The 56762-nt window shown below is 62.6% G+C and carries 51 protein-coding genes and 3 pseudogenes (2 of these 54 running past the window's edge); 26 read left to right on the forward strand and 28 right to left on the reverse strand.

Annotated features, from left to right (window positions below; translation table 11 throughout):
• From hrpB to P3R82_RS25605, 3 genes and pseudogenes are all read left to right on the forward strand, one after another.
• Positions 1-1070 carry the end of an ATP-dependent helicase HrpB gene (hrpB, locus tag P3R82_RS25595; protein ID WP_283195817.1) on the forward strand. 1396 nt of this gene lie to the left of the window's left edge, so only the last 1070 of its 2466 coding nucleotides appear in the window; the start codon falls outside the window, past its left edge; it ends in the stop codon at positions 1068-1070.
• Between the two features lie 27 nt (positions 1071-1097).
• A pseudogene (locus tag P3R82_RS25600) lies at positions 1098-2407 on the forward strand (ActS/PrrB/RegB family redox-sensitive histidine kinase).
• Between the two features lie 68 nt (positions 2408-2475).
• Positions 2476-3051, forward strand: a complete 576-nt coding sequence (locus P3R82_RS25605) for an ActR/PrrA/RegA family redox response regulator transcription factor (protein ID WP_283195818.1) — start codon at positions 2476-2478, stop codon at positions 3049-3051.
• A gap of 21 nt (positions 3052-3072) precedes the next feature.
• Here the strand turns inward: P3R82_RS25605 and P3R82_RS25610 are convergent, their stop codons facing one another.
• Positions 3073-3567 (reverse strand): MmcB family DNA repair protein, encoded by a 495-nt coding sequence (locus tag P3R82_RS25610; protein WP_183900135.1) that lies wholly within the window; start codon positions 3565-3567, stop codon positions 3073-3075.
• 182 nt (positions 3568-3749) lie between these two features.
• Between P3R82_RS25610 and P3R82_RS25615 the strand changes: the two genes are divergently transcribed.
• Positions 3750-4439, forward strand: a complete 690-nt coding sequence (locus P3R82_RS25615; RefSeq protein ID WP_283195819.1) for a L,D-transpeptidase — start codon at positions 3750-3752, stop codon at positions 4437-4439.
• Positions 4440-4516: 77 nt separating this feature from the next.
• On the opposite strand, the gene P3R82_RS25620 is transcribed toward P3R82_RS25615, so the two are convergent.
• From P3R82_RS25620 to hslV, 5 genes are all read right to left on the reverse strand, one after another.
• Positions 4517-6688, reverse strand: a complete 2172-nt coding sequence (locus P3R82_RS25620; protein WP_283195820.1) for a malate synthase G — start codon at positions 6686-6688, stop codon at positions 4517-4519.
• 98 nt (positions 6689-6786) lie between these two features.
• On the reverse strand, positions 6787-8190 hold the full coding sequence (locus P3R82_RS25625; protein WP_283195821.1) for a cytochrome P450: 1404 nt from the start codon (positions 8188-8190) through the stop codon (positions 6787-6789).
• A gap of 41 nt (positions 8191-8231) precedes the next feature.
• Positions 8232-9179, reverse strand: a complete 948-nt coding sequence (locus P3R82_RS25630; protein WP_283195822.1) for a DUF1402 family protein — start codon at positions 9177-9179, stop codon at positions 8232-8234.
• 229 nt (positions 9180-9408) lie between these two features.
• Positions 9409-10716 carry an ATP-dependent protease ATPase subunit HslU gene (hslU, locus tag P3R82_RS25635; protein ID WP_283195823.1) on the reverse strand — a complete coding sequence of 436 codons (1308 nt, stop codon included), beginning with the start codon at positions 10714-10716 and terminating at the stop codon, positions 9409-9411.
• Between the two features lie 75 nt (positions 10717-10791).
• Positions 10792-11316, reverse strand: a complete 525-nt coding sequence (gene hslV, locus P3R82_RS25640) for an ATP-dependent protease subunit HslV (protein ID WP_018901162.1) — start codon at positions 11314-11316, stop codon at positions 10792-10794.
• A gap of 176 nt (positions 11317-11492) precedes the next feature.
• Here hslV and hisB point away from each other — a divergent pair, with 176 nt between their 5' ends.
• Genes hisB through coaA form a run of 7 tightly spaced genes read left to right on the forward strand, consistent with a single transcriptional unit; the run spans position 11493 to position 16144 of the window.
• Positions 11493-12101, forward strand: coding sequence for an imidazoleglycerol-phosphate dehydratase HisB (gene hisB / locus P3R82_RS25645; protein ID WP_183900120.1), 609 nt, complete (start codon positions 11493-11495; stop codon positions 12099-12101).
• A gap of 23 nt (positions 12102-12124) precedes the next feature.
• On the forward strand, positions 12125-12607 hold the full coding sequence (locus P3R82_RS25650; protein ID WP_283195824.1) for a DUF2628 domain-containing protein: 483 nt from the start codon (positions 12125-12127) through the stop codon (positions 12605-12607).
• Positions 12607-13257 (forward strand): imidazole glycerol phosphate synthase subunit HisH, encoded by a 651-nt coding sequence (hisH, locus tag P3R82_RS25655; protein ID WP_283195825.1) that lies wholly within the window; start codon positions 12607-12609, stop codon positions 13255-13257. Before P3R82_RS25650 ends, hisH begins: the two co-directional genes overlap by 1 nt.
• Before the next feature lie 26 nt (positions 13258-13283).
• Complete coding sequence (hisA, locus tag P3R82_RS25660) at positions 13284-14033, forward strand: 1-(5-phosphoribosyl)-5-[(5-phosphoribosylamino)methylideneamino]imidazole-4-carboxamide isomerase (RefSeq protein ID WP_283195826.1); 750 nt, start codon at positions 13284-13286, stop codon at positions 14031-14033.
• Positions 14030-14812 carry an imidazole glycerol phosphate synthase subunit HisF gene (gene hisF / locus P3R82_RS25665; protein WP_183900116.1) on the forward strand — a complete coding sequence of 261 codons (783 nt, stop codon included), beginning with the start codon at positions 14030-14032 and terminating at the stop codon, positions 14810-14812. The genes hisA and hisF overlap by 4 nt, the downstream gene beginning before the upstream one ends.
• A 16-nt stretch (positions 14813-14828) precedes the next feature.
• Entirely contained in the window at positions 14829-15149 is a 321-nt protein-coding gene (locus P3R82_RS25670) for a phosphoribosyl-ATP diphosphatase (RefSeq protein WP_183900115.1), read from the forward strand.
• Positions 15149-16144, forward strand: coding sequence for a type I pantothenate kinase (gene coaA, locus P3R82_RS25675; protein WP_183900114.1), 996 nt, complete (start codon positions 15149-15151; stop codon positions 16142-16144). Before P3R82_RS25670 ends, coaA begins: the two co-directional genes overlap by 1 nt.
• Here coaA and P3R82_RS25680 read toward each other — a convergent pair.
• From P3R82_RS25680 to P3R82_RS25690, 3 genes are all read right to left on the reverse strand, one after another.
• Complete coding sequence (locus P3R82_RS25680) at positions 16141-16752, reverse strand: alpha-ketoglutarate-dependent dioxygenase AlkB (protein ID WP_283195827.1); 612 nt, start codon at positions 16750-16752, stop codon at positions 16141-16143. The two genes, coaA and P3R82_RS25680, sit on opposite strands and share 4 nt — an antisense overlap.
• 16 nt (positions 16753-16768) lie before the next feature.
• Positions 16769-17203, reverse strand: a complete 435-nt coding sequence (gene arfB, locus P3R82_RS25685; protein ID WP_283195828.1) for an alternative ribosome rescue aminoacyl-tRNA hydrolase ArfB — start codon at positions 17201-17203, stop codon at positions 16769-16771.
• Between the two features lie 109 nt (positions 17204-17312).
• Complete coding sequence (locus P3R82_RS25690; protein ID WP_283195829.1) at positions 17313-18923, reverse strand: phosphoenolpyruvate carboxykinase; 1611 nt, start codon at positions 18921-18923, stop codon at positions 17313-17315.
• A 342-nt stretch (positions 18924-19265) separates the two neighbouring features.
• On the opposite strand from P3R82_RS25690, the gene P3R82_RS25695 reads away from it, so the two are divergent.
• The 12 genes and pseudogenes from P3R82_RS25695 (at position 19266) to trxA (ending at position 36878) form a co-directional block, all read left to right on the forward strand.
• Entirely contained in the window at positions 19266-19997 is a 732-nt protein-coding gene (locus P3R82_RS25695; RefSeq protein ID WP_196809369.1) for a response regulator transcription factor, read from the forward strand.
• 77 nt (positions 19998-20074) lie between these two features.
• The gene (locus P3R82_RS25700; protein ID WP_183900110.1) at positions 20075-21862 is read left to right on the forward strand and encodes a sensor histidine kinase; all 1788 of its coding nucleotides are present in this window, start codon (positions 20075-20077) and stop codon (positions 21860-21862) included.
• Complete coding sequence (locus P3R82_RS25705; protein WP_283195830.1) at positions 21859-22311, forward strand: serine/threonine protein kinase; 453 nt, start codon at positions 21859-21861, stop codon at positions 22309-22311. Before P3R82_RS25700 ends, P3R82_RS25705 begins: the two co-directional genes overlap by 4 nt.
• 153 nt (positions 22312-22464) lie before the next feature.
• Positions 22465-22866 (forward strand): PTS sugar transporter subunit IIA, encoded by a 402-nt coding sequence (locus P3R82_RS25710; protein WP_018901148.1) that lies wholly within the window; start codon positions 22465-22467, stop codon positions 22864-22866.
• 9 nt (positions 22867-22875) lie between these two features.
• On the forward strand, positions 22876-23154 hold the full coding sequence (locus tag P3R82_RS25715; protein WP_283195831.1) for an HPr family phosphocarrier protein: 279 nt from the start codon (positions 22876-22878) through the stop codon (positions 23152-23154).
• Between the two features lie 165 nt (positions 23155-23319).
• Positions 23320-24719: pseudogene (gene ahcY / locus P3R82_RS25720) on the forward strand (adenosylhomocysteinase).
• Between the two features lie 201 nt (positions 24720-24920).
• Positions 24921-27533, forward strand: coding sequence for a PAS domain-containing sensor histidine kinase (locus P3R82_RS25725; protein WP_283195832.1), 2613 nt, complete (start codon positions 24921-24923; stop codon positions 27531-27533).
• Complete coding sequence (gene tsaE / locus P3R82_RS25730) at positions 27496-29013, forward strand: tRNA (adenosine(37)-N6)-threonylcarbamoyltransferase complex ATPase subunit type 1 TsaE (RefSeq protein ID WP_283195833.1); 1518 nt, start codon at positions 27496-27498, stop codon at positions 29011-29013. Before P3R82_RS25725 ends, tsaE begins: the two co-directional genes overlap by 38 nt.
• Positions 29014-29025: 12 nt before the next feature.
• Entirely contained in the window at positions 29026-29757 is a 732-nt protein-coding gene (locus tag P3R82_RS25735) for a nucleotidyltransferase family protein (protein WP_283195834.1), read from the forward strand.
• A gap of 3 nt (positions 29758-29760) precedes the next feature.
• Positions 29761-32939, forward strand: a pseudogene (gene addB, locus P3R82_RS25740) (double-strand break repair protein AddB).
• The gene (addA, locus tag P3R82_RS25745; protein ID WP_283195835.1) at positions 32932-36483 is read left to right on the forward strand and encodes a double-strand break repair helicase AddA; all 3552 of its coding nucleotides are present in this window, start codon (positions 32932-32934) and stop codon (positions 36481-36483) included. The pseudogene addB and the gene addA overlap by 8 nt, the downstream one beginning before the upstream one ends.
• A 74-nt stretch (positions 36484-36557) precedes the next feature.
• A complete protein-coding gene (trxA, locus tag P3R82_RS25750; protein WP_018901140.1) occupies positions 36558-36878 on the forward strand; it encodes a thioredoxin in 321 nt (106 codons plus the stop codon).
• Positions 36879-36927: 49 nt separating this feature from the next.
• Here trxA and P3R82_RS25755 read toward each other — a convergent pair whose 3' ends face one another.
• The 9 genes from P3R82_RS25755 to P3R82_RS25795 form a co-directional block, all read right to left on the reverse strand.
• Positions 36928-38280, reverse strand: coding sequence for a folylpolyglutamate synthase/dihydrofolate synthase family protein (locus tag P3R82_RS25755; protein WP_283195836.1), 1353 nt, complete (start codon positions 38278-38280; stop codon positions 36928-36930).
• 27 nt (positions 38281-38307) lie between these two features.
• The gene (gene accD / locus P3R82_RS25760) at positions 38308-39210 is read right to left on the reverse strand and encodes an acetyl-CoA carboxylase, carboxyltransferase subunit beta (RefSeq protein ID WP_047509149.1); all 903 of its coding nucleotides are present in this window, start codon (positions 39208-39210) and stop codon (positions 38308-38310) included.
• Between the two features lie 39 nt (positions 39211-39249).
• Positions 39250-40089, reverse strand: a complete 840-nt coding sequence (gene trpA, locus P3R82_RS25765; RefSeq protein WP_283195837.1) for a tryptophan synthase subunit alpha — start codon at positions 40087-40089, stop codon at positions 39250-39252.
• Positions 40090-40092: 3 nt separating this feature from the next.
• A complete protein-coding gene (gene trpB, locus P3R82_RS25770) occupies positions 40093-41313 on the reverse strand; it encodes a tryptophan synthase subunit beta (RefSeq protein ID WP_283195838.1) in 1221 nt (406 codons plus the stop codon).
• Between the two features lie 2 nt (positions 41314-41315).
• On the reverse strand, positions 41316-41984 hold the full coding sequence (locus P3R82_RS25775; RefSeq protein WP_283195839.1) for a phosphoribosylanthranilate isomerase: 669 nt from the start codon (positions 41982-41984) through the stop codon (positions 41316-41318).
• A gap of 74 nt (positions 41985-42058) precedes the next feature.
• Positions 42059-42820 (reverse strand): M48 family metallopeptidase, encoded by a 762-nt coding sequence (locus tag P3R82_RS25780; RefSeq protein WP_283195840.1) that lies wholly within the window; start codon positions 42818-42820, stop codon positions 42059-42061.
• 88 nt (positions 42821-42908) lie between these two features.
• Entirely contained in the window at positions 42909-43343 is a 435-nt protein-coding gene (locus P3R82_RS25785; protein WP_183900090.1) for a DUF2852 domain-containing protein, read from the reverse strand.
• A gap of 145 nt (positions 43344-43488) precedes the next feature.
• Complete coding sequence (locus P3R82_RS25790; protein ID WP_283195841.1) at positions 43489-44766, reverse strand: polyhydroxyalkanoate depolymerase; 1278 nt, start codon at positions 44764-44766, stop codon at positions 43489-43491.
• A 204-nt stretch (positions 44767-44970) separates the two neighbouring features.
• The gene (locus tag P3R82_RS25795; RefSeq protein WP_283195842.1) at positions 44971-45813 is read right to left on the reverse strand and encodes a fumarylacetoacetate hydrolase family protein; all 843 of its coding nucleotides are present in this window, start codon (positions 45811-45813) and stop codon (positions 44971-44973) included.
• Between the two features lie 243 nt (positions 45814-46056).
• Here P3R82_RS25795 and P3R82_RS25800 point away from each other — a divergent pair, with 243 nt between their 5' ends.
• Positions 46057-46650 (forward strand): nitroreductase family protein, encoded by a 594-nt coding sequence (locus P3R82_RS25800; protein ID WP_283195843.1) that lies wholly within the window; start codon positions 46057-46059, stop codon positions 46648-46650.
• Between the two features lie 66 nt (positions 46651-46716).
• Here the strand turns inward: P3R82_RS25800 and gyrB are convergent, their stop codons facing one another.
• The 5 genes from gyrB to P3R82_RS25825 all read right to left on the reverse strand — a co-directional run bounded on the left by gyrB (position 46717) and on the right by P3R82_RS25825 (position 52050).
• Positions 46717-49152, reverse strand: a complete 2436-nt coding sequence (gyrB, locus tag P3R82_RS25805) for a DNA topoisomerase (ATP-hydrolyzing) subunit B (protein WP_183900082.1) — start codon at positions 49150-49152, stop codon at positions 46717-46719.
• Between the two features lie 133 nt (positions 49153-49285).
• Positions 49286-49663 carry a helix-turn-helix transcriptional regulator gene (locus P3R82_RS25810; RefSeq protein WP_018901128.1) on the reverse strand — a complete coding sequence of 126 codons (378 nt, stop codon included), beginning with the start codon at positions 49661-49663 and terminating at the stop codon, positions 49286-49288.
• Complete coding sequence (locus tag P3R82_RS25815; protein ID WP_283195844.1) at positions 49660-50235, reverse strand: Smr/MutS family protein; 576 nt, start codon at positions 50233-50235, stop codon at positions 49660-49662. Before P3R82_RS25815 ends, P3R82_RS25810 begins: the two co-directional genes overlap by 4 nt.
• The gene (locus tag P3R82_RS25820) at positions 50235-51353 is read right to left on the reverse strand and encodes a murein transglycosylase A (protein ID WP_283195845.1); all 1119 of its coding nucleotides are present in this window, start codon (positions 51351-51353) and stop codon (positions 50235-50237) included. The genes P3R82_RS25815 and P3R82_RS25820 overlap by 1 nt, the downstream gene beginning before the upstream one ends.
• Positions 51346-52050 carry a Tim44/TimA family putative adaptor protein gene (locus P3R82_RS25825; RefSeq protein WP_183900079.1) on the reverse strand — a complete coding sequence of 235 codons (705 nt, stop codon included), beginning with the start codon at positions 52048-52050 and terminating at the stop codon, positions 51346-51348. Before P3R82_RS25825 ends, P3R82_RS25820 begins: the two co-directional genes overlap by 8 nt.
• 125 nt (positions 52051-52175) lie before the next feature.
• Here P3R82_RS25825 and P3R82_RS25830 point away from each other — a divergent pair, with 125 nt between their 5' ends.
• A complete protein-coding gene (locus tag P3R82_RS25830) occupies positions 52176-52679 on the forward strand; it encodes an FxsA family protein (RefSeq protein ID WP_283195846.1) in 504 nt (167 codons plus the stop codon).
• 106 nt (positions 52680-52785) lie between these two features.
• Positions 52786-53262: a protein-export chaperone SecB gene (secB, locus tag P3R82_RS25835; RefSeq protein WP_018901123.1), complete on the forward strand. Its 477-nt coding sequence runs from the start codon at positions 52786-52788 to the stop codon at positions 53260-53262.
• 48 nt (positions 53263-53310) lie between these two features.
• Here secB and dnaQ read toward each other — a convergent pair whose 3' ends face one another.
• The 5 genes in view from dnaQ to P3R82_RS25860 are tightly spaced (at most 32 nt apart) and all read right to left on the reverse strand, a layout consistent with a single transcriptional unit that may run on beyond the window.
• Entirely contained in the window at positions 53311-54024 is a 714-nt protein-coding gene (gene dnaQ, locus P3R82_RS25840; protein WP_283195847.1) for a DNA polymerase III subunit epsilon, read from the reverse strand.
• Positions 54017-54628, reverse strand: coding sequence for a dephospho-CoA kinase (gene coaE, locus P3R82_RS25845; RefSeq protein WP_283195848.1), 612 nt, complete (start codon positions 54626-54628; stop codon positions 54017-54019). The genes dnaQ and coaE overlap by 8 nt, the downstream gene beginning before the upstream one ends.
• On the reverse strand, positions 54628-55485 hold the full coding sequence (locus tag P3R82_RS25850) for a shikimate dehydrogenase (RefSeq protein WP_283195849.1): 858 nt from the start codon (positions 55483-55485) through the stop codon (positions 54628-54630). The genes coaE and P3R82_RS25850 overlap by 1 nt, the downstream gene beginning before the upstream one ends.
• Positions 55478-56077, reverse strand: a complete 600-nt coding sequence (locus P3R82_RS25855; RefSeq protein ID WP_283195850.1) for a Maf-like protein — start codon at positions 56075-56077, stop codon at positions 55478-55480. Before P3R82_RS25855 ends, P3R82_RS25850 begins: the two co-directional genes overlap by 8 nt.
• Before the next feature lie 32 nt (positions 56078-56109).
• Positions 56110-56762 carry the 3' portion of a pyruvate, water dikinase regulatory protein gene (locus tag P3R82_RS25860; protein ID WP_183900070.1) on the reverse strand. 169 nt of this gene lie beyond the right edge of the window, so 653 of the gene's 822 nt are visible here — the last part of the coding sequence; its start codon lies beyond the right edge, outside the window; it ends in the stop codon at positions 56110-56112.

The following is a 56762-nucleotide window of genomic DNA, read 5'->3' on the forward strand; positions in this document are numbered from 1 at the left end:
GGCTGCGCCGCTTCAAATCCGAGCGTGGCGAACGCGCCGAGGCGGCGCGACAGCTCGCTCTCCGGCTGGCAAAAGGGCGCGACCAGATCGTGGCCGACGAGCCGGGCCTCGCCGGCCGGCTCCTTATCCATGCCTTTCCAGATCGCATCGCGCTGCAGCGCGGCGGGCGCGGGCGCTTCGTGATGGCCAATGGGCGCGGCGCGGAGATTGCCGAGACCGAGCGGCTGGCGAGCAGCCCGATGCTTGTGATCGCCGACCTCACGGGCCGGGCGGCGCAGGCGCGGATTCTCGCGGCGGCCGAAGTGACGCGCGGGGATGTCGAGGCGGAGCTGCCCGGCGCGATCCGCACCGACGACCAGACCTTCTTCGACCGGCAGAGCAGACAGGTGCGCGCAAGACGGGCGACGCGGCTCGGCGCCATCGTTTTTGACGAGACGCCGCTGCCTCGCCCCTCCGGCGAGGCCGTCACGCGGGCGCTTGCCGAGGGGATCAGGGAGATCGGGCTGGAACAGCTGCCGTTTTCGAAGGAAGCGACGCAGCTGCGCGAGCGAATCGGCTTTCTTCATAGAAGTATCGGCGCGCCATGGCCCGACATGAGCGACGCGGCGCTCATGTCTCGCATGGAGGACTGGTTCATTCCCTACCAGACGGATGCGCGGGGGCTTTCCGACATTTCGGCGGGCGGGCTTTCGAACGGATTGCTGGCGCTGGTGCCGCACGAGCTGCAACGCGACCTCGCACGGCTGGCGCCGACGCATTTCGAAGCGCCGACGGGACAAAGGCATCCGATACAATATGACGGCGAAGAGCCGACGCTGACGATCCGGGTTCAGGAGCTGTTCGGGCTGAAGACACATCCCGCGATCGCCGGCGGCCGGCTTTCGCTGCTGCTCGAGCTGACGTCGCCGGCGCATCGGCCGATCCAGACGACGCGGGATCTTCCGGGGTTCTGGGCCGGGAGCTGGAGGGACGTGCGCGCCGACATGCGCGGGCGCTATCCCCGGCATCCCTGGCCGGAAAAGCCGGAAGAAGCACCGCCGACCACCCGGGCGAAACCGCGAGGAACATGAGGCGACATGCCGTTCAAGGATAAAGAGATGGCCAGCAAAGTCGAAAGCGTGCCCGAGGAAGACAGACAAAGCAGCCGGCGGCTGAGGCTGGAAACGCTGGTTCGGTTGCGGTGGCTTGCCGTTTGCGGGCAGACCGCGACCGTGTTGATCGTCGCAGTCTGGCTCAAATTCCCGTTGCCGCTGGCCGAGAGCATGGCGCTGATCGCGGCGCTGGCGCTGGTGAACTTCTATCTGATGATCCGCTATCCGGCGACGCACCGCATCGACCCGGTGGCGGCGCTGGCGCTGCTCGGCTTCGATCTATTGCAGCTCTGCGCGCTGCTCTTCATCACCGGCGGGCTCGTCAATCCCTTCGCGGTTCTGGTGTGCGTTCCCGTCATCATCGCCTTCGCGTCGCAGCCGATCCGCTACAGCATGTCGCTGATCGTGGTGGCGATGATCTGCATCACGATCCTGTCCTTCTCGCCCTTCCCGCTTCCCTGGTTCGAGGGAGCCGAGATCAATGTGCCAAGCGTGATGCAATTCGGGGTGTGGTGCGCGATCGCTTCGACCATGACGTTTGCCGCCTTCTATGCCTATCGCGTGTCGATGGAAGCGCGCCAGCTCGCCGAGGCGCTGGCGGCGACGGAGCTGGTGCTGCAGCGCGAGAAACATCTGTCGCAGCTCGATGGCCTGGCGGCGGCGGCGGCGCACGAGCTGGGCACGCCGCTCGCGACGATCAGCGTCGTCGCCAAGGAGATGGAGCGGGAGCTGAAGGACGACGATCGTTTTCGCGAGGACGTGCAGCTGCTGCGCAGCCAGAGCGAGCGCTGCCGCGACATCCTGCGCCGGCTGACGACACTCTCGGCCGAGGGCGACGCGCATCTCAGACGCCTGCCGCTCTCCTCGATGATGGAGGAGATCGTCGCGCCGCATCGCGAATTCGGCATCAAGCTCAACCTGGTGGAAAAGGCGCCGCGCAAGGGCGAGCCGGTGACCGAGCGCAACGCCGGCATGATGTACGGGCTCGGCAACCTGATCGAGAACGCCGTCGACTATGCCCGCCGGGAGGTCACGGTGACGGTGGAGCACGACCAGGAGCGCGTGCGCATCACCGTGGAGGACGACGGCGAAGGTTACTCGCCCGACATCCTGCTCAGGATCGGCGAGCCTTACGTGACCAAGCGGCAGAGGGAAGATCGTGCCGGAGGACTGGGGCTCGGGCTGTTCATCGCCAAGACGCTGCTGGAGCGCTCGGGGGCAGTCCTGACCTTCGAGAATCGCGGGCCTGATTATGTCGGCGCGCGCGTTCGCGTCGAATGGCGCGGGTGCTGATGGATACGCATTCGACAAAATGAGCCGAGGGGGCTAAAGAAAATGCAATGCAATCGGCCTATATCAGGCTGACAGCGCCAGGATTGAGTCAATGAGTGAGCAGATTACCGACCCCTCCCCCGCCAGCGCCGACGACATCGGCCCGGACGCCAGCCTGCTGATCGTCGATGACGACGGACCGTTCCTGCGACGGCTGGCGCGCGCCATGGAGACGCGCGGCTTTGAGGTGGAAACGGCCGAATCGGTAGCGGAAGGCGTCGCCAAGTCGAACAGCAGCCCGCCGAAATACGCGGTGGTCGATCTCAGGCTCGGCGACGGCAACGGGCTTGATGTGATCGAGGCGATCCGCCAGAAGCGCGACGATACCCGCATCGTCGTCCTGACCGGCTACGGCAATATCGCAACGGCGGTGACCGCGGTGAAGCTCGGCGCCGTCGACTATCTGGCCAAGCCCGCCGACGCCGACGATGTCTATGCGGCGCTGACGCAGCGCAGCGGCGAGAAAGCCGAACTGCCGGAGAACCCGATGTCGGCCGACCGGGTTCGCTGGGAACATATTCAGCGCGTCTACGAAATCTGCGAACGCAACGTGTCGGAGACGGCGCGCCGGCTCAACATGCACCGCCGTACGTTGCAGCGCATCCTCGCCAAGCGGGCGCCAAAGTAAGAGACCACGAAAAAGCCTGGGTCAGACGTCGTCGACGCCAAGCGGCTTGCCGGTGGCCCACTCGGCCAGCAGCAGGCGCTGTGCGGCCGCACGGGAGAAATTCAGCGTGACGGATTTGCGCGTGGCGGGCGCCAGCCGATGCTCGGGCGCCTCGCGGATCATGTGGGCGCCGTAACCATCCGACAGAAACAGTCCGCAGTCCTCGGGGAAGATATCGAGCGGCACATCCTTGTGTGTCGCGAAGAACAGCCGGTCGCAATGCAGGCGGTATTCCGGCCACTTGCGGTCCACCCTGAAATCCTCGATCGAGGTCTTGATCTCGATGATCCAGATCTCGCCCTTTTCCGAGATGGTGATGAGATCGGCGCGCCGGCCGCTGGCGAGCGGAAGTTCCGGCAGGACGGCATGGCGCATCTCGTGAAGTAGAATTTGAGTTCCGCGACGCACGAGCATGGCTCTGTCCGACTGTCGGCCATCGATTAACGGATTGTTATTGTAAACACTCAAAATCGTCATGGATAAGCTCGGGGCCGGCGCCGGCGTTGTTGCAAAAAAACCATGCGGTTCTAGTTTGCCGTTGCGTAATTGCTCCGCCGCACTGCAACAGCTTGCCAAGGCGAAGTTAATCGAAAATAAACCATAATCTAAGATGGTTCGAAAGAACGATCCCCCCTTTGCCCCATTCTTAAGAGACATCCATGCGCATCCGCAATGCACTTCCTGTATTCGGCCTGATGGCGACGCTCGCTCTGGCCGGTTGCTCCACGACTTCCGACAGCGCCTCCGTCGAAAACAAGGCAGCCGCGTCGGGTCCGACCGTCCAGACCGCGCAGATCTTCGACGACGTCTACGGCGTCACCACGGATGCCGGATACTCGCTGCCCGCGATCCCGATCCAGCAGGTCAAGCCGCAGTTCCGCCGCCAGATCGTCTCCTACGAAAGCACGGAACGTCCGGGCACCATCATCGTCAACACCCGCGAACGCTTCCTTTACTACATCCTGCCGGGCGGCAAGGCGATGCGCTACGGCATCGGCGTCGGCAAGGAAGGCTTCGCATGGGCCGGCACCGCATACGTCGCCTGGAAGCAGGAATGGCCGAACTGGCATCCCCCGAAGGAAATGGCCGTTCGCCGCCCCGAGATCGCCAAATATGTCGAGGGCGGCATGGGCCCCGGCCTGACCAATCCGCTGGGCGCGCGCGCCATGTACCTCTTCAATAACGAGGGCAAGGATACGCTTTTCCGCCTGCACGGCACGCCGGAATGGCAATCGATCGGCACCGCCGCTTCGTCGGGCTGCATCCGCCTCATCAACCAGGACGTCATCGACCTCTACAGTCGCGTCCGTCCGGGCAAGACGACCTCGAAGGTCATCGTTATCCAGTAAGCTGGACCTGAAATTCGGTATAAAGAAGGCCGCCGGAGCGAATGTTCCGGCGGCCTTTTCGTATCTTCAAGCTGGGATCAAGCCGCTTGCGCGGCCTTCAATTCCAGTCGGCGGCGGTGCAGGACCGGCTCGGTATAGCCGTTCGGCTGCGCCCTGCCCTTCAGCACCAGTTCGAGGGCGGCGTGGAAGGCGATCGAGCGATCGAAATCGGCAGCCATCGGATGATAGGCCGGATCGCCGGCGTTCTGGCCATCGACCACGGCGGCCATGCGTTTCATCGTCTCGACGATCTGCGCTTCCGTAACCACCTTGTGCAACAGCCAGTTGGCCATGTGCTGCGCAGAGATGCGCAGCGTCGCGCGATCCTCCATCAGGCCGATGTTGTTGATGTCGGGGACCTTGGAGCAGCCGACGCCCTGATCGACCCAGCGCACGACGTAACCCAGGATCCCTTGAGCGTTGTTGTCGAGTTCGCGCTGGATTTCCTCCGGCGTCCAGTTCGGACGGACGGCAACGGGCACGGAGAGGATATCGCCGAGCTTGGCGCGCGGGCGATCCTTCAGGCCGCGCTGGACGTTGGCGACGTTGACGCGGTGATAATGCGTGGCGTGCAGCGTGGCGGCCGTGGGCGACGGCACCCAGGCGGTGTTGGCGCCGGCTTTCGGATGCGCGATCTTCTGCTCCAGCATGGCCGCCATCAGATCCGGCATGGCCCACATGCCCTTGCCGATCTGCGCATGACCGGAAAGGCCGCATTCGAGACCGACATCGACGTTCCAGTTCTCGTAGGCCGAGATCCATGCGGCCTGCTTCATGTCGCCCTTACGGATCATCGGGCCGGCTTCCATCGAGGTGTGCATCTCGTCGCCGGTGCGATCGAGGAAGCCGGTGTTGATGAAGACGACGCGCTCGCGGGCGGCGCGAATGCATTCCTTGAGGTTGACGGTGGTGCGGCGCTCCTCGTCCATGATGCCCATTTTCATGGTGTTTTTCGCCATGCCGAGCGCATCCTCGACGCGGCCGAAGATCTCGACGGCGAAGGCGACTTCCTCGGGGCCGTGCATCTTCGGCTTGACGACATACATCGAGCCGGTGCGCGAATTCTTGCGGCGGCCGTTCGGGCCGATGTCGTAGAGCGCGATGGCGGCGGTGATCATGGCGTCCATGATGCCCTCCGGCACCTCGTTGCCATCGCGATCAAGGATAGCCGGATTCGTCATGAGGTGGCCGACATTGCGGATCAGCATCAGCGAGCGGCGATGGACCTCGAAGCTGGCACCGTCAGGACCTGTGTAGTCGAGATCGGGATTGAGCTTGCGGATGAAGCTCTTGCCACCCTTCACGACTTCCTCCCGGAGATCGCCTTTCATCAGGCCGAGCCAGTTGCGATAGACCTCGGTCTTGTCCTCGGCGTCGACGGCGGCGATGGAATCCTCGCAGTCCATGATCGTGGTAATGGCGGATTCGAGCCAGACATCGGAGATATGGGCAGCGTCTCCCTTGCCGATATCGGTGGAGGCATCGATGACGATATCGATATGGATGCCGTTGTTCTTCAGGAGGATGTTGGTGGGTGCCGCGGGATCGCCCCGGTAGCCGGCGAAATGTGAAGGGTCTTTCGGAGCGACATGTTCGCCATCGGTCGATGTGATGGCGAGCGCGCCGTCCTTGATCGTCAGACCGGCGACGTCCTTCCAGCTCCAATCGACGAGCGGGACGGCATTGTCGAGGAAGGTGCGAACCCAGGCGATGACCTTTTCGCCGCGCTTGGGATTGTAGCCCTTGCCCTTCTCCGCGCCATCGGCCTCGGAAATCGCGTCGGTGCCGTAGAGCGCGTCGTAGAGCGAGCCCCAGCGGGCGTTGGCGGCATTCAGCGCGTAGCGGGCGTTCATGACCGGAACGACCAGCTGCGGGCCGGCGATGGAGGCGATCTCCGGATCGACATTCGTCGTGCCGACCTGAAAATCCGACCCCTCGGGCAGGAGATAGCCGATCTCGCGCAGGAATGCCTGATAGGCGTCCATATCGGTGGGGGCGCCGTGCTGGCGATACCAATCGTCGAGGCGCTGCTGCAGCGCGTCGCGCCTGGCGAGCAGTTCGCGGTTTTTCGGCGCCAGATCGTGGACGATGGCCGAGAAGTCGGCAAAGAACCTGTCCGCATCGAGCCCGAGACCGGGCAGCGCCTCCTTGACCAGGAAATCATGAAGGACGGCTTCGATCGCAAGACCGTGTTTTTCGATGCGGCTCATAGACTATCTCCTCGGGCGGCGCTTTTTTCGCATGCTGCCACTTTCACCGGCTTTCATTCATAGTCAATCAGGCAATAGTTTGAAAGATTTATGCCTTTTCAGGCGTGGACTCTCGGCGTGATGCGCATGGGAAGGCCGTTCTGCGGCTGGGTGGTCAGTTTCTGAACCGGCCACGGATTGGTTTCATCCGTCATGTCGAAGCGGAAGCGATGCATCATGACAGCGAGCGCGATGACCGCCTCCTGCAGCGCGAAGGTGGCGCCGATGCAGACGCGCGGGCCGGCGCCGAACGGAAGAAACTGGAAGCGGCTGATCTTGGCGCGGTTCTCGGGCAGGAAGCGCTCGGGCATGTAGGCGCGGGGCTTGTCCCAATAGAGTTCGTGGCGATGCAGCGTCCAGGGCATGATCAGCACGGTGACGCCGGCCTCGATCTCGACGGTCTCGCCCTTTTCATTCGTCCAGCGGTCGTCCGATATCGCGGCGCGGTTGATCGAGGGCGCCGGCGGATAGAGGCGCAGGGCTTCCTCGAAGGCGGCGCGGGTATAGGGCATGAGATCGAGCCACTTCACCGGTTCGGCGCCGTCGGCAAGCACGCGGTCGATCTCCTCTTCCATCGCATCGCGGATATGCGGCGTGTTGGCGACGCAATAGAGCGTCCAGGCGAGCGCGCGGGCCGTGGTTTCATGGCCGGCGCCGATGAACGTCAGGATATTGTCCTCGATCTCGGCATTGGTGAGCCCGCCCGATTTCGCCTGGTCGAGCAAGAGCGTCAGGAAATCCTCGGGCGTCGCGCCGCGATCCTCTTCCATGCGCAGGAGACGGGCATCCATGGTTTCGCGAACGATGGTGCGGAATTTCTCGAGCACCTTCTGGCCGCCGATACGCGTGACGCGCGGCACCCAGGAGGGCGCGCGCAGCAGATCCATCGGATCGACGCGGCCCATGCGATGCAGGAGCGCGTTGACATCGTCGGCGAAACTATCGGACGAGGTGACGATCTCGCCCGAAAACAGCGTGTCGGCAAGGATGGCGAAAGTGAGTTCGGCCATGTCGCTGGCGATCTCGAAGGTCTTTCCCGTGCTGCCCGCCATCTCATACTTGCGGATATAGTCTTCCGACTGCCGCAGCATCTGGCCGGCGAAGCCATTGGCGTGGCGCGGCGTGAAGACCGGCGCTACGGCCTTGCGCGAACGCTTCCAGACCTCGCCCTCGGCCGTCAGCAAGCCGTCGCGCAGGATGGGGCGCAGGATCAGCTGGCGGATATCCGACATGCGGTAATTGGCGGCGTTGTCGACCAGCACATGCTTGATCAGGCCAGGATCGTTGACGATGATCGTGCGTTCGCGGAAGAACTTCGTCTTGATGAAGGGGAGCGTGTAGGAGGGCTCGCCCCAAAGCTCCAGCGGATTGCGCAGGATGGTGCGGATGATCTCAAGCCGGCTCGGCGGCACGGTGCGCGGAACGGGCGCTGGCGGAACGAACGGATCTGGACGCATGTCCATGGGAAAGCCTTTCGGGGAAGATTGTCACCCTCCCCTAAAGGCTAGAGCAGGGGCTCCAGCTCGTCCAGCTTGTCGTTGATCAACCATCCGTAATAGTTCTCTTCCGGCCAGGCCGTTTCGCCGGAGGCGCGGTTCTTGGCGGCCAGCGCCGCGGCACGCTGGCGGGAATTGCCGAGATTGTAGAGCGTTGCCGTCAGGCCCGGGTTCTTCGAGATATCCATGCCGGCGATCTGCTTGTAATCGTCGATCGAGCGGCGCACGGCGGCGGCCACGAAGGCCAGCGAGATATCGGGCTGCATGATCGCCTTGTAGACGCTGCCTGCATCCTTCTCGTTGAGCTTGTCATAGCCGGAAACACGGTTGACGAGATCGGAGAGCATCAGCGCGGTGAGCGGATTGATCTGGCCGAGGCCGAAGGTCTGGCCGGCATAGAAGGGCTGGAAGAAGACGGCGCTGAAGCGATTGTTCGGGAAGCTCTTGCCGCCGACGGTCTTGCCGCGGAAATCGCTTTCCCAGACATCCTCGCGGCAGCTCCAGAGCGTGTAGGAATCGGTCTTGCCATCGCATGCGGAAAATTGCGGACGCTTGACGAAATCATCCACGTTCTCGCCGTCATAGGCGAAACGGAAGCTTTCGCCGGCATAGGACGCGGCCTTGACGTAGTAGGACTGAAGGCGGTCGTAGGCGTCGACATTATAGGTGTGCTCGCCGACGATGGCGCCGACCACGTGGATCGGGTCGATGCCATAGGCGGCCGACACCTTCTTGATCTTCGCCATCAGTTCGCGATCGGTGGCGAGAAGCTCGCGGACCTTCTCGTACTTGCGGTCGAAGGTGGTCTTGGTGCCCTTGGTGCGGCGGACAGATGCGCCGGGGACGTCCGGCTGCTCGACATTGCGATTGCCCGGTGGCACGACCTGCATGGAGAATGCGGGCGCGGCGGCAAAGACGGTGGCGGCAATTACAAGGCTCGTCAGAAGGCGTCGCACGATCAGCTTTCCCATCGTTTAGGCATTGGTCGGCATTTTCAGTTTCGCTGGCCCAATTTGCCGGGCTCGCTTGGCTGGCGCGCTGACTGTACCAAAATCTTGGCCGAATAATGCTGGCGCCAATAACAAGACGGGCCTTTCACTAAAAAGTAAAAGGCCCGTTGTCGAGAGTTTCGACGGTCAAAGTTACTGCGTCATGCCGGCAAAAGCCAGGACCGGTGTTTGCGCATCACAGAATGAAGCGCGACAGGTCGGTGTTCTGGGCGAGATCGCCGACGTTCTTGCGTACGTATTCGGCGTCTATCGTCACCGAGGTGCCGCCGCGATCCGGGGCGTTGAAGGAGATTTCGTCCAGCACGCGCTCCATCACCGTCTGCAGGCGACGCGCGCCGATGTTTTCGACCGAGGCGTTCAGGTGAACGGCGACGTCGGCAAGCGCATCGATGCCGTCATCGGTGAATTCCAGCGTCAGACCTTCGGTTTCCATCAGCGCCTTGTACTGGCGGATGAGGCTGGCCTCGGTTTCCGTCAGGATGCGGCGAAAGTCTTCCTTGGTCAGCGGACGCAATTCGACACGGATCGGCAGGCGGCCCTGCAATTCGGGCAGCAGGTCCGACGGCTTGGAGACGTGAAAGGCGCCGGATGCGATGAAGAGCACGTGGTCGGTCTTCACCGGCCCGTACTTGGTCGACACCGTCGTGCCTTCGACCAGCGGCAGCAGGTCGCGCTGCACGCCTTCGCGGGACACGCCCGCGCCCATGCCGCCATCGCGAGCGGCGATCTTGTCGATCTCGTCGAGGAAGACGATGCCGTCGTTTTCGACGGAGCGGACGGCCTCGCGCTGGATGACTTCACTGTCGATCAGCTTGTCGGATTCGTCGCGGATCAGGTCGGTATAGGAGGCCTTGACCGTGGTGCGCACCTTCTTGGTGCGGCCGCCCATGGCCTTGCCGAACATTTCCGACAGGTTGATCATGCCGATGTTGCCGCCGGGCATGCCGGGGATGTCGAAGCCGCCCATGCCGGTGCTGGTATCTGCCACCTCGATATCGATTTCCTTGTCGTCGAGCTCACCGGCGCGCAGCTTCTTGCGGAAGCTGTCGCGGGTGGCCGGCGATGCGGTCGATCCGACCAGCGCGTCGAGCACGCGTTCCTCGGCGCTCATATGGGCCTTGGCCTCGACCTCGGCGCGCTTCTTTTCGCGCGCCAGACCGATGCCGACCTCGACGAGGTCGCGGACGATCTGCTCGACATCGCGGCCGACATAACCGACTTCGGTGAACTTCGTGGCTTCGACCTTGATGAAGGGGGCGCCGGCGAGCTTGGCGAGGCGGCGGGAGATTTCCGTCTTGCCGACGCCGGTCGGGCCGATCATCAGGATGTTCTTGGGCATCACTTCGTCGCGCAGGCTCTCATCGAGCTGCTGGCGGCGCCAGCGGTTGCGCAGCGCAATGGCGACGGCGCGCTTGGCGTCATGCTGGCCGATGATGTGGCGGTCCAGCTCGGAGACGATTTCCCGGGGAGAAAAATTGGTCATGATATCCTCTTGGCTTTCCTGCTCCGGCCGGCCGTTCTCGGCCCGGCCCACAGGACCCATTGTGAACGATTGCCGTTATTCGGCGTCGAGCGTTTCGACCACGAGATTGTGGTTGGTGTAGACGCAGATATCGGCGGCGATATCCAGCGCCCGGCGGGCCACTTCTTCGGCCGACTTGTCGCTGTCCATCAGGGCGCGGGCGGCGGCGAAGGCGTAGTTGCCGCCGGAGCCGATGGCGATGGCGCCATGTTCGGGCTCGAGCACGTCGCCGTTGCCGGTGATCGCCAGCGTCACCGACTTGTCGGCGACCAGCATCATGGCTTCGAGATTGCGCAGATACTTGTCGGTACGCCAATCCTTGGCGAGCTCGACGGCGGCGCGCATCAGCTGGCCGGGATACTGCTCGAGCTTCTTCTCGAGCCGCTCCAAGAGCGTGAAGGCGTCGGCGGTGGCACCGGCGAAACCGGCAATGACGTCGCCCTTGCCGATGCGGCGCACCTTGCGGGCATTGCCCTTCATGACGGTCTGGCCGAGGCTGACCTGTCCATCGCCCGCCATGATGACCTTGCCGCCCTTTCGGACCGTGATAATGGTTGTCATCGATTATACCCTGGCCCGTCAGGCGGGCGCTTACCTCGGGCCGCACATCGGCCCCGTTGAGCCCTATGTAAGTTGGCGAATGCCGATTGCAATTGGCTTCGATTTCTCTGCCCGCGCTTCTGGATATTTCCCGGCACGCCTGATAAGGAACCCGCGTATTTCGGAGGGAGCGCCATATGGCCGAGACCGCAGCAAGCCGTACGGGATCGGTATCCCGCAAGACCAACGAGACCTCGGTTTCCGTTTCCGTCAATCTCGACGGTACCGGAAAATCGACGATTTCGACCGGCGTCGGCTTCTTCGACCATATGCTCGACCAACTGTCGCGACATTCGCTGATCGACATGGAGATCGAAACCAAGGGCGATCTGCATGTCGACGACCACCATGCGGTGGAAGACACCGGCATCGCCATCGGCCAGGCCATCGCCAAGGCGCTCGGCGACCGTCGCGGCATCACCCGCTACGCCTCGATCGACCTTGCCATGGACGAGACGATGACGAAGGCCGCCGTCGATCTTTCCGGCCGTCCCTTCCTCGTCTGGAACGTGTCGTTCAGCGCGCCGAAGATCGGCACGTTCGACACCGAACTCGTCCGCGAGTTCTTCCAGGCACTGGCCCAGAACGCCGGGATCACCTTGCATGTCCTGAACCATTATGGTGCCAACAACCACCATATTGCCGAGACGTGCTTCAAGGCCGTCGCCCGCGCGCTGCGCACGGCGACAGAGATCGATCCTAGGCAGGCGGGCCGTGTACCCTCGACGAAGGGCACGCTCGTCTAAGCCCCTTCAGGGAGCTTGACGACATGACTTCCAGCTATCTGGTTCTGACCGCCCCCGGCGGCGCCGACACCACGCACGAGAAGACGCGCTTCATCCGCGACGGCTTCAGCGTGCTCGGCTTCATGTTTCCGTGGATCTGGCTCGCCGTTCACCGGCTCTGGCTCTACGCCGTCGCCGCCTTTCTGCTGCAGACCATCGGCGGCGCGCTGATGGATCAGCCAGGCCTGTGGCTGGTCGGTCTCGCCGTGACCTTCGGCACCAGCCTTCTCGTCGGCTTCGAGGGACAGAACCTTTGGGTGCGCAAGCTTGTCTCCAAGGGCTGGCAGGACGAAGCGCTGATCTCGGCCGATCGGCTCGACGTCGCCGAGGAAATCTACTTTTCTGAAATTCAGACCGATCTCGGTGACGACACTCCCTTGCCGTCACCGCAATGGGATGGCGGTAACCGCGCCGATCGCGGCACCGCGACCTCGCTCGGTCTCTTTGGCTTTGATGGAGGACGCTGATGCGCGTCGCAATTATCGACTACGGCTCCGGCAATCTGCGCTCGGCGACGAAGGCCTTCGAGCGGGCCGCCCGCGAGGCCGGCATCGAGGCTGCGATCGACCTCACCGACAAGGCCGATGTCGTTGCCGCCGCCGATCGCGTCGTTTTGCCGGGTGTCGGCGCTTATGCCGATTGCCGGCGCGGACTGGACGCCGTGCCCGGGATGACCGAGGCGCTGATCGACGTGGTCGAGAAGAAGGCACGGCCTTTCCTCGGCATCTGCGTCGGCATGCAGCTGATGTCCTCGCGCGGGCTGGAGAAGACCACGACCGAGGGCCTCGGCTGGATTCCCGGCGACGTCGTTGAAATGACGCCCGACGATCCCAATCTGAAGATACCGCAGATCGGCTGGAACACGCTCGACCTCAAGCGCCCTCACCCGCTGTTCGACGGCATTCCGACAGGCCCTGACGGGCTGCATGCCTATTTCGTGCATTCCTACCATCTGGCCGCTCGAAACCCCGAGGACGTGATCGCGACCACGGGCTACGGTGGCCCGCTGACGGCCTTTGTCGGACGCGACAACATGGCCGGCGCGCAGTTCCATCCGGAGAAGAGCCAGAAGCTCGGTCTCGCCCTGATTGCCAATTTCCTGCGCTGGAAGCCCTGAGCTCGCGCCTTCAAAGGACTGACAGAATGATCCTCTTTCCCGCCATCGATCTCAAGGACGGCCAGTGCGTTCGCCTCAAGCTGGGCGACATGGAGCAGGCCACCGTCTACAATCCCGACCCCGGCGCGCAGGCCAAGGCCTTCGAGGACCAGGGCTTCGAATGGCTGCACGTGGTCGATCTCAACGGCGCGTTCGCCGGCGAGAGCGTCAATGGCGCTGCCGTCGATGCGATCCTGAAGGCCACCAAGAACCCGGTGCAGCTCGGCGGCGGTATCCGCACACTCGACCACATCGAGAGCTGGCTGTCGCGCGGGCTGTCGCGGGTGATCCTCGGCACCGTTGCCGTGCGCGATCCGGCGCTTGTGATCGAGGCCTGCCGTAAATTCCCCGGACATGTGGCCGTCGGCATCGACGCCAAGGGCGGCAAGGTGGCCGTCGAGGGCTGGGCGGAGGCGTCCGAGCTCGGCATCATCGAACTGGCTAAAAAATTCGAGGGCGCCGGTGTGGCGGCGATCATCTATACCGACATCGACCGCGACGGCATCCTGACCGGGATCAACTGGGATTCGACGCTGGAACTGGCCGATGCGGTATCCATCCCGGTCATCGCATCGGGCGGCCTGGCTTCGATCGACGACATCAAGCGGATGCTGAAGCCGGATGCCGCCAAGCTGGAAGGCGCGATTTCAGGCCGCGCGCTCTATGACGGCCGTATCGATCCCAGCCAAGCGCTGGCGCTGATCAAAGCGTCTCGCGCGAAGGAGACCGCGCAATGACCCTGAAGGCTCGCGTCATTCCCTGCCTCGACGTCAAGGACGGCCGCGTCGTCAAGGGCGTCAACTTCCTCAACCTCGTCGATGCCGGCGATCCCGTCGAGGCCGCCAAGGCCTATGACGCGGCCGGCGCCGACGAGCTCTGCTTCCTCGACATCACCGCCTCCTCCGACAACCGCGAAACGATCTTCGACGTGGTGTCACGCACGGCCGACCAGTGCTTCATGCCGGTGACCGTCGGTGGTGGCGTGCGGACGATCGCAGACATCCGCAAGCTGCTGCTTTGCGGGGCCGACAAGGTGTCGATCAATTCGGCGGCCGTCAGCAACCCTGATTTCGTGGCGGAGGCGGCCGACAAGTTCGGCGACCAGTGCATCGTCGTGTCGATCGACGCCAAGCGCCGGCAGACCCCTGCCAGCGGAGACGCCAGCGCCTGGGAGATCTACACCCATGGCGGCCGCAACGCGACGGGCATCGATGCCGTCGATTTCGCGCGCCGCATGGTCGAGCGCGGGGCCGGCGAATTGCTGGTGACCTCGATGGACCGCGACGGAACGAAAGCCGGCTACGATCTGGAGCTGACGCGGGCGATTGCCGATGCGGTGCGTGTGCCCGTCATCGCATCGGGCGGCGTCGGCGATCTCGATGACCTCGTGGCCGGCGTCAAGGAGGGCCATGCGACAGCGGTTCTCGCCGCCTCGATCTTCCACTTCGGCACCTATTCCGTCGGCGAAGCGAAGCGCTATATGTCTTCCTGCGGCATCGACATGCGTCTCGACTGAGACTGAAAGCGATATGATGAGCGAATTCACACTCAGCGACCTCGAAAAGATCGTCGATACGCGATCAAAGGCTTCGCCCGAGGAATCCTGGACGGCGAAGCTCGTTGCCGCCGGTCAGGCGAAGGCGGCGAAGAAGCTTGGCGAGGAGGCGATCGAAGCCGTCATGGCGGCCGTGACCGACGATCGCGAAAATCTCGCCTACGAGGCGGCCGACGTGCTCTATCATCTCTTGGTCGTATTGAAGATCGCCGGCGTTCCGCTACAAGATGTCATGGCGGAACTTGAGCGTCGTACCGCTCAATCCGGCCTCAGGGAGAAGGCCAGTCGGCAAAGCTGATGGGTATCGCAAGACAGATCACCGGTGCGCACGAGACGCACGATCATTTCCAGGCGAATGCCTATTCGCCCTATCACTTCTTTTCATCCGAGGAATGGGCGAAGCTCAGGGCGGACACGCCGATGACGCTGACCTCGGACGAGGTCAAGCGGCTGCGCTCGATGGGCGACCCGATCGATCTCGACGAAGTGAGGCGCATCTATCTCTCGGTCTCGCGCCTGCTTTCGGCCCATGTGGAATCGTCGCAGCTGCTGTTCCAGCAGCGCAACCGCTTCCTCAGCCTGTCGAACGTGGCGAAGACGCCGTTCGTGATCGGCATCGCCGGCTCGGTGGCGGTGGGCAAATCGACGACGGCGCGTATCCTGAAGGAGCTCTTGCGCCGCTGGCCGTCGAGCCCGAAGGTGGATCTGGTGACCACGGACGGCTTCCTGCATCCGAACGCCGTGCTGCAGCGGGAAAACCTGATGCAGCGCAAGGGCTTCCCCGAGAGCTACGACACCGGTGCCATCCTGCGGTTTCTGGCGGCGATCAAGGCCGGGCAGCCCGACGTCAAGGCGCCGTCCTACTCGCACCTCGTCTATGACGTGCTGCCGAACGAATACAAGATCATCGACCGGCCAGACATCCTGATCTTCGAGGGCATCAACGTGCTGCAATCGCGCGACCTGCCGGCGGGTGGCAAGATCGTGCCGATGGTCTCGGACTTCTTCGACTTCTCGATCTACATCGACGCGGATGAAAGCCGGATTCACGACTGGTACGTGACGCGCTTCATGGGCCTGCGCGAGACCGCCTTCCGCGATCCGAACTCGTTCTTCCACCGCTATGCCTCGATCAGCGAGGAGGAAGCGCTGTCGATCGCCGAGGGGCTCTGGCAGAACATCAACCTCAAGAACCTTCGCGAAAACATCCTGCCGACGCGCCCGCGCGCGGACCTGATCCTGCGCAAGGGGCAGGATCATCTGATCGAACAGGTCGCTTTGAGGAAACTCTAGGGTTTCACGCGCCGAAGCGTCAGGTTGATGCGGCCGCCGTTCTTGAGAAGCGTCGATGTCGCGGGGTAGATGCGATCCACACCGTGGAAACACAGGCGTCCCTCACCGCCGAGAACAACCACATCGCCGCTCGACAGCTTGAAGGACATGGTCTTGTCCGTGCGCTCGAGGCCGCCGACGCGAAACAGGCAGGTGTTGCCGAGCGAGATCGACACGACGGGCGCCGAGAGATCCTGCTCGTCCTTGTCCTGATGCAGGCCCATCCTGGCATCGTCGGCATAGAAATTGACGAGACAGGCCTCGGGCGGCTTGTCGTAGCCGGAAACGTCATTCCAGATATCAAGCAATTCGGCCGGGATTTCCGGCCAGGGCTCTCCCGTCGCCGGATGCGTCGGCTGGTAGCGGTAGCCGCGCTCCTTGTCGGTGACCCAGCCGAGCGAGCCGCAATTGGTCATGCGCACCGACATGGGCTTGCCGGTGCCCGGCATGACCGGAGTGTAGAGCGGCGCTTGCGCGACGATCTCGCGGATGATGCCAACCAGCGCTTCCCGGCGGGGGCGGCTCAGATAGTCCGGGCTGTGGCGAATGCCGTTCGACAACTGCAGCATCGTGCCCTCCCCTCACCTATTCGCCGCTCGGGCGGCCACGCATCTTCTTGACGTCGGAGCGGCCGGATTTGGCCTTCAGCCGGCGCTCCACCGACCCCTTGGTCGGCTTGGTCTTCTTGCGCGGCGGCGGCGGCGGCTTGGCGGCCTCGAGGATCAGTTCCTTCAGCCGTTCACGCGCATCCTCGCGATTGCGTTCTTGGCTCCGGAAGCGGCTGGCCTCGATCATCAGCACGCCCTCCTTGGACATGCGACGACCCGCCAGTTTCACGGCGTTGCTCTTGATACGCTCGTTCAGCGCCGGCGAATTCTGGATGTTGAAGAACAGCTGGACTGATGTCGAGACTTTGTTGACGTTCTGCCCGCCGGGACCGCCCGCCAGAACGAACTGTTCCGTTAGTTCCCATCCTGAGATGGTGATCCTGTCGTTGATATAGAGCGGGTCGCTGGCCATGTGATGTCTATCTCACATCGTCTCCCGGTTGGAAAGGCGCTTCAAAACGCGCAAAACCCGGCCGCTCCGGGCCGGGTTTCACGTGAATCATCAATCAGTTGTCGCTGATTTACTCAGCGGCCACCCGAAAACCCGGGGCCGCATCGCGCACTCCACCGTCGACGTGACCTTCGAACTTGGCGAAATTGTCGATGAACATCGTCACCAGCTTGTTCGCCTGCGCGTCGTAGGCCGCAGCGTCGGCCCAGGTCGAGCGCGGGTCGAGAATGCCGCTTTCGACACCTTCGACCGCGACCGGAACGGCGAAGCCGAAGTTCGGATCGGCGCGGAAGTCGGCCTTGCTGAGTTCACCCGAGAGCGCGGCTGCGAGCAGCGCGCGCGTCGCCTTGATCGGCATGCGCTTGCCGGTGCCGTAAGCGCCGCCGGTCCAGCCGGTGTTGACGAGCCAGCATTCGACGCCGTGGCGGCCGATCAGCTCCTTCAGGAGATTGCCGTATTCCGACGGGTGCCGGGGCATGAAGGGGGCGCCGAAGCAGGTCGAGAATGTCGCCTCCGGCTCGGTCACGCCGCGTTCCGTGCCGGCGACCTTGGCGGTGTAGCCGGACAGGAAGTGGTACATGGCCTGATCCGGCGTCAGCTTGGCGATCGGCGGCATGACGCCGAAGGCATCAGCCGTCAGCATGATGATCGTCTTCGGATGGCCGGCGCGGCCGGTGTCCGAAGCGTTCGGGATGAAATCGAGCGGATAGGCGCAACGGGTGTTTTCCGTGAGCGAACCGTCGTTGAAATCGGGGACGCGGTTTTCATCGAGAACGACGTTTTCGAGCACCGTGCCGAAACGCTGCGTCGTCGCGTAGATTTCCGGCTCGGCTTCGGCCGACAGGCGGATGGTCTTGGCGTAGCAGCCGCCTTCGAAATTGAAGATGCCGTCCTCGCCCCAGCCGTGCTCGTCGTCGCCGATCAGCGTGCGGGCCGGATCGGCGGAAAGCGTCGTCTTGCCGGTGCCCGACAGGCCGAAGAAGACGGCGGCATCGCCATCCGGGCCGACATTGGCCGAGCAGTGCATGGGCATGACGCCCCTGGCGGGCAGCAGGTAGTTCAGCGCCGTGAAGACCGATTTCTTCATTTCGCCGGCATAGAAGGTGCCGGCGATCAGGATTTCGCCGTTGGTCAGGTCGCAGGCGATGACGGTTTCGGTGCGGCAGCCATAGCGCTCCGGATCGGCCTTGAAGGTGGGCAGATCGATGATCGTGAGCTTCGGCATGAAGCCTTCCAGCGTGGAACGCTCCGGCCGGATCAGGAGATTGCGGATGAACAGCGAGTGCCAGGCAAGCTCGGTGACGACGCGGGTCGGCAACGCATTCGCTTCATCGGCGCCGCCGATCAGGTCCTGCACGAAGAGCTCCTTGCCGGCGGCGTGCGCCAGCATGTCCTTTTTCAACAGCGCGAAATGCTCCGGCGACATCGGCTTGTTGTTGTCCCACCAGATCTCGCCGTCGGTGTTTGCATCTCGCACGACGAACTTGTCCCTGGGCGAACGGCCGGTGTGCTGGCCGGTCAGCGCACGCAGGGCGCCGTGCGCGGTGAGTTCGGCTTCTCCCCGGCGAATCGACTCTTCATAGAGGGAGGCGGCGGTGAAGTTATAGCGAACGCTCTTCGCGCCCGAGAAACCTGCCGTCGCCAGCTCTATCGCTGGGTTGTGAGTACCGAACTGCTCCATGGTCATTTCCTTCCCTTGGGGCTCAACGCCGTTAAGAACTGAGCGCGAACCTACGGACAGGATTTTTAAAACGCAAGTGGCATAAATCGATATTATTTAATGATATCAGATATTTAATCGATTTAAATTTAAGCGCCTTATTTTAAATCGTTTGAACCGGCTTGGCGCGACCAATTTTCTCGCACGACTTTCGGTTGTCCGCAAAAATTAGCGGCCGCCGCGCCCTTTATCTTTGCCACAATTTGTTCCACCTTTATCCCCATAAGCGCATCCGGTTCATATGGCCGCCTGGGGACCTTCAAAAAACCTGGAGACGCGCATTAGATGACGGAGACGAATACAATGCCGACAATCGCGCTCGTTGATGACGACCGTAACATCCTGACCTCGGTGTCGATCGCGCTTGAGGCCGAAGGATACAAGGTCGAGACCTACACGGATGGCGCCTCGGCCCTTGACGGTCTTCTCGCCCGCCCGCCGCATCTGGCGATCTTCGATATCAAGATGCCGCGCATGGACGGAATGGAACTGCTGCGCCGCCTGCGCCAGAAATCCGACATGCCGGTGATTTTCCTCACCTCCAAGGATGAAGAGATCGACGAACTCTTCGGCCTGAAGATGGGCGCCGACGACTTCATCACCAAGCCGTTCTCGCAGCGACTGCTGGTCGAGCGGGTGCGCGCCGTCCTGCGCCGCGCCGCCGGCCGGGAAGCAGCGGCAGCTGCCGCCACCGGCGCCGCGCCGAAGCCCGGCGCCGCACAGCTCGCGCGTTCGCTCGAACGCGGCCAGCTTGTCATGGACCAGGAACGCCACACCTGCACCTGGAAGAGCGAGCCGGTGACGCTGACCGTCACCGAATTCCTGATCCTGCACTCGCTGGCGCAGCGCCCCGGCGTCGTCAAAAGCCGTGACGCGCTGATGGATGCGGCCTATGACGAGCAGGTCTATGTCGACGACCGCACCATCGACAGCCACATCAAGCGGCTGCGCAAGAAATTCAAGATGGTCGACAACGACTTTGATATGATTGAAACGCTCTACGGAGTGGGATACCGCTTCCGCGAAGCAGCCTGACGCCAAAGCGGCGCGGCGGATAAAAGTATATGAGAGCCGGCGCCGCCAAAGCGGCCCGCTCTTCGAAGGGGCTGTCGTTGGCACAGTTGGTGCAGGAGAAGGATCTGGATGACGCAGACGGCGTAGGCCGACGCGTCCGGGGACGACGCTGGTCGCATCCCTTCACGATCATTCGCCGTATCTTCGGCAACGCCGTCTTTTCCAGCCTGACGCGCCGCATCCTGTTCTTCAATCTCGCGGCACTCGTCGTTCTCGTGGGCGGCATTCTCTATCTCAACCAGTTTCGCGAGGGGCTGATCGACGCCCGCGTCGAAAGCCTGCTGACGCAGGGCGAAATCATCGCCGGCGCCGTCTCGGCTTCCGCCTCGGTCGATACCAATTCGATCACCATCGATCCCGAAAAGCTTCTGGAGCTGCAGGCCGGCCAGAGCATTACCCCGGTTCCGAATGACGAGGACCTGGAATTTCCGATCGATCCGGAGAAGGTCGCGCCGGTTCTGCGCCGGCTGATCTCGCCGACCCGCACCCGCGCGCGCATCTTCGATGCCGACGCGAACCTTTTGCTCGACTCGCGCCACCTCTATTCGCGCGGCCAGGTGCTGCGCTTCGACCTTCCGCCGGTTGCCGACGAGGAGCAGACCTGGGGCGAATGGTTCACGACGATCTTCAACAAGGTTCTGCAACCGGGCAACCTGCCGCTCTACAAGGAAGCGCCGGGTGGCGACGGCTCGATCTACCCTGAAGTCATGAACGCGCTGACCGGCGTGCGCGGCGCCGTGGTCCGCACCACGGAAAAGGGCGAGCTCATCGTTTCCGTCGCCGTGCCGATCCAGCGCTTCCGCGCCGTGCTCGGCGTGCTGCTCTTGTCGACGCAGGCCGGCGACATCGACAATATCGTCCATGCGGAACGCCTCGGCATCATGCGCGTCTTCGGCGTGGCGACGCTGGTCAACGTGCTCCTGTCGCTGGTGCTGTCGTCGACGATCGCCAATCCGCTGCGTCGCCTTTCGGCCGCGGCGATCCGCGTGCGTCGCGGCTCCAAGGAGCGCGAGGAAATCCCCGATTTCTCGGTTCGCCAGGACGAGATCGGCAACCTGTCGATCGCGCTGCGCGACATGACGACCGCGCTCTACGATCGGATCGACGCGATCGAAAGCTTCGCGGCCGACGTCAGCCACGAACTGAAGAACCCGCTGACCTCGCTGCGCAGCGCCGTGGAAACCCTGCCGCTGGCAAAATCGGACGACTCCAAGAAGCGGCTGATGGACGTCATCCAGCACGACGTTCGCCGCCTCGACCGCCTGATCAGCGATATTTCCGACGCCTCGCGTCTCGACGCCGAACTTGCGCGCGTCGATGCCGGATCGGTGGATCTGGAGGTCCTGCTTCGCGATCTCGTGGAAATCTCGCGTCAGATCCGCAACCGCAAGAAGGAAGTGCAGATCGAATTCGCGATCGAGCGCAAGCCCGGCGTCAAGACACGCTTCCTGGTCAACGGTCACGACCTGCGCATCGGCCAGATCGTCACCAATCTGATCGAGAACGCACGCTCCTTCGTCTCCGACCAAGACGGAAAAATTACCGTTCGTCTGGTTCGCACCCGCTCGCGCTGCATCGTCTATGTCGAGGATAACGGTCCCGGTATCCAGGCGGAGAACATCGACCGCATCTTCGAGCGCTTCTATACCGACAGGCCGGAGTCCGAAGGCTTCGGCCAGAATTCCGGGCTTGGCCTTTCGATCAGCCGCCAGATCGCCGAAGCGCATGGCGGCTCGCTGCGCGCCGAAAACATCATCGACGCGGAGACCGAAGAGGTGGTCGGCGCCCGCTTCACGCTTGCGCTGCCCGCAGATCCCAACTCATGACCGCGGCGCCGGTCAATATTCACGCGACGGCGATCGTCGTCGGCAAGACCGGACTTCTCTTCATCGGGCCGTCGGGATGGGGCAAGTCGATGCTCGCCTTTACCTGTCTTGCGGAGGCGAAGCGGATCGGCATCGATGCCATGCTGGTCGCCGACGATCAGGTGATGATCTCGGCACGCGACGCGGTCGCGATCGCGGCCTGCCCGCCCTCCATACAGGGCATGATCGAGCTGCGCGGAACCGGCATCGTCCGCATTCCCTTCACCCGGGAAGCCGCCATGCATTATGCGATCCTTCCAGGGCGCGCTTCGGGAGAAGACCGGCTGCCGCCGGAAGACGAGAGGGCGACCGTCTCGCCCGGCATCGTGCTGCCCGTCATTCGGTTGCTGGCTAACGTGCCGCTGCCGCTGGCGGTGCTGATGGCCAAAGCACCCGAAATCGGGCGCTAGTGCCTACGAAACCGGCAGCTGGCGCGCGAAACCGTGCATTTTTGTCTTGCACTTCGGCTTTTCATAGCCAAGATGTGCCCCCACGGTGGACGCGATTGCTGCGTTGCGATATTGGGCCTACCGTTTGCATACGCCATTGGGAGCAGTAGTATCATGATCGGACTTGTGCTTGTCACACACGGCAAGCTGGCTGAAGAGTTTCGTCATGCGGTCGAACATGTTGTCGGTCCTCAGAAATTCATCGAGACGGTCTGTATCGGCCCCGAAGACGACATGGATCAGCGACGCCAGGATATTCTGGGCGCGGTTGCAAATGCCGATGATGGCCACGGCGTGGTCATCCTGACCGACATGTTCGGTGGTACTCCTTCCAATCTGGCGATTTCCGTGATGAGCAGCGGCCATACCGAAGTGATCGCCGGCATGAATCTGCCGATGCTGATCAAGCTCGCCGGCGTGCGCGGCGAGGACAATATGGAAAAGGCGCTCGCCGAGGCATCCGAAGCCGGCCGCAAATACATCAATGTCGCCAGCCGCGTTTTGAGCGGCAAGTAAAGAGCCCCTATGACCGTCCAGCTGTCCCGCGAACTTCTGATCATCAACAAGCGTGGCCTGCATGCGCGCGCTTCGGCGAAATTCGTGCAGACGGTCGAAACCTTCGACGCTTCCATCACGGTCTCCAAGGATGGGATGACGGTTGGCGGCAACTCGATCATGGGACTGATGATGCTGGCGGCGAGCCCGGGCTCGAGCGTCGTCGTCTCCGCCAGCGGCAACCAGGCCGCACAGGCGCTCGACGCGCTGGATCAGCTGATCCAGAACAAGTTCGGCGAAGATATGTAAGGTCCTCAGGACCATATAAACATATAAAGACTTCTTTATATCATTATTGCCTTCGTCATAGAAGCCTGCTAAACGGCTGGCATGACCGCGCCTGCGCGGAGCTTTTCGTCGCGCGACCTCGTTTCGCGCCTTCGCATCTGAGACGCTTTCAGCATGGAGAACCCAATGAGCACTGAAAAAGATTACGTCGTCGCCGATATCGGCCTCGCAGACTTCGGCCGCAAGGAAATCACGATCGCTGAAACCGAAATGCCGGGTCTGATGTCCTGCCGCGAAGAGTTCGGCGCATCGAAGCCGCTCAAGGGCGCGCGCATCACCGGCTCGCTGCACATGACGATCCAGACGGCCGTGCTCATCGAGACGCTGGTCGCGCTCGGCGCGGAAGTACGCTGGGCATCGTGCAACATCTTCTCGACGCAGGATCATGCCGCCGCCGCGATCGCAGCTTCCGGCGTTCCTGTCTTCGCCATCAAGGGCGAATCCCTGCATGACTACTGGGTCTACACCGACAAGATCTTCCAGTGGGCCGATGGCGGCCTCTCCAACATGATCCTCGATGACGGCGGCGACGCCACCATGTACATCCTGCTCGGCGCCCGCGCCGAAGCCGGCGAAGACGTGCTGTCGAACCCGCATTCGGAAGAAGAAGAGATCCTCTTCGCGCAGATCAAGAAGCGCCTCGCCGCTTCGCCGGGCTGGTTCACCAAGCAGCGCGATGCGATCAAGGGCGTGACCGAAGAGACCACCACGGGCGTCAACCGTCTTTACCAGCTCTCCCAGAAGGGCCTGCTGCCCTTCCCCGCCATCAACGTCAACGACTCGGTCACCAAGTCGAAGTTCGACAACAAGTACGGCTGCAAGGAATCGCTGGTTGACGGCATCCGCCGCGTACCGACGTGATGATGGCCGGCAAGGTTGCCGTCGTCTGCGGTTACGGCGACGTCGGCAAGGGTTCGGCCGCTTCGCTTCTCGGCGCCGGCGCACGCGTCAAGGTCACGGAAGTCGACCCGATCTGCGCACTGCAGGCCGCCATGGACGGCTTCGAAGTCGTCACGCTCGAAGACGTCGTCTCGACCGCCGACATCTTCATCACCACGACCGGCAACAAGGACGTCATCCGCATCGACCACATGCGCGCGATGAAGGACATGGCAATCGTCGGCAACATCGGCCACTTCGACAACGAAATCGAAGTCGCAGCCCTGCGTAACCTGAAGTGGACCAACATCAAGCCGCAGGTCGACCTGATCGAGTTCCCGAAGGGCAACCGCATCATCCTGCTCTCGGAAGGCCGCCTGCTGAACCTCGGCAACGCAACGGGCCATCCGTCCTTCGTCATGTCGGCTTCGTTCACCAACCAGACGCTGGCGCAGATCGAGCTCTTCACCAAGCCCGGCCAGTACCAGAACCAGGTCTACATCCTGCCGAAGCACCTCGACGAGAAGGTCGCGCGTCTGCATCTCGCCAAGCTCGGCGTCAAGCTGACGCAGCTTTCGGAAGAACAGGCATCCTACATCGGCGTGACGCCGCAGGGCCCGTTCAAGTCCGACCACTACAGATACTAATAGCGGATTCGATATCCACAACATCTAGAGGGTGCGGCATTGACAAATGCCGCACCCTTATTTTTTGGCACACATCTTCCCGACGATTCCTATCCGAAGTATTGTTTTAACACTCGATTCGTGGAGACGGACGCGTCCGTTTGCTACGAAAATGGGATGTCTTGTCGTAATGCGGCACAAAAGGACGGAGACATACCGCGCATGTCGGAAATGATGCACCGCCTGGTCAAACAGGCAGAAGACGGCGTTTACCCGTCTTGCTGCGCTGGCCAACCAGGCAATGGAAAACCCGTCGACGCCCCCAGGGCTTCGGCGCAGCGATCAGGCTTGTTGGCTCAGGTGGCAAGGATCTTTGCTGCGGGGACCGCAATGGCGTCGATCGCCCATCCGGTTTTCGCACAGGCGGCAGAGGCTGCCGCGTCTCCGCATCTTTTCACCTCCACGCAGGTCGTCGGCTTCTCCGTCGTCATCGGCGTCATCTCCGCCGCCCTGCTTTCCACACTCTGGGTCGTGCGCCAGCGCGGCAATCTCGAGAGCGAGGGCCGCGAGATCCGCTCCGCGCTGTCGGATGCGCAGCAGCGCATTTCGCAATACCAGGCACTGATCGCCGACAAGAACCGGCGCATCGTGATCTGGGACGGCGACGAGCGCCCCGAACTGCTGGGACAGCTGCCGGCCGAGACCGGCGCACCGCAGGACAATGAATTTCTGGCCTTCGGCCTCTGGCTGAAACCACGCTCGGCATCGGAGCTCGACCGCGCGATCGACGGCTTGCGGCAGTCCGCCAAGAGCTTCGACATCGTCGTCGAAACCCACCGCGAAGAGGTTCTGGAAGCACAGGGCCGGGTTTCCGGCGGCCGCGCCTTCGTTCGCTTCGTGGCGCTCAACAATCTGCGCGCCGAGCTCGCAGAACTGAAGATCGAGCGCGACCGGCTGATGTCGTCGATCTCGGCGTTCCAGGGCCTGCTTGATTCCATCGACCTGCCGGCATGGCAGCGCGACACCGAGGGTCGGCTGACCTGGGTGAACCATGCTTACGGCGCCGCCGTCGATGCCTCGTCGCCCGACGAGGCAATCGCCGAGGGCCGCGAAATCCTGACGACCATCGCGCGCGAGCGCATCCGCGCCGTCGCCACGCCCGAATCCCCGTTCCACGACAAGATCTCGACCGTTATCCACGGCAACCGCACCTTCCTCGACGTCGTCGACGTCAGGGTTCCGAGCGGTTCGGCCGGCATCGCGGTCGATGTCTCCGGCATCGAGACCGTACGCGCCGAGCTGGAGCGGACGCTGAAGAGCCACGCCGAGACGCTCGATCATCTGGCCACCCCGGTCGCGATCTTCGACGGCGACCAGCGGCTGCAGTTCTACAACCAGGCTTTCGTTTCGCTCTGGCAGCTCGATATCGCGTTTCTCGAGAGCAAGCCCGACAATGCCGAGCTTCTGGAGCGTCTGCGCGCCGCCAAGAAGCTGCCGGACCAGCTGAGCTGGAAGACCTGGAAGGAGACGGCGCTTTCGGTCTACCGGGCACTCGATACGCAATCCGACCTCTGGCACCTGCCGAACGGCCAGACGCTGCGCGTCTTCGCGACCGCGCATCCGCAGGGCGGCGCCACCTGGGTGTTCGAAAACCTGACCGAACAGGTCGATCTCGAGACGCGCTACAACACGCTGGTGAAGGTTCAGGGCGAGACGATCGACCATCTTTCCGAAGGCGTGGCGGTGTTTGGCCCCGACGGGCGCATTCGCCTGTCGAACCCTGCGTTCCGGGCGCTCTGGGGCATCACCGAGGCGGAAGCCAAGCCGGGCACCCATATCCGGACGCTGGGCGATGCCTGCGCGCCATCCTACGACCGGCCCGACGGCTGGAAGACCTTCGCCGAGCTGATCACCAGCTTCGACGACGAGCGTCGCTCGAGCCAGGGAACGCTGGAGCTGTTCTCCGGCCTCGTGCTCGATTATGCGGTCATTCCGCTGCCGAACGCGCAGACGATGCTGACCTTCGTCAACATGACGGACAGCGTGCGCGCCGAACGCGCGCTGACGGAAAAGAACGACGCATTGCGCAAGGCCGACGAACTGAAGAACGATTTCGTGCAGCACGTCTCCTACGAACTGCGCTCGCCGTTGACCAACATCATCGGCTTCACCGACCTGTTGCGCACGCCGGGGCTTGGCGATCTCAACGAGCGGCAGGCGGAGTATATCGACCATATCTCCACCTCCTCGTCGGTCCTGCTGACGCTGGTGAACGACATTCTCGATCTTGCGACCGTCGATGCCGGCATCATGCGGCTGAACTATTCGGAGATCGACCTCGGCGACCTGCTCGACGACGTCTCGATCCAGATCGCCGACCGGCTGCAGGAAAGCGGCGTGACGCTGGAGATCACCGCGCCGGCGCGGCTCGGATCGATCATCGCCGATCCGCAGCGCCTGAAGCAGATCCTGGTCAAGCTTCTCTCCAATGCCGCGAATTTCTCGCCGGAGGGCGCTTCGATAGCGCTCGCCTGCCAGCGCGAGGGAACGGATTTCGTCTTCAGCGTGACCGATCAAGGCCCGGGCATTTCGCAGGAAATGATCTCGACCGTATTCGACCGCTTCGCGACGGGCGCCAAGAGCGGCAAGCGCGGCGGTGCCGGCCTTGGCCTGTCGATCGTCGACAGCTTCGTCAACCTTCATAATGGCCAGGTCGTCATCGACAGCCAGCCGGGCAAGGGAACGACGGTCATTTGCCGGATTCCTTCGGCCAACCTCCCTCCTACGCCGCCGCCGAATGACGACAAGCGCGCCTGTCATCTCGCTTTTCCTTGAAGACGAGGCAGCGACCGACCGTCTCGGCGAGGATCTGGCGCTGGCGCTGAAGGCGGGCGACTGCCTGGCGCTGTCGGGCGATCTCGGTGCCGGGAAATCATCGCTGTCGCGGGCGCTGATCCGCGCGATCGCCGACGACGCGGAGCTGGAAGTGCCGAGCCCGACCTTCACGCTCGTGCAATCCTACGAGTTGCGCATTCCCGTCGCGCATTTCGATCTCTACCGGCTGGGAGATGCCGCCGAACTGACCGAACTGGGTTTCGACGAGGCGCTGCAGAGCGGCATCTGTCTGGTCGAATGGCCAGAGATGGCCGAGAGCGAGCTGCCGGATGACCGGATCGTGCTGACGCTGACGCATGAGGGCACTGGACGCCGGGCGACGATCGCGGCACCCGAGAAGCAGGCCGCACGGATCAACCGCATGCTCGCCATCCGCGCCTTTCTTTCTGCTGCCGGATACCCGCTCGCCAAGCGCCGGTTTCTGACCGGCGACGCATCGCTTCGGGCCTATGAGGCGATCTATCCCGACGATGGTGTGCGCCGGATCCTGATGGACTGGCCGCCACTGCCGGAAGGCCCGCCGGTGCTCGATGGCAAGCCCTACCCGAAGGTGGCGCACATCGCCGAGAACGCCTATCCGTTCGTCGCTATCGCAGACAACTTGCGAGAGCGCGGCTTCGCGACGCCGTTGATCCACGAGGTCGATTACGAGCAGGGAATCCTGCTGATCGAAGACCTCGGCAGCGATGGGGTTCTCGACGAGAGCGGCCAGCCGATCGCCGAGCGCTACCTTGAGAGTGTCGCATGCCTCGCGGCCCTGCATGCGCAGGCGATCCCGCAGGATATCCGCGTCACCGACGCGCATGTGCACCACATCCCGGATTTCGACCGCACCGCCATGAAAATGGAAGTACGTCTGGTGCTCGACTGGCATCTGCCGTGGAAACGCGATGCGGCGCCGGTGACCGATGCGGAGCGCGATGAATACCTCGCGATCTGGGACGCGCTGATCGACCAGCTCGACATGGCCGAGAAGAACCTGCTGCTGCGCGATTTTCACTCCCCGAACATCATCTGGCGGGAAGACGAGGCCGGCGTAAAGCGGGTCGGCCTGATCGACTTCCAGGATGCGATGATCGGGCCGACGGCCTACGATCTCGCCTCGATCGCCCAGGATGCGCGCGTGACCATCGAGCCCGATCTTTTCGACCGGCTGATGGAACACTACCTGTCGCTGCGCCGCGCGCAGGGCGGCTTCGACGAGGCAGGCTTCCTGAAAAGCTGGGCGATCATGTCGGCGCAGCGCAACTGCAAGCTGGCCGGGCTTTGGGTTCGGCTGATGCGGCGCGACGGAAAACCAGGCTATATGAAGCACATGCCGCGCACGCTCTCCTATTTGAGCGTGGCGCTTCAGCATGAAACGCTTGCCCCCTTGCGCGCGTGGTGCGTAAGGACTGGAATAGTCACCAGCGAATCATAAGTTTCGGACGATATGACCATCAAACAAGCCATGGTGCTGGCTGCCGGTCTCGGCACCCGCATGCGCCCGATTACCGATACAATCCCCAAGCCGCTGGTGAAAATCGACGGCAAGGCCATGATCGACTATGCGCTGGATTCGCTCGCCGAAGCGGGCGTCGAGAAGGCGGTGGTCAATGTGCACCATCATGCCGACCAGATGCTCGACCATCTCAGCCGCTACAAGGCGCTCGAGATCATCATCTCCGACGAGCGCGCTGGCCTGATGAACAACGGCGGCGGTCTGGCGAAGGGCTTGAAGCTGCTCGATCGCGGCCCCGTGCTCGTCACAAATGCCGATCTGTTCTGGATCGGCGAGCAGCCGGACCGGCCGAGCAATCTGCGGCGCTTAGCCGGATTCTTCGATGCGCACAGGATGGACATGGCGATGCTGTGCGTCAATCTCCAGGACACGACCGGGCATAACGGCAAGAACGACTTCAACCGCGATGAGGCCGGCCGGCTGAGCCGTGTTCGTGCCGATGGTCCGGACCCCGTGGTCTATGCCGGGGCGATTGCCATGCAGACCGCGTTTCTCGACGACGCGCCTGATGACGCCTTCAATCTCAACATCTATTTCGACAAGGCGATCGCGCGCGGCCGGCTTTACGGCATGATGCTCGAAGGGCATTGGCTGACCGTCGGCACGCCCGAGGCGATCGGCGATGCGGAAGAGACGATCCGGCGTTACCGGGCGTTGGCGTAGGCCATGAGCGAGCGGCACCAGCCCAGCGTTCTGACAATACCGGCAGGGCTGCCCTTTCTCGCGACCTTGGCCGAGACGCTCTGCGACGGACGGCTGACGCCTCTGTTTCGCCACGACCCCGCCGATCCGCTGTCGCTCTCCAAGGTGACGATCTATCTGCCGACGCGGCGCGCGGTGCGCGTGCTGCGCTCGGAGTTCGTCGACCTGCTCGGCGGTCGCTCCGCGATCCTGCCGATCATCCGGCCGCTTGGCGAGACGGATGACGACAGCGGTTATTTCGACGAAGCGCTGCCGACGACGCTCGATCTCGCGCAGCCGCTATCGAACACCGCGCGGCTTTTGGAACTTGCGCGGTTGATCCTCGCCTGGCGTAACAAGCTGCCTGACATCGTGCGCAGCATCCATTCCGATTCGCCGCTCGTCGCACCCGCCAGCCCGGCGGACGCGATCTGGCTTGCCAGGAACCTGGCCGAGCTGATCGATTCCATCGAGACCGAGGATCGCGACTGGAGCGAACTTGCGACGCTGAGCGCGAGGGATCATGCGCTGTGGTGGCAGCTGACGGCGGAGTTCCTGCAGATCGCCAGCGCCTTTTGGCCGGAACGCCTGAACGAGCTCGGTAAATCCTCGCCGGCGCGGCACCGTAACGCGATCCTGAGGGCGGAAGCCAACCGGATCGCGACGATGCCGGAAAGCGGGCCTATCATCATCGCCGGCTCGACCGGTTCGGTGCCGGCAACGGCCGACCTGATCGCGGCGGTGGCGGCGCGGCGCGAGGGCGTGATCGTGCTGCCGGGTCTCGATGTCGGCATGCCGGATGAGCACTGGCGGATGGTCGCCCCCGACATGGCCGATGCCGCGAGCCGCAGCCATTCGCAATATGGCCTGGCGCAGCTTTTGAAGCGCCTGAGCCTGACGCGCGACGATGTTTCGACGCTTGCGAGCGCGCCCGACGCGCTTGCGGTGCGCGCGCAGATCCTCTCGCATGCGCTGTCGCCATCCGAGGCGACCAGCGACTGGAGCCGGTGGAAGGAAACGCTTTCGGAGAGCGACATCGCGGCGGCCTTCGCCGACGTATCGCTGATCGAAGCGGGTAATGAGCGCGAAGAGGCGACGGCGATCGCCATTGCGCTTCGGCTGGCATTGGAGCAGGCGGCCAAGGACAGCGAAAGCCGCGCGGCGCTGATTACGCCGGACCGCAATCTTGCCCGCCGCGTGATGGCAGAGCTGTCTCGCTTCGGCATCGTCGCCGACGATTCCGCCGGCACGCCGCTTGCAGCGATGTCGCAGGGAACCTTGCTGCAGCTGTTGCTCGAAGCAGCACTGAGACCGGGCGATCCGGTCGCGATCGTCAGCCTTCTGAAGCATCCCCTGGCGCGCTTCGGGCTGGAGCGCGGCGCGCTTTCAGAGGCCGTGGCGGCGCTCGAATTGCTGGCCTTGCGTGGCGGCGTGGCGGAGGTCGATATCAGCGCGCTTGGGCCGCTGCTCGAACACCAGCTCTCCGAACAGGCGCTCGACCGACATGCGCCGCATTGGCGCAAGGCGCTTCCTATCCACGCGGTCGATCTGGCGCGCGATCTCGCCCGCAGGGTCGGCGAGGCAACCGAGCCGCTCGCTTCCGCTCTCGTGCGCCACGACACCGCTAGCCGCGGCCTCACCACGCGCTTCACGCTCTCCGACTGGGCCGATCGCACCGGCCGCGCCATCGAGGGGTCGCACGCGACGAGAAGGGTGATCTCTCCGGGCTGTGGTCCGGCGAGGCGGGCGATACGCTGGCGACATTGCTTGGCGAGGTGATCGGCACCGACGGCCAGATCGAGGCGGACGGGGCGCAGTGGATCGATATCATGGCGGCGCTTTCGGCCGGACAGGCGGTGAAGCCGCAAGCGCTCAGCCATCCGAGACTGTTCATCTTCGGCACGCTGGAAGCCCGCCTGCAGAGCGTCGATACGCTGATCCTCGGCGGTTTGAACGAGGGCTCATGGCCGGGCCAGACGGCCAACAATCCCTTCATCTCGCGGTCGATGAAGACCGAGATCGGCCTTGAGCCGCCGGAGCGCCGTATCGGCCAGCTGGCGCACGACTTCGAGATGGCCAACGGAACGCGGCATCTCGTTTATACCAGGGCGCTGCGCAAAGGCTCGACGCCCACCGTCGCCTCGCGCTGGCTGCAGCGGCTGATGGCCTTTTGCGGGAAGAATTTCGAAGCCACGCTGAAGGATCGGGGAGAGCAGTTCGTGCACTGGGCGGGCCTGCTCGACGAGGGCCAGCGGCAAGCGCCGGCGCAACGGCCAAGCCCGACGCCGCCGCGCGAGGTGCAGCCGAAATCCTACTCGTTCAGCGAGGTTGGCCGGCTGCGGCGCGACCCCTATGCGATCTATGCGCGCCGCGTTTTGAAGCTCGACGCCGTCGATGCCTTCAACCGCGACCCTGGGGCTGCCGAGCGCGGGACGCTCTATCACAAGATCATCGACCGGTTCGTGCGCGAGGGCAACATCGCCGGCACGCCCGATGGGACGGCGGCGATGGAGCGCATCCTTACCGAGCTGTTCGACATGGAGCAGCTGCCGGCGCATATCGATGCCGTCTGGCGGCCGCGTTTTCGCGAGGTGGCGCGCTCCTTCCTCGCCTGGGAAGCGGAGCGGCGGCCGGGGCTGCAGCGGACGCTGACGGAAGTGCGCGGCGCCATGCAGCTCGAGCAGGTCGATATCCGGCTTAGCGGCGTTGCCGACCGGATCGACGTTACCGGCCCGCATTCCGCCGATCTGATTGACTACAAGACGGGCTACAACCCCTCGCCCGCGCAAGCGCGGGCGCTGCTCGATCCGCAGCTGGCGCTGGAGGCCGAAGTGCTGAAGGCCGGCGGCTTCATGGACGCGGGCAAGCTGGTGCCGCAGGACCTGCTCTATGTCAGGCTGCGGCCGGGGAGCCGGTTCCAGGTCGATACCGTCAATAACGAATTTTCGGCGCGCAGCGACAAGGCAAAATCGGCGATCGAACTTGCCGGCGATTCGATCGACCAGCTGGTGAAATTCGTGGCCCTGCTGCAATCCGGCGAGAAGGGTTTCACCTCGCGGCTTATTCCCGCCCAGCAATTCGAGTTCGGCGGCGACTATGACCACCTCGCCCGCGTCTCCGAATGGTCGACGGCCGAAAGCGACGAGGCCAGCAATGATGAGTGACGAAACGGCGCTCCCTGAGGGCGACGACCCGCACGACTGGACCAGCTGGACGACGGTGCAGCAATCGATCGCATCCGATCCGCGCCGATCGGCCTGGGTGTCGGCCAATGCCGGATCGGGAAAGACGCACGTTCTGACCCAACGGGTGATCCGGCTGCTGCTATCAGGTGCCCGGCCTTCGGCGATCCTGTGCCTGACCTATACGAAGGCGGCGGCCTCCGAAATGTCGAACCGCGTGTTCGATCGGCTGGCCGAGTGGGCTGTGCTCTCGGACGAGGAGCTCAGCAAGCGCATTGCCCAGATCGAGGGGACGCCGCCTGACATCCTCAAGCTCGCGGAGGCGCGCCGGCTTTTCGCCAAGGCGCTGGAGACGCCTGGCGGGCTGAAGATCCAGACCATCCACGCCTTCTGCGAAGCGCTGCTGCACCAGTTTCCGCTGGAGGCGAACGTAGCCGGGCACTTTTCCGTGCTCGACGACCGGGCAGCCGCGACACTGCTTGCCGACGCGCGGCGCTCGCTGCTGACGGCGACGACGCCCGAGGAAGACAGGGCGCTCGCGGACGCCTTCTCCTATGTTCTCAACCTCGGCGACGAATCCGGGCTGGAAACGCTGCTTGGTGAAATCGTCGCCAACCGCAATGCGATCAAGGCTTTCACCCAGGCCGCCGACCAGAATGGCGGCCTCGACAATGTCTTGCGCGCAGAGCTTGGCCTCTCCGAAGGTGACACGGAGCTTGCAATCGCCGGGCAATACTGGCCGCTGCCCGGTTTGGCCGGCGGTACGCTCAGCCTTTATTTGGAGCTCGCCGACAGCAAGGGCGGCGCCAAGGCGCAGGACGTGGCTTCCGCGCTGAAGAGCGTGGTGCGTGAAACGGATGTCCTTCGCCGGATTCCAACGCTGGAAAAGATCTTTCTCACCGGCAAGGGCGAACCGAAGTCGGACGGGCAGTTCACCGTGAAGGCGATGCTCGCCCAGGCGCCGGAGCTTGGCGACGCGATTGCCGCGGCGCGCGCGCATGTGGTCTCCTGCCGTGACCGGCTGAAGATCGTGCGGATGTTCGACGCGACGCGCGCTGCCCTTGTGCTCGCCGACAGGCTCAATCGCGACTACGACGACCTCAAGAAGCAGCGTAGCCAGCTCGACTTCGAGGATCTGATCACCCGCACCGCCGATCTCCTGAACAAGAGCGATGTCGGGCCATGGATCCACTACAAGCTGGATCAGGGCATCGACCACATTCTCGTCGATGAGGCGCAGGATACCAGCCCGATCCAGTGGAGCGTGATCCAATCGCTGGCGGAGGATTTCTTCTCCGGCGAAAGCGCGCGTGACGTGGTGCGCACGCTGTTTGCCGTCGGTGACGAGAAGCAGTCGATCTATTCGTTCCAGGGCGCGCGGCCCGAACGTTTCTCGGAAGAAAGCCGGCGCACGCGGCAGCGCGTGTCGCAGAGCGGCCGGGATTTCTCCTCGGTTCGATTGCCGCTCTCTTTCCGATCGACCTCCGACGTGCTTGCCGCCGTCGACCATATCTTCACCCCGCCGGACAATGCGCGCGGACTGAGCGCCGGCGGTGAGCCGGTGGTGCACCGCTCCAACCGTATCGGCCACCCCGGCGCCGTCGACCTATGGGAGATGATCGCGCCTGAGGTCGCGACCAAGGACGAGGACTGGACGGCGCCGTTCGATGCGACGCCGGAAAGCGCACCGGCCGCCATCCTGGCGCGGCGCATGGCGCATACGATCGACATGATGGTCGGCAAGAAGACGATCATCGAGAAGGGCAAGGAGCGGCTGATCGAGGCCGGCGACATTCTCGTCCTCGTGCGCAAGCGTGACGCATTCGTCAATGCGCTCACGCGCGCACTGAAGCGACGCGGCAATATTCCGGTTGCCGGTGCCGACCGGCTGCGGCTCACCAGCCACATCGCGATCCAGGATCTGGTCGCGCTTGGCCGCTTCCTGCTTCTGCCGGAAGACGACCTATCGCTGGCGGCCCTGATGAAGAGCCCGCTATTCGATCTCAGTGAAGACGACATCTTCGCGGTGGCGGCGCTGCGTGGCGACGGTCAAAGCGTATGGGCGCATCTTCAGGCCTATGCGGCGGATGGCAATGAGCGTCTTGGCGCTGTCGTTACTCGGCTCCAGCTGTTTCTTGAGGAATCGAGGAGCCTTCCGGTTCACGACTTCTACGCCCGGGTGCTTGGGGTTCATGGCGGAAGACGCCAATTTCTCGCGCGGCTCGGCACCGAGGCGAGCGACATTCTGGACGAGTTTCTCACCTTCACGCTCGACCACGAGACGGCCGCCCTGCCCGGCTTGCAATCGTTCATCTCGACACTTGAGCTCGAGGCGCCCGTCGTCAAGCGCGAGCAGGACAAGGGCCGCAACGAGGTCCGGATCATGACCGTGCACGCCTCGAAGGGACTTGAAGCGCCGATCGTGTTTCTGGTCGATGGCGGCTCGAAGGCGTTCACGCATTCGCATATGCCGAAGCTGCGGCTCCTGGAGCAGAGTGGTGACCGGCCGCCGCTGCCGGTCTGGGTGCCGCTCGGCGATCTCAGCAATTCGCTGACGCAGGCCGATGCCGCGCGTATCCAAGTGCTGGCGGAAGAGGAATATCGCCGGCTCCTCTACGTGGCGATGACGCGCGCCGCTGACCAATTGATCGTCTGCGGCTATAGGGGTGTGCGGCTCAACACCGACACCTGGCATGCGATGATAACGGCTGCGATGGACGACAGCCATCCGCATGTCGAAGCCGCCACCTTTACCGGGCCGGATGGCGACTGGCAGGGTGTCGAATGGCGCGTACCGACGATGGAGCGGATGTTCGAGCGCGCCGATCACGTCGAGCAGGCTGCTGCCCGCGATGCCTTGCCGTTTGACCTCAATCGCCCGCTGCCGCCGCAAAAGAAGCTCCCTCGACCCCTTAGCCCTTCCGGGGCCGGAACGATTATCGACGAGGAGGCAGACAATCTTCTCGTGGCCTCGCCGCTGTTTACCGACAAGCCGAAATCCGACCGGGCGCTGCAAAAGGGCCGGCTTCTGCACCGGATGCTGCAGACCTTGCCGGAGATACCACTGGTGGAACGAGCGGACGCTGCCAGGCGCTATGCCGAGCGCGCCGCCCGTTTCTGGCCGCAGAATGAGCGCGACAGGCTGATCGATTCGGTTCTGAAACTATTGGACGTGCCTGATCTGCAGCCGGTGTTCGAGGCCCATGCGCAGGCCGAAGTGTCGATCATGGGAACGCTTGCGCTTGACGGGCGTGACTATGCCGTTTCGGGTCGTGTCGACCGGCTGGCGGTGCTCGACGACCGGGTGGTCATCCTTGATTACAAGACCAATCGCGTGCCGCCGGATACGGCGGCGACCATTCCCTTCGCCCATCGGGCGCAGCTTGCCATCTACCAGACGATCATGGCGCCGCTCTATCCCGGCAAGCGGATCGACTGCGTACTGGTCTATACCGAGAACGGCTCCGTGCACACGCTGACGCCTGAGGCCATGGCATTGGCGCTTGCACAGCTCAAGACAAAGTGAAATACCGGTCATTGAAATCCCGCCGGCGCACCATCACATGTGCTTCAACAGGAATCCTTCAAAGGAGCGGCCTTATGGCTACCGTGAAAGTCGATATCAATAATTTCCAGGCTGAAGTTCTGGAATCCGCAGAACCCGTCGTTGTCGATTTCTGGGCTGAATGGTGCGGCCCGTGCAAGATGATCGCTCCGAGCCTCGAAGAACTCGCCGTCGAGTTCCAGGGCAAGGTGAAGGTCGCCAAGCTGAACATCGACGAAAATCCCGAGCTGGCCGCCCAGTTCGGCGTGCGCTCGATCCCGACGCTTGCCATGTTCAAGGCCGGCGAAGTTGCCGACATCAAGGTTGGCGCTGCTCCGAAGACCGCTCTTTCGAGCTGGATTTCCAGCGCTGCCTGATCGTTCAGGACATTAGAATGAAAAAAGCCCGGTCGATGCCGGGCTTTTTTCATTTGGGGGGTGTGCCGTTGTCGGCAAGTACGTCGCCAACAAGATAGAGCGATCCGCCAATCAGGATGCGCGGCGGCTGTTCCCGCTCGAAGGCGGTGTCCCCGATCGCTTCCAGCGCTTCGCCGACCGTGGACATCGGTTCGGCGACGAGACCGGCGTCATAGGCGGCGTTGGCGAGAATGACGGGGTCGATCATCGCGTCGCTGCCGCGAATGGGCACGCAGTAGACCTTCTCCGCCAGGCCCTTGAAGGCGTTGAAATAGCCGATCGGGTCCTTGGTATTGATCATGCCGATGATCAGGAACAGCGGACGCGGCTGCTTTTCCTCGAAATTGGCCATGGCTTCGGCGATGACCTCGCCGGCACCGGGATTGTGGCCGCCATCGACCCATATCTCGGCACCCGAGGGGGCGCTTGCCATCAGATTGCCATCGCTCAGCTTCTGCAGGCGGCCCGGCCATTCGACCGAGGCCATCGCCTTCTCCATCATCGCTTCGGTGACGGTGAAGCCCGCGGCCTTGACGGCGCGGATGGCGGCTGCGGCGTTGGCATATTGGTGGCGGCCGGGGAGCCTCGGCAGCGGCAGGTCGGCGAGGCCAAACTCGTCCTGGTAGACGAGCCGGCCGTATTCCTCATGCGCCATGAAATCCTGGCCGAAGGCGGCCGTCGGGCAGCCGAGACGCTCGGCGGTGGAGATCAGCACGTCGAGCGCCGCGTCATATTCCTGCTTGCCGATCACAACTGGGCATTTGCGCTTCATGATGCCGGCCTTTTCGGCCGCGATCAGTTCGACGCTATCGCCGAGATAGGGCTGGTGATCGAGCGAGATCGGCATGATCACCGATACGGCCGGATCGGAAATGACGTTGGTGGCATCGAAACGGCCGCCAAGGCCGACCTCGATGATGGCCGCGTCGGCCGGATGTTCGGAGAACAGGATGAAGGTGACCGCCGTCAGGATTTCGAAGACGGTGATCTTCTGGCCGGCATTGGCGGCGGCAACGCGGCGCAGGGCGTCTGCAAAGACCGCGTCATCGACGAGCTTTCCGCGACCGCCCTCGACGCCGATGCGGTAGCGCTCGTGCCAGTTGACGAGATGCGGCGAGGTGTGAACGTGGGCGCTATAGCCGCCCGCTTCCAGAAGCGCGCGGCAGAAGGCGGTGACGGAGCCCTTGCCGTTGGTACCCGCCACATGAATGACCGGCGGCAGCTTCTTTTGCGGATCGCCGAGAACGGCAAGCAGGCGGGTAATGCGATCCAGCGACAGATCGAAGCCCTTGGGGTGCAACCCCATGAGCTTGTCGATTTCCTGCGCTGCTTCGCTCACCGCGGTCTGACCTCTGGGTATCATCGCTCAACCCGCCTGTGATGTTCGCGGTCAGGCGCTTGCGGCGATCGCAAGCGTGCCGGTGTTTTCGTTGGCAACGGCAGCCGGCTTCTTCGTCAGGATCTTCAGGACACGCGCGAGCGTATCGGGAATGTCATGACGCTTGACGACCATGTCGACCATGCCGTGCTCAAGCAGATATTCCGACGTCTGGAAGCCTTCCGGCAGCTTTTCGCGGATGGTCTGCTCGATGACGCGCTTGCCGGCGAAGCAGATTTCGGCGCCGGGCTCGGCCATGTGGATATCGCCGAGCATGGCGTAGGAGGCGGTGACGCCGCCCGTCGTCGGGTTTGTCAGCACGACGATGTAGGGCTGGCCGGCTTCCTTCAGCATGTCGACGGCAACGGTGGTGCGCGGCAACTGCATCAGCGACAGGATGCCTTCCTGCATGCGGGCGCCGCCCGATGCCGGGAACATGACCAGCGGGCACTTCTCAGCGATGGCGCGCTCGAAGGCCTTGACGATCGCTTCGCCGGCGGCGATGCCGAGCGAGCCGCCCATGAAGTTGAACTCATGTACGACTGCGACGAGCTTCAGGCCGCGAACCTTGCCGACGCCGGCAACGATCGTGTCTTCCTGGTCGGTCTTGATGCGGCTGTCGCGCAGGCGATCCGTATATTTCTTGGAATCGCGGAACTTCAGCGGATCCTGGGCAACCTTCGGCTGGATCAGCGCTTCATAGGCGCCGTCGTCGAAGAGGTCGGTCAGGCGTGCCTTGGCCGGCATCTTCATGTGATAGCCGGAGGCCGGGATGACCCACTTGTTGTCCTCGAGATCCTTATGGAAGACCATTTCGCCCGTTTCCGGGCACTTGATCCAGAGGTTCTCCGGCACTTCGCGGCGGCCCAGCATGGAATTGATGCGGGGGCGAACGTAGTTGGTGATCCAGTTCAAGTCGAAAACTCCTGATTAACTCTTGCCAATGTGGGAAAACTATTCGGCAGCAACAAGGCGCGCCGAACGTGTTCCCGATGACAGCCCGCGAACGAGCGTTGCGACAGCCTGTACGGTATCGGCTGTCGCCTTCCCGTCCTTGGTCAGGCTGAGTGCTACCTGATTGACGATTGCCGTGCCGACGACGACGCCGTCGGCCGAGGCGCCGATGACCTTCGCATGATCGGCAGTCTTGACGCCGAAGCCGACGCAAACAGGCAGATCGGTGTGGTTCTTGATGCGCTTGACGGCACCGGCGACCAGAGTCGGATCCGGCAGCGCCGAGCCCGTGATGCCGTTCATCGAGACATAGTAGACGAAGCCGGAGGTGTTTTTCAAAACGGCCGGCAGGCGCCTGTCATCGGTGGTCGGGGTGGCCAAACGGATGAAGTTGATGCCCTTGCGCAGGGCGGGGATGCAGAGTTCGTCATCCATCTCCGGCGGCAGGTCGACGACGATGAGGCCATCGATTCCGGCCTCCAGCGCGTCGTCGAGAAACTGTTCGACGCCGTGGACATAGATCGGGTTGTAGTAACCCATCAGAACGATCGGCGTGTCGTTGTCGGTCTTGCGGAAGTCGGCTGCGAGCTGCAGCGTCTTCTTCAGCGTCTGACCGGCCTTCAGCGCACGCTGGCCGGCCATCTGGATCGCCGGGCCATCGGCCATCGGATCGGAAAAAGGCATGCCGAGCTCAATGATATCGGAGCCTGCTTCCGGCAGCGCCTTCATGATGCCGAGCGAGGTGTCGTAATCGGGATCGCCGCCCATGAAATAGGTGACCAGCGCCGGGCGGCCTTCTGCCTTCAGAGCGGCAAAGCGTTTGTCCATACGTGCGGTCATGACTTATGCACCCATTCCCAGAATCTTGCCGACGGTGAAGATGTCCTTGTCGCCGCGGCCGGACAGGTTCATCAGGATGATCTCGTCCTTGCCCATCTTCGGGGCGCGCTTGATGACTTCGGCCAGTGCGTGCGAGGGCTCGAGCGCCGGGATGATGCCCTCGAGGCGAGTCAGCGTCTGGAAGGCTTCGAGCGCTTCGTGGTCCATGATCGGCACGTACTCGACGCGGCCGATATCGTTCAGATAGGAGTGCTCGGGGCCAATGCCGGGATAATCGAGACCGGCCGAAATCGAGTGGCCTTCCTTGATCTGGCCGTCGCCATCCTGCAACAGATAGGTGCGGTTGCCGTGGAGAACGCCGGGCGAGCCCGCGGTGATCGAGGCGCAATGCTCGTCGCCCTGAAGGCCCTTGCCGCCGGCTTCGACGCCGACGATCTTGACGCTGGCGTCATCCAGGAAGGAATGGAAGATGCCGATGGCATTCGAGCCGCCGCCGACGGCAGCGACCACGAGATCAGGCAGGCGGCCTTCGGCTTCCAGCATCTGCTCCTTGGCTTCGGCGCCGATGACGGCCTGGAAATCGCGCACCATCTCGGGATAGGGATGCGGGCCGGCGGCCGTGCCGATCAGATAATAGGTGTCGTCGACATTGGTGACCCAGTCACGTAGCGCCTCGTTCATCGCGTCCTTGAGCGTGCCGTGGCCGGCGGTGACCGGCTTCACTTCGGCGCCCAGAAGCTTCATGCGGAACACGTTCGGCGCCTGGCGCTCGACATCGGTCGCGCCCATGTAGACGACGCAGGGAAGACCGAAGCGGGCGGCGACGGTTGCCGAGGCAACGCCGTGCTGGCCGGCACCGGTTTCGGCGATGATGCGGGTCTTGCCCATGCGCTTGGCAAGCAGGATCTGGCCGATGCAGTTGTTGATCTTGTGCGAGCCGGTGTGATTGAGCTCTTCGCGCTTGAAGTAGATCTTGGCGCCGCCAAGTTCAGCCGTCAGCCGTTCGGCGAAATAGAGCGGGCTTGGGCGGCCTATATAATGCGTGCCGAGATGCTTCAGTTCCGCCTGGAATTCCGGATCGGTCTTTGCCTTGTCCCATTCCGCCTGGAGGTCCAGGATCAGCGGCATCAGCGTTTCGGCGACGAAGCGGCCACCGTAAATGCCGAAGCGACCGTCCTCATCGGGGCCGGAGCGGAATGAATTGGGTTTTGGGGTCTCGTTCACTATCAACTCCCTGAGGCCATTTCAGGCCGGCAAGCCTGCTCGACCGCATCGAAAAACTCGTCAATTAGCGCAACGCTTTTCACCCCTGGCGCGCTTTCCAGGCCGGAGGACGCATCGAGCCCCGGTGCCTTGGTGATGGCAAGGGCTTCGGCGATGTTGTCCTTGTTCAGGCCACCGGAAAGCATGTAATCCACGGTGCCGTCAAGCCAGCTGAGCAACGTCCAATCGAAGGACACGCCATTGCCGCCGGGCAATTCCGATCCCTTCGGAGGCTTGGCATCGAAGAGGAAACGATCGGCAATGCCGATATAGGCTTCGACCCGCTTCAGGTCATCGGCGGTGCGGATCGAAAACGCCTTCATGACAGGCAGACCGTACACGGCCTTTATGGTCAAAACGCGCTCGGGGCTCTCGTCACCGTGAAGCTGAAGGATATCCGGCCTCAATGTTGCAACGATCTCGTCGAGATCGTCATTGGTCGGATTGACCACGACGGCAACGATCTTGGCGCGGCCGCGTATCCGGTCGGCCAGCCTGGCGGCGTCATCGGGCTCGATATAGCGCGGGCTCTTTTCGAAGAAGATGAAGCCGATATGGGTCGCGCCGCGCGTCACCGCGCGATCGATCGCTTCGGCCGTTTTCAGGCCGCAGATTTTGATATCCGGTTTCATGGCAGCGAAGTGACACGAAAAAGGCCGTGAGTCGAGCCAATTCCGAGTGCCGCGATATTTTGAACCGTGGCCTGTCAGTCGAAATCGATCGCGTGCAGCAGGCTGCCGTGCCGCTTCAGCCAGGATTTGGCATCCTCCATACCGGGGCACAGCTTCTCGCACAGTGCCCAGAAGCGGGGACCGTGGTTCATCTCCTTGAGATGGGCGACTTCGTGGGCGGCGAGATAGTCGACGACGGAGGGCGGCGCCATGATGATGCGCCAGGAGAAGCTGAGGTTTCCCTCGGCCGAACAGGAACCCCAGCGGCTGCGCGTATCCTTCATCGAGATCGACTTGATCGGCGCCCGGATCGAATGCGCATGGAATTTCGCCAGGCGCTCGAGATCTGCCCGCGCTTCCTTCTTCAGAAAGGTCGCGATGCGGCGGCCAAGATGCTCCGGCATGCCGCTCACCCGCAGCACCGGCCTGCCATCGATCGTGGTCGCTTCGGTCAATCCGCGCAGGCTGCCCGTATGCTGGATGCGATGGGACACGCCGCGAAACAGGATCGTGCCGCCTTCGCGAAGACCGGCATCGGTCGAGAACTTCGCGAGCTTGGTCATGAGCCAGCCCTGGTGACGGTCGAGGAAGGCATCGACATCGCGTCGCGCCAGGCCGCTCGGGATCGTCATCTTCAGGGCGCGGCCGCCGGGCTCGATGCGCAGCGTGATGCGGGTCGCGCGCTCGTGCTGCTTTATCGTCAGCGGCATCAGCCGTCCGGCAACGTCGAGCGTACGGGTCTCCGGCGGGACCGGTTTGCGGACGCTGCTGCGTGGCTTGGACAAGAGCGGGAACATCGGCATTTTCTATATGATTCGTCGCCAGTCCGGTCAAAGAAAAACCGGCACCTGAGGGTGCCGGCCGATGTTTTGATGCCGATCGCGGTTACGGCGCCTGGTATTCGGCAACCGGGCCGTCATCATCGCGGCGCGTGTTCTTGCGATCGCGCATATAGCGGTCGAACTCGTCCTGGTCCTTGGCGCGGCGAAGCTCGCGCACATAGGTTTCGAAGTCCTCGCGCATTTCATCGAGCTTGCGGCGTTCTTCCTCGAGCCTGTCGAGCTCGGCCTTGCGCCAATCGTCGAAGGCGACATTGCCCGTGGTGAAGTGCGGGCGATAGCGGCCATGCGAGCGTCGGCAGCCGGCGAAGAATCCATCGGCGGCGTTGTTGGCGTCGCGCTTGAAGCCGCGCAGACGATCCCCGAAGATGATGTAGGCGAGCATGGCGAGACCCAGAGGCCAGAAAACCACGAAGCCGAGGATCATCAGGGCAATGGTAGCCGGAGTCCAATCCGGGCGAAGCAATGCTGACTGGTTCATCGTGCGGTATCCTCGCATTTTCGCGCCCGGCGGAATGCCGAACGCTGGAAATCGATGTGGTTACCGTTCGACGCGGCTTCAAGACGATCTCCGGCCAAATCGGACAAGGTCTTGAAAGCAAAACATTAAATCAGATGATTGCGAATCAGTTGGATTTGCCGCCCTTGATCACGCGTTTGACCGCCGGCTTTCCCGCGCGGCCATGTTCACGAACAAAGTTGATGATGCGCGGCGCGATCTCGCGGCGGAAGCGGGAACCGTTGAAGACGCCGTAGTGCCCGACATCCGGTTGCAGGTAATGCATGCGCATATGCTCGGGAATATTGACGCAGATGGTCTGCGCGGCCTTGGTCTGGCCGACGCCGGAGATGTCGTCGTTCTCGCCCTCGACGGTGAGAAGCGCCACGTTGCGGATCGCCGTGGGGTCGACCAGCTTGCCGCGATGTTCGAGTTCGCCCTTGGGAAGCGCGTGCTTGATGAAGACCTGATCGACCGTCTGCAGATAGAACTCGGCCGTCATATCCATGACGGCGAGATATTCGTCGTAGAAGTCGCGATGCTTCTCGGCCGGCTCGCCATCGTTCTTCACCAGATGCATGAAGAACTCCTTGTGGGCAACCAAATGCCGGTCAAGGTTCATCGACATGAAACCGGAGAGCTGCAGGAAGCCTGGATAGACCGGCCGCATGAAGCCCGGCTGCGGCCAGGGTACGTTCATAATCACGTTTTCGGCGAACCACTCCAGCGGCTTGTCTTTGGCCAGCTGGTTGACGGCGGTCGGGTTGATGCGGGTGTCGATCGGCCCGCCCATCAGCGTCATCGACGCCGGCGACAACGGATCGTTGGCCTCTTCCATGACCGCGGCCGCCGCAAGCACCGGCACGGAGGGCTGACAGACCGCGATCACATGCGTGTCCGGCCCGAGGAAATGCAGCATCTCGATGACGTAATCGACATAGTCGTTGAAATCGAAGGTACCGTCGGTCATCGGCACCATGCGGGCGTCGATCCAATCGGTGATGTAGATATCCGCGTGCGGGAGGAGCGCCTCGACGGTGCCGCGCAGCAGTGTCGCGTAATGCCCGGACATCGGCGCGACGATCAGGATGCGCGGATCGGGACCGTGGGCGGCCGGAAGATTACGCGAGAAATGCAATAGATTGCAGAAAGGGCGCGCCCAGACGATCTCCTCGCGAACGGCGACCTTCTTGTCGCCGACGACGGTCTGCGGCAGATCAAAGGACGGCTTGCCGTAGCGGCGCGTGGTGCGCTCGAACATCTCGAGTGCCGCAGCCATCGTCCGACCCCATGGGGTCTGGGAAAGAGGATTGAGCGGGTTGGCATAGGCAAGCCGCATGATATCGGCGACGGCGCGGTAAGGCGCCATCGCGGCATGATTCAATTCGTAAAGCTGGTAAAACATGAGATGCATCACCTTTCTTTCATCTGGAAGATGACGCCTGCTGAAAGGCATCGAACTCTTTCCAACGATGTGCTGGCATCTCAACGCACAGTAACAGGTTTTTGTTGCACAGCAACATGAGCGATCCGCACCGCAATAAAGAAATGCCGGGGATTCTCTCCCCGGCATGATGCTGCGCTCAAATGCTTAACACTCGTCAAACGCCTAGAGATCGGCCTGAAATGTTTGCTTCTGCGTGCCGAGACCTTCGATACCGAGCTCGACAACGTCGCCGGCGCGCAGGAAACGCGGCGGCTTCATGCCCATGCCGACGCCGGGAGGCGTACCCGTCGAGATCACATCGCCCGGATGCAGCGACATGAACTGGCTGAGATAGGAAACTACGAAGGCAACGCCATAGACCATGGTCTTCGACGATCCGTTTTGCATGGTTTCGCCATTGACCTTCAGCCACATGCCGAGGTTCTGCGGATCAGCGATCTCGTCCTTGGTCACCAGCCATGGGCCGATCGGGCCGAAGGTGTCGCAGGATTTGCCCTTGGTCCACTGACCGGCGCGCTCGGTCTGGAAGGCGCGTTCGGAAACGTCGTGTGAGACGCAATAGCCCGCCACGTAGTCGAGCGCGTCGGCTTCGCTGACATATTTGGCGGTCTTGCCGATGACGACACCGAGCTCGACTTCCCAATCGGTCTTTTCGGAGCCGCGCGGAATGAGGACGTCGTCGTTCGGGCCGACGATGGCCGAGGTGGCCTTCATGAAGATGACCGGTTCGGGCGGTACCGTGGCGCCGGTCTCGGCGGCGTGGTCGGAGAAGTTGAGACCAATGCAGATGAACTTGCCGGTGCCGGCAACGCAGGCGCCGATGCGGGCTGGCTGAAGTTCGGGAAGGGTTTTCGGGTCGATCGCCGAGAGCCTGGCCAGACCTTCGGGCGAAATCGCCGCACCCGCGATATCGGACACATGACCGGACAGATCCCTGATCTTGCCGTCCGCATCCAGCATCGCCGGCTTTTCCCGGCCAATCTCTCCAACGCGCATGAGCTTCATCGAATTTCCTCCTCAGCGTGAGCCATGTGTTCATCACCTATGAACGAATTATTCACCGGTGTCATTACGGCTTTTCATGCCAGCGGTACGGTCCGATTACAAAAGCCGGCAAAAATTGAACGGCGCGGACACTGTCTTTCCGGCGCCAGTTGCACACATATCTTGACTGATCTCCGAGGGTGGCAAGAGTGCGTTTGCCGAGGAGATCACCTCGGCGCCCCGCCACCAACTGTCGGAAAGACCATGACAAAGAGCAACAGCCGCGAATCCCAATATCCAATCGAGCCGATCTTTCTCGACCGCTGGTCGCCCCGCGCCTTTACCGGCGAAATCATCGATGAGGCCCACCTCCTGACCGTGCTGGACGCCGCCCACTGGGCACCATCGTCCGCCAACCAGCAGCCGTGGCGCTTCATCTATTCGTTGAAGGGTTCGGACGACTTCGACAGATTTGTATCGCTCCTGGTGGACTCCAACCAGGAGTGGGCGAAGAATGCTTCGGCGCTCATCTTCGTGGTGTCGAAGGGCTTCAATGGCGACTTTTCCGAGGGGCGCAAGAGCTACACGCACTCTTTCGACGCCGGCACCGCGTGGGGCTATCTGGCGCTGCAGGCCAAGTTTTCCGGCTTCTACGCCCACGGCATGGGCGGCATCAAGCACGACGAGATCCGCGACACATTCGCCATTCCGGAAGGTTACCGCGTCGAAGCGGGAATTGCCTTCGGGCGCCTTGCCGACAAGAGCGTGCTGTCGGAACGCAACCAGGAGCGCGAATTCCCCAGCCAGCGCAAGCCGCTCGCCGAAGTCGCCTTCAAGGGCAAATTCGTAGCCGGATAAGAGCACAATAGAAAACGGCCCCGCGGCTGGTGAGCCACAGGGCCGTTCCTTGGATAACGCCAGCGATCAGATGTCGAGATTGGCGACGTTGAGCGCGTTTTCCTGGATGAACTCGCGCCGCGGCTCGACCTCATCGCCCATGAGGCGGGCGAAGAGACCATCCGCATCCGTGGCGTCGCTGACGCGCACCTGCAGCAGCGAACGAACGTTCGGATCGAGCGTGGTTTCCCAGAGCTGCTCGGCGTTCATTTCGCCGAGGCCCTTGTAGCGCTGCATGGTCAAGCCCTTGCGGCCGCTTGCGAAAACCGCTTCCAGAAGTTCGCGCGCACCCGACAGTTCCATGTTACCGTCGCGCCGCGTCAGCTTCGGCGGCGTCTGGTAGATTTCCTTCAGGCGAGCCGACATCTGGTCGATCAGGCGGGCATCCTGCGACCCGATGAGCGCCATGTCGAGAACCACGACTTCCTTGACGCCTCGAACCATTCGCTCGAGACGCAGGCCGCCTTCACTCGTCAGGCCGCCTTCCCAGCCACGCTCGGTTTCCTCAGCGATAACGTCGAGGCGACGCGCGACTTCGGCAACCAGTTCCTGGGCGCGGGCGCCATCGCTGATCGCTTCGGCGTTGAGCGCGCCGGCAATGGCCGCCTGCTCGACGACGGCGCGATTGTAGCGCGAATGCAGATTGTCGAGCAGCGCGCGCAGACGCAGCGCATCGACGATCACCTCGCGCAGATCCTGCCCGACGCGCACTTCACCGCTGCCGAGTGTCAACGCGGCGTCGTCGAGACCCTGGGCGATGAGGTATTCCTCGAGTGCCTTTTCGTCCTTCAGATACTGGATCGATTTGCCGCGCGACACCTTATAAAGCGGCGGCTGGGCGATGTAGATATGACCGCGCTCGATCAGTTCCGGCATCTGGCGGAAGAAGAAGGTCAACAGCAGCGTTCTGATGTGGGCGCCGTCGACGTCAGCGTCCGTCATGATGATGATCTTGTGGTAGCGCAGCTTGTCGGCGTTGAACTCGTCCTTGCCGATGCCGGCGCCGAGCGCGGTGATCAGCGTGCCGATTTCCTGGCTCGACAGCATCTTGTCGAAACGCGCGCGCTCGACGTTCAGGATCTTGCCGCGCAGTGGCAGAATGGCCTGATTTTCGCGCGAGCGACCCTGCTTGGCCGAACCGCCTGCCGAATCACCCTCGACGAGGAAGACTTCGGACTTGGCGGGGTCGCGTTCCGAACAATCGGCGAGCTTGCCGGGAAGCGAGGCAATATCGAGCGCGCCCTTGCGGCGCGTCAGCTCACGCGCCTTGCGGGCGGCTTCGCGGGCAGCGGCGGCTTCGACCACCTTGCCGACGAGGATCTTGGCGTCGGCCGGATGTTCTTCCAGCCAGGTGCTCAGCGCTTCGCTGACGAGATTTTCGACGACCGGACGAACTTCTGATGAAACGAGCTTGTCCTTGGTCTGCGACGAGAACTTGGGATCCGGCACCTTGACCGACAGGACAGCGGTCAGGCCTTCGCGGCAGTCGTCACCCGTCAGAGAAACCTTCTCCTTCTTGGTGATGCCCGAGGTATCGGCATAGGAGGTGATCTGACGGGTCAGCGCGGCGCGGAAGCCGGCCATGTGGGTGCCGCCATCACGCTGCGGGATGTTGTTGGTGAAGCAGAGCACATTCTCGTGATAGCTGTCGTTCCACCACATCGCCACTTCGACGGTGATCCCATCCTTTTCACCGCGAATGGCGACCGGGCGCTCGACCAGCGGCTTCTTGGCGCGATCGAGGTAGGACACGAAGGCTTCGAGGCCGCCATCATAAAGCAGTTCTTCCTGACGCACGTCGGAATGACGCTTGTCGGTCAGGAGAATGCGGACGCCGGAATTGAGGAAGGCCAGTTCGCGCAGGCGGTGTTCGAGCGTGTTGAAATCGAACTCGATCATCGTGAAGGTTTCGGAGCTCGGCATGAAGCTGACTTCGGTGCCGGTCAGGCCACCGGAATCACCGGTTTCCTTGAGCGGGGCGTCCGAAACGCCATGCGTGAAGCTCATCTCGTGGATCTTGCCCTGGCGACGGATCTTCAGCTTCAGCCAGACGGACAGCGCGTTGACGACGGAAACGCCGACGCCGTGCAGACCTCCGGAGACCTTGTAGGAGTTCTGGTCGAACTTACCGCCGGCGTGCAGCTGGGTCATGATCACTTCGGCAGCGGAAATGCCTTCGCCGCTGTGAATGTCCGTCGGGATGCCGCGGCCGTTGTCGGTCACGGTGACGGAACCATCGGCATTGAGCGTGACGGTGACGATGTCGGCATGACCGGCCAGGGCTTCGTCGATGGCGTTGTCGACGACTTCGTAGACCATGTGATGCAGACCGGAGCCGTCATCGGTATCACCGATATACATGCCGGGGCGCTTGCGCACGGCGTCAAGACCTTTCAGGACCTTGATCGAGTCTGCGCCATACTCGGTGCTAACGCCGTTTTCCGTCGCGGGTGTATCGGTCATATTGTCGAGAATTCCCTGTTGTCGATGCCGTGGTGACACGCGGGCGAATCACCGGCCTTAATCACGTTGAATATAGGGTTTTTGCATGAAGTTCCCAATGCCGGCGGTCGCCAAGAGCGCATAAAACAGGGGATTATGACCGTTTTCCGTCGGCGTTTTCCGCATTTTCAAGAACCTCCGACAGTTTTGCCAATGTCGCCTCATCCAGATGGCGAATAGACCCCGCCAAGCGGTTGGCGAAGGTCGTGTACTCGGCCGCCAAACCCGAGGTATCGATGACAATTCGCGGATCGGAAAAGCGCGCGATCAGGAACAGATCGTCGGCTTCGTCCCAGATGATGTTGAAGTAGCCGGCGATGCGCTGCAGAAGGTCGAAGGTCGGAACGCCACGCTTTCCGTGCTCGAGTGCCGAGAGATAGGCCGGAGAGACGTTCAACGCTTCCGCCATCTGCTTCTGCGACACCCCCTTGCGCTCTCTCAGCTTGCGGATCGCTTCCCCGAACGGCGTCATAGCCGATCGCCTACGCGACGAGACAAGCGGATGTAGAGCGCGCCCTCGCCGCCATGATGCTGCGCCGCCGCCTCGTAAGACGAGATGAGGTAGCGAAATTCGGGCTTGGAGAACCACATCGGCACGGCACGTTTCAACGCGCCATCGCTGCCGAGCGAACTGCCCTTGCCCGTGATGACGAGGACATGGCGCATGCCACGGTCATGGGCCCGCATCAGGAATTCGAGCAGCATGATGTGCGCTTCGCTCTGAACCAGGCCGTGGAGATCGATGCGGGCTTCGAGCGCTAGGCGGCCCTTGGCGATCTTGCGTTTGACCGGGCGCTCCAGCGGATGATGGATACCGCCCGCGGGCTTCGGCGCCGCTGACGGTTCCAGCTGACCGCCGGCGCCGGCGGCCGACTTTGGCGCGGCGGCTTTCAGGGTGGCGGCATCCGCTTCCTTTTCGGCTTCGACCAGGAAGGCATCGAGTTCGTTCATCGCGCCGGTGTTGCCAGGCATCGGCCGCGTGCTGCGCGCGACCTTGCCCCACAAGATGCGTTCGTCGGCGCTGAGCTTGCGATCCTTCGCCATCACGCAAACCTCACGGCGGCTTTGTTCGGAATGAGGATCGCGAAATCGGCATCGTGGCGCACGGTGCCCGCAAGCTCGCCGGCCGCGTCACCGGAGCCGGTGAAAATATCGCCGCGCGCAGGGCCAACGATGGCCGAACCGGTGTCGAGCGCCAGCATCAGGCGCTGGAAGGGCTTTCCGCCCTGCAAATGCAGGAGGCCTTGCGACTGGATGTAGAACGGAAAGCCGAAGGTGTGGATCATGCGATCGACGGCCAGCGACCGCCCTGCGATCAACGGTACCTTGGCGGCCGCGACCGGGCCGGCAGCCTCGTTGTCGACCTCGACCTCGCGGAAGAAAATGTAGGATCGGTTGTGCGCGAGGATGTCGTCGACGCGGTCGGGATTAGTCGCCAGCCAATGCCGGATCGATTGCATAGAGATGCTCGCCCGGTCGATCTCGCCGAGATCGATCAGCAGTTTGCCGATCGCCGAGAATGGATGGCCGGCCTTTGCCGCATAGGTGATGCGCCCCGTGCGGCCGTCGGGATAACGCAGGCGCGCGGCGCCCTGGACATGCACGAAGAAGACATCGACCTTCGATTTCGCCCAGGCGATCTCCAGCCCCTGCCCTTCCAGCGCACCCTTGTCGATGGCGGCACGGTCGAGATAATGCCCGACCGTTCCCTCACGCAATCGGCCGAACATGTAGCTCGTATCCATCGTGGCGGGGCGGTTCTGATCGTCGAGGTCGATGAGGTCATCAGGGCGGCGGTAGAACGGGAACCGGTATTCGTCGTCGGGCGCAGATGAAACAGCTATCTCGGGCTCGTAAAAGGCAGTGACGAAACCGGGCTCGCCGTCGGTTCGCCTGATGGCGAAGGGACGACAGTGCGCTTCGAAGAAAGCGCGCGCCTCGCTTGCCGATATCGGCCGTGCGTCGCGCGCTGATCGCAGCAATTCGAGAAGATCGGCGCTGGTCAGGCCCAGCGATCCGGTGCGGTAGGGTTTGGTCTCTTCAATATGGTGGCGGCAGGCTTCCATAGCCTCGAAAAGGCTGGAGGGGTCGTCATCCCTCCAGCCTTCCAGGTCGTCAAAGCCTATCGCCTCGAGGGCAAAGCCTCGTTCATCATCACTCATGTTCCGATTCGGTGGCCACGAGTTTCCAGTTCGGATCGCGCGAGCGGGTGTCGCGGGCGAATGTCCAGAGGTCGCTGATTTCGGCAACCGTCTCCGCGTCACCGTCGACAAGGACGTCGGCCTTGTCATAGGTCGCGGAAATCATCTGGCTGATGATGCGCAAGGTGATCTGCGCTTCGCTGCCATTGACCTCGACATTCTTGATTTCGGCCTTGTCGATACCGACAAAGGTCGACTTGACCTTCTCGCCCTTGCTTTCGCGATCCGCGATCGCCGCGTCGAAGCCCTCGTAGACTTCCTTCGACAGCAAATTCTTCAGCGTCTTGCGATCGCCATCGGCAAAGGCCATCACGATCATTTCATAGGCCATGCGGGCGCCGTTGACGAACTCCTTCGGGCTGAAGGAGGGATCGGCCTTGTTCATTTCCCGCAACGATTCATTGAGCGGCGTGCCGGCTGGCGCGAAGGCATCGATCGCCGCGAAACGGTCTTCTTCCTCGCCGGCTGCATCGCGCCGCGGCAGCGTTACTACCTTTCCGGCATCCTGCGCCTCGGGACCGGCGGCATCGCGCGGCGTATAGAGATCGCGCGGCGGCTTCTCATTGCCCGTGCGTCGACCAAGGACGTTGCGAAGCTGCAAAAATATCAGCACCGCCGCCACGAGAAAAAACAAAGTGATGAAGTCGTTTGAACCCATATCCCGCCGCAATCTGTTAACATCTGGAATTTCTATACCCATATAGTCTGCATATACAGATGATTCAAATGGGTCCGGTACGTTGGACCGATTTCAATGGAGCCGGTGAGAGCCGGATAGACATAATGCGCCTCACAATGCTGCCTGGTTTTCTGTTGCTGATGCCGTTGGCCGAGATCGCGGGCTTCGTGATTGTCGGCAAGGCGATCGGTCTTTGGGCAACGCTCGGACTTGTCATGCTGAGTTTCGTGGCCGGCATGATGCTGTTGCGACGGCAGGGTATCGGCATCCTGAAACGCATGTCCATGGAGGGACGCACCGGCGCGATGCCTGGGCGCGAGCTGCTGCGGCCAGCGATGTTCGTCATCGCCGCGCTGCTCCTGATCATCCCGGGCTTCATCAGCGATATCGTCGCGCTGCTCATCTTCATCCCAGCGGTGCGGGATCTTGCGTGGAACTACGTGAGCCGCCGTTTCGTGGTAGTCGGCGCGTCCGGCGGCCCGTCCCGGACATCGCCGAAATCCCCCTATCGCGATAACAACGCCAATGTCGTCGATCTCGATGCGGAGGATTATCAGCGCGACCCGAACGGCAAGTCGCCGTGGTCCGGCAAAAGCCTTGGCGAATGAGGCTCTTGCCGGAGCCTTTCCTGATTACCGCCGGCTGGCCTAGGGTTGTAACGACATCGTCGAAATGATAGATGCGGCGAAATCCAATGCCCTCGAGGAAAAGCCAATGGACAGCGAAAACAGCAATAACGGCGCAACGAGCCCGAGCCTCACCATCCTAGCACAGTACACCAAGGATCTTTCCTTCGAGAATCCTGGTGCACCGCGTTCGCTGCAGGCCCGCGACAAGGCACCGGCCATCAACATCAATGTCAACGTCAACGCCAACCCGCTTTCCGACACCGACTTCGACGTCGTTCTCTCCTTGAACGCCGAAGCCAAGGAAGGCGACAAGACGGTATTCCACACGGAGCTCGTCTATGGTGGCGTCTTCCGGATCGCCGGCTTCCCGCAGGAACACATGCTGCCGGTTCTCTTCATCGAGTGCCCGCGCATGCTCTTCCCGTTCGCGCGCCAGATCATCGCCGACGTAACCCGCAACGGCGGCTTCCCGCCGCTGATGATCGACCCGATCGATTTCTCGCAGATGTTTGCCCAGCGTGTTGCCGAAGAGCAGGCCCGCGCCAAGGTGCAGGCAAACTAATTCCTGATCAAATGACGACCGAGATGCCCGGGCCAGCGCCCGGGCATTTTAGTTTGGGCGATCGTATTTAGCCCAGATGCCTTTTTGCCCGAGCTTGGCAATCAGCGCATCATGCTGCTCGGCTTCGGTTTCGCTCAGGCGCGGTGCTAGCGGTCGCGGCCGCTCCAGCGCGACCAGAACAATATCATCATCGCTGTCGTTGCGTTCCGAGGCGCCGTTGTTCTGCGTCACACCGAGACCAAGTGCTGTCTGGCGACCACCGATCATCTCGATATAGACTTCGGCGAGCAGTTCGGAGTCGAGCAAGGCGCCGTGCTTGGCGCGATGCGAGTTGTCTATCCCATAGCGGCGGCAGAGCGCATCGAGCGAGTTCGGCCCCATCGGATGCTTGCGCCGGGCCATCGACAGCGTATCGATCACATTCTCGGGAGAGATCGGCGGCAGGGAAAGCCGCGCCAGCTCGGCATTGATGAAGCCCATGTCGAAGGTGGCGTTGTGGGCGATCCACTTGCCTTCGCCGAAGAAATCGAGTATCTCCTGCGCCACCGCCGCGAAGGGCTGCTTGTCCTTCAGGAACTCGTCGGTGATCCCGTGAACGGCGAGCGCGTCCGGATGGACCTTCTGGTCTCCCGGACTGATATAGATGTGCAGCGTCTTTCCCGTCGGAAAGTGATTGAAGAGTTCGATGCCACCGATTTCGATGATGCGATCGGTGCGGTTGTCGAGCCCGGTGGTTTCCGTATCGAAAATGATTTCACGCATTCGGGAAATCTCCGTTCGCTATCCGCTGTCTCAGGTCCGCGATAATGGCGCCGACCCGCTCCCTGGCCTGGTCGATGCCATGACCGGTATCGATCACATAATCCGCGCGCCGGCGCTTTTCCGCATCGGGTGTCTGGCGCGAGAGAATCATATTGAATTTCTCTTCCGTCATGTTCGGACGCGCAAGTACCCGCTGCCGCTGAATCTGTGGATCACAGCTGACGACGACGACGACATCGACCCGATCCGCGGCGCCGCTCTCGAAAAGCAGCGGTATGTCGAGAAGGACCATGGGTGTGCCCTGCCCGCGTTGTTCGTCGAGAAACATCGCTTCGCGTTCGCGGACAAGAGGATGAACGATCCGCTCCAGTTGCTTGAAACCTTCGGGACGCGATGCAAGCTGCCGGCCCAGTTCCTGACGATCGACCGTGCCATTCTTCACCGATCCGGGAAAGGCGACATCGATGAGCGGCGCGGCGGCGCCCGAATACAGGTCATGGACGACGGCGTCGGCATCGTTGACCGGCAGACCGGCATCGGCAAAGAGCTTCGCCGTCGTCGACTTGCCCATCCCGATCGAGCCGGTCAGTCCGATTTTCAGCATCAATGCTTTTCCATATCAGCGATGATCATGGCACGAAGTGTCCCGTCGACGACCGGCCGCTTTCCGAACCATTTCTCGAAGCCGGGTACCGCCTGGTGCAGCAGCATACCCAAACCATCGACGGTCGCGAAACCCTGTTCCTCAGCCTGCGCAAGAATGGGCGTCTTCAGCGGTACATAGACAATATCCGTGACAACGGCGTCCGGCTGCAACGGCGAGAAGTCGATATCGGGCGCGATCTCTCCCTCCATGCCGAGCGACGTCGTGTTGATAAAGAGACCAGCGCCTTTCATCACTTCGGAAAGAGCCGCCATCGGATGCGGATGCACCGCTTCTCCAAAACGATCCGCGAGTTCGACGGCGCGGGCGACCGTGCGATTGACGAGGTGGATCTCTCTGATGCCGCGATCGCGAACGGCCTGGATGACGGCACGGCTGGCGCCGCCCGCACCGAGGATGACCGCCGAGCGCACCTTGTCCCATCCGGGATGGCGCTCATCCAGATTTGCGGTGAAGCCGCGGCCATCGGTGTTCGTGGCCTTCAGCTTGCCATCCTCGAGCCAGAGCGTGTTGGACGCGCCGAGTTCCTGTGAAAGGTCGTCCGGCTCATCGGCCAATTTGAACGCCATCTCCTTGTGCGGGATCGTGACGTTGCCGCCGACGAAGTCCGATGCGCCTGATTTCAAGGATTGGATGAAAGCCGGAAAATCACCCGGGGCGACTTCATGGGCGCGATAGCTTCCATCGAGAGACAGCGACTTCAGCCAATAGCCGTGTATGATCGGCGAGCGCGAATGCTTGACGGGAAAGCCGGTGACGAAGGCGCGCGGGCCGATTGTTTCACGTGAATCATCCATCGATCGCACCCAGCTCTCTCAATTTTTCCAGAAGCGGCAGCATCGGCAGCCCCAATATGGTGAAGTAGTCGCCATCGATTTTAGAGAACAGCTGCAGGCCCTCCCCTTCAAGCTGATAGGCGCCGACGCTGCTCAGGGCGCGATCGCCGACCCGGTTCAGATGCCGTGCGATGAAATCGTCCGTGAGCGGACGCATCGTCAATTCGGCACGCGAGACATGCTCCCAGATGATATCGCCATTATAGGCAAGCGCGACCGCGCTGTTCAGCCTGTGGGTCTGCGCGGACAGCGCTGCGAGATGACCGGCTGCGTCTTCCATACTCTTCGGCTTATGAAATGTGCGCTGCCCCAGCGACATCGTCTGATCGGAACCGATCACGATCGCGCCCGGCGAGCGATCGCTTACCTCTTTGGCTTTCGCCTTGGCCAGGACCAGCGCGATCGCATCGGGCGTTGCGCCATCCCGTTCGAGTGGTGCTTCGATTGCCCGCTCGTCGACCTTCGCTGGATGAGCCTCGAAGGACAAGCCGGCATTTTCCATCAGCATGCGACGGAAGGGGCTGGAGGAAGCGAGTATGAGTTTCGGTATCATCTGTGCTCTCGGCGCGGTTGGCTTGGCAGCGCTTAGCGCAGCTTGGGACGCAGGGCAACGATTGCGGCCGCCGTCTCTTCGATGGAACGGCGGGTGACGTCGATCAGCGGCCAGTTGTGGCGGGCGCAAAGCGAGCGGGCATATTTCAGTTCTTCCGATATGGCGGCTCGGTCGGTGTAGTCGCCGCGATCGAAGCCCGGGGTCGCGCCGAGGTCGCGATTTTCGCGAACCTGCGAGATGCGGTCGGTGGTGGCGATCAGGCAGACAATGAGCGGCTTGCTCGCTTCGAACAGACTTTCTGGCAGGGGCACGCCATAGACAATCGGGATGTTGGCTGTCTTGATGCCGCGATTGGCGAGATAGATGCTGGTCGGTGTCTTCGATGTGCGGCTGATGCCGATGATGACAACGTCGGCGTCATTATAATCATCCGGCATCTGGCCGTCGTCGTGATCCATCGTGAAGTTCAGCGCTTCGATGCGCGCGAAGTATCCGGCGTTCATGACATGCTGCGCGCCGACCCGACGGCGCGACGGCGCGCCGAGATAGATCTGAAACGCGTTGAGCACGGGTTCCAGAACATTGACGGAGGCCACGCCCATTTCGCGGCAACGCTCGTCTATCAACGTGGCGAGTTCGCGATCGACAATCGTATAGAGCACGATGCCGGGCTCCCCGTCGATCG

The sequence above is a fragment of the Rhizobium sp. AN80A genome, assembly GCF_030053015.1.
GTDB lineage: Bacteria > Pseudomonadota > Alphaproteobacteria > Rhizobiales > Rhizobiaceae > Rhizobium > Rhizobium metallidurans.

Excerpts from the sequence above, each read along its gene's own strand:
- P3R82_RS25605 (WP_283195818.1), top strand. The coding sequence starts at position 2,476 with ATGAGTGAGCAGATTACCGACCCCTCCCCCGCCAGCGCCGACGACATC.
- P3R82_RS25610 (WP_183900135.1), bottom strand. The coding sequence starts at position 3,567 with ATGACGATTTTGAGTGTTTACAATAACAATCCGTTAATCGATGGCCGA.
- P3R82_RS25615 (WP_283195819.1), top strand. The coding sequence starts at position 3,750 with ATGCGCATCCGCAATGCACTTCCTGTATTCGGCCTGATGGCGACGCTC.
- P3R82_RS25620 (WP_283195820.1), bottom strand. The coding sequence starts at position 6,688 with ATGAGCCGCATCGAAAAACACGGTCTTGCGATCGAAGCCGTCCTTCAT.
- P3R82_RS25625 (WP_283195821.1), bottom strand. The coding sequence starts at position 8,190 with ATGGACATGCGTCCAGATCCGTTCGTTCCGCCAGCGCCCGTTCCGCGC.
- hslU (WP_283195823.1), bottom strand. The coding sequence starts at position 10,716 with ATGACCAATTTTTCTCCCCGGGAAATCGTCTCCGAGCTGGACCGCCAC.
- hslV (WP_018901162.1), bottom strand. The coding sequence starts at position 11,316 with ATGACAACCATTATCACGGTCCGAAAGGGCGGCAAGGTCATCATGGCG.
- hisB (WP_183900120.1), top strand. The coding sequence starts at position 11,493 with ATGGCCGAGACCGCAGCAAGCCGTACGGGATCGGTATCCCGCAAGACC.
- P3R82_RS25650 (WP_283195824.1), top strand. The coding sequence starts at position 12,125 with ATGACTTCCAGCTATCTGGTTCTGACCGCCCCCGGCGGCGCCGACACC.
- hisH (WP_283195825.1), top strand. The coding sequence starts at position 12,607 with ATGCGCGTCGCAATTATCGACTACGGCTCCGGCAATCTGCGCTCGGCG.
- hisA (WP_283195826.1), top strand. The coding sequence starts at position 13,284 with ATGATCCTCTTTCCCGCCATCGATCTCAAGGACGGCCAGTGCGTTCGC.
- hisF (WP_183900116.1), top strand. The coding sequence starts at position 14,030 with ATGACCCTGAAGGCTCGCGTCATTCCCTGCCTCGACGTCAAGGACGGC.
- P3R82_RS25670 (WP_183900115.1), top strand. The coding sequence starts at position 14,829 with ATGAGCGAATTCACACTCAGCGACCTCGAAAAGATCGTCGATACGCGA.
- coaA (WP_183900114.1), top strand. The coding sequence starts at position 15,149 with ATGGGTATCGCAAGACAGATCACCGGTGCGCACGAGACGCACGATCAT.
- P3R82_RS25680 (WP_283195827.1), bottom strand. The coding sequence starts at position 16,752 with ATGCTGCAGTTGTCGAACGGCATTCGCCACAGCCCGGACTATCTGAGC.
- arfB (WP_283195828.1), bottom strand. The coding sequence starts at position 17,203 with ATGGCCAGCGACCCGCTCTATATCAACGACAGGATCACCATCTCAGGA.
- P3R82_RS25690 (WP_283195829.1), bottom strand. The coding sequence starts at position 18,923 with ATGGAGCAGTTCGGTACTCACAACCCAGCGATAGAGCTGGCGACGGCA.
- P3R82_RS25695 (WP_196809369.1), top strand. The coding sequence starts at position 19,266 with ATGCCGACAATCGCGCTCGTTGATGACGACCGTAACATCCTGACCTCG.
- P3R82_RS25705 (WP_283195830.1), top strand. The coding sequence starts at position 21,859 with ATGACCGCGGCGCCGGTCAATATTCACGCGACGGCGATCGTCGTCGGC.
- P3R82_RS25710 (WP_018901148.1), top strand. The coding sequence starts at position 22,465 with ATGATCGGACTTGTGCTTGTCACACACGGCAAGCTGGCTGAAGAGTTT.
- P3R82_RS25715 (WP_283195831.1), top strand. The coding sequence starts at position 22,876 with ATGACCGTCCAGCTGTCCCGCGAACTTCTGATCATCAACAAGCGTGGC.
- P3R82_RS25725 (WP_283195832.1), top strand. The coding sequence starts at position 24,921 with ATGTCGGAAATGATGCACCGCCTGGTCAAACAGGCAGAAGACGGCGTT.
- tsaE (WP_283195833.1), top strand. The coding sequence starts at position 27,496 with ATGACGACAAGCGCGCCTGTCATCTCGCTTTTCCTTGAAGACGAGGCA.
- P3R82_RS25735 (WP_283195834.1), top strand. The coding sequence starts at position 29,026 with ATGACCATCAAACAAGCCATGGTGCTGGCTGCCGGTCTCGGCACCCGC.
- addA (WP_283195835.1), top strand. The coding sequence starts at position 32,932 with ATGAGTGACGAAACGGCGCTCCCTGAGGGCGACGACCCGCACGACTGG.
- trxA (WP_018901140.1), top strand. The coding sequence starts at position 36,558 with ATGGCTACCGTGAAAGTCGATATCAATAATTTCCAGGCTGAAGTTCTG.
- P3R82_RS25755 (WP_283195836.1), bottom strand. The coding sequence starts at position 38,280 with ATGATACCCAGAGGTCAGACCGCGGTGAGCGAAGCAGCGCAGGAAATC.
- trpA (WP_283195837.1), bottom strand. The coding sequence starts at position 40,089 with ATGACCGCACGTATGGACAAACGCTTTGCCGCTCTGAAGGCAGAAGGC.
- P3R82_RS25775 (WP_283195839.1), bottom strand. The coding sequence starts at position 41,984 with ATGAAACCGGATATCAAAATCTGCGGCCTGAAAACGGCCGAAGCGATC.
- P3R82_RS25780 (WP_283195840.1), bottom strand. The coding sequence starts at position 42,820 with ATGTTCCCGCTCTTGTCCAAGCCACGCAGCAGCGTCCGCAAACCGGTC.
- P3R82_RS25785 (WP_183900090.1), bottom strand. The coding sequence starts at position 43,343 with ATGAACCAGTCAGCATTGCTTCGCCCGGATTGGACTCCGGCTACCATT.
- P3R82_RS25790 (WP_283195841.1), bottom strand. The coding sequence starts at position 44,766 with ATGTTTTACCAGCTTTACGAATTGAATCATGCCGCGATGGCGCCTTAC.
- P3R82_RS25795 (WP_283195842.1), bottom strand. The coding sequence starts at position 45,813 with ATGAAGCTCATGCGCGTTGGAGAGATTGGCCGGGAAAAGCCGGCGATG.
- P3R82_RS25800 (WP_283195843.1), top strand. The coding sequence starts at position 46,057 with ATGACAAAGAGCAACAGCCGCGAATCCCAATATCCAATCGAGCCGATC.
- gyrB (WP_183900082.1), bottom strand. The coding sequence starts at position 49,152 with ATGACCGATACACCCGCGACGGAAAACGGCGTTAGCACCGAGTATGGC.
- P3R82_RS25810 (WP_018901128.1), bottom strand. The coding sequence starts at position 49,663 with ATGACGCCGTTCGGGGAAGCGATCCGCAAGCTGAGAGAGCGCAAGGGG.
- P3R82_RS25815 (WP_283195844.1), bottom strand. The coding sequence starts at position 50,235 with ATGGCGAAGGATCGCAAGCTCAGCGCCGACGAACGCATCTTGTGGGGC.
- P3R82_RS25820 (WP_283195845.1), bottom strand. The coding sequence starts at position 51,353 with ATGAGTGATGATGAACGAGGCTTTGCCCTCGAGGCGATAGGCTTTGAC.
- P3R82_RS25825 (WP_183900079.1), bottom strand. The coding sequence starts at position 52,050 with ATGGGTTCAAACGACTTCATCACTTTGTTTTTTCTCGTGGCGGCGGTG.
- P3R82_RS25830 (WP_283195846.1), top strand. The coding sequence starts at position 52,176 with ATGCGCCTCACAATGCTGCCTGGTTTTCTGTTGCTGATGCCGTTGGCC.
- secB (WP_018901123.1), top strand. The coding sequence starts at position 52,786 with ATGGACAGCGAAAACAGCAATAACGGCGCAACGAGCCCGAGCCTCACC.
- dnaQ (WP_283195847.1), bottom strand. The coding sequence starts at position 54,024 with ATGCGTGAAATCATTTTCGATACGGAAACCACCGGGCTCGACAACCGC.
- coaE (WP_283195848.1), bottom strand. The coding sequence starts at position 54,628 with ATGCTGAAAATCGGACTGACCGGCTCGATCGGGATGGGCAAGTCGACG.
- P3R82_RS25850 (WP_283195849.1), bottom strand. The coding sequence starts at position 55,485 with ATGGATGATTCACGTGAAACAATCGGCCCGCGCGCCTTCGTCACCGGC.
- P3R82_RS25855 (WP_283195850.1), bottom strand. The coding sequence starts at position 56,077 with ATGATACCGAAACTCATACTCGCTTCCTCCAGCCCCTTCCGTCGCATG.